Origin of the sequence: Streptomyces sp. NPDC047042 (assembly GCF_040644035.1) — a bacterium.
Taxonomy (GTDB): domain Bacteria; phylum Actinomycetota; class Actinomycetes; order Streptomycetales; family Streptomycetaceae; genus Streptomyces.
In genome coordinates this window covers 57672-113849 of sequence record NZ_JBEYVP010000007.1, presented here as the reverse complement: position 1 = coordinate 113849, position 56178 = coordinate 57672, and the positions used below count along the sequence as shown (strand labels likewise).

At 70.2% G+C, this 56178-nt stretch carries 55 protein-coding genes and 1 other RNA gene (2 of these 56 running past the window's edge); 13 read left to right on the top strand and 43 right to left on the bottom strand.

Annotation, left to right across the window (positions count from 1 at the left end; genetic code table 11):
* The 3 genes from ABZ855_RS09725 to ABZ855_RS09715 all read right to left on the bottom strand — a co-directional run.
* Positions 1-2385, bottom strand: partial view of a protein kinase gene (locus ABZ855_RS09725; RefSeq protein WP_360803684.1) — the 5' portion only. It extends 717 nt beyond the left edge of the window; the window shows 2385 of its 3102 coding nt (coding positions 1-2385); its start codon is at positions 2383-2385; its stop codon lies off the left edge, out of view.
* A 152-nt stretch (positions 2386-2537) separates the two neighbouring features.
* Positions 2538-4721, bottom strand: coding sequence for a serine/threonine-protein kinase (locus ABZ855_RS09720; protein WP_360803681.1), 2184 nt, complete (start codon positions 4719-4721; stop codon positions 2538-2540).
* 378 nt (positions 4722-5099) lie between these two features.
* Positions 5100-6806 carry a glycerol-3-phosphate dehydrogenase/oxidase gene (locus tag ABZ855_RS09715; protein WP_360803678.1) on the bottom strand — a complete coding sequence of 569 codons (1707 nt, stop codon included), beginning with the start codon at positions 6804-6806 and terminating at the stop codon, positions 5100-5102.
* Positions 6807-7102: 296 nt separating this feature from the next.
* Between ABZ855_RS09715 and ABZ855_RS09710 the strand changes: the two genes are divergently transcribed.
* Positions 7103-8311: a nucleotide sugar dehydrogenase gene (locus ABZ855_RS09710; protein ID WP_360803675.1), complete on the top strand. Its 1209-nt coding sequence runs from the start codon at positions 7103-7105 to the stop codon at positions 8309-8311.
* A 725-nt stretch (positions 8312-9036) separates the two neighbouring features.
* Here the strand turns inward: ABZ855_RS09710 and ABZ855_RS09705 are convergent.
* From ABZ855_RS09705 to ABZ855_RS09690, 4 genes are all read right to left on the bottom strand, one after another.
* The gene (locus ABZ855_RS09705; RefSeq protein WP_319212972.1) at positions 9037-10161 is read right to left on the bottom strand and encodes a GuaB3 family IMP dehydrogenase-related protein; all 1125 of its coding nucleotides are present in this window, start codon (positions 10159-10161) and stop codon (positions 9037-9039) included.
* Between the two features lie 116 nt (positions 10162-10277).
* A complete protein-coding gene (gene guaB, locus ABZ855_RS09700; RefSeq protein WP_319212973.1) occupies positions 10278-11780 on the bottom strand; it encodes an IMP dehydrogenase in 1503 nt (500 codons plus the stop codon).
* A gap of 182 nt (positions 11781-11962) precedes the next feature.
* Positions 11963-12550: a sigma-70 family RNA polymerase sigma factor gene (locus ABZ855_RS09695; RefSeq protein WP_053741094.1), complete on the bottom strand. Its 588-nt coding sequence runs from the start codon at positions 12548-12550 to the stop codon at positions 11963-11965.
* Between the two features lie 369 nt (positions 12551-12919).
* Entirely contained in the window at positions 12920-13531 is a 612-nt protein-coding gene (locus ABZ855_RS09690) for a response regulator transcription factor (protein WP_003948568.1), read from the bottom strand.
* A 403-nt stretch (positions 13532-13934) separates the two neighbouring features.
* On the opposite strand from ABZ855_RS09690, the gene ABZ855_RS09685 reads away from it, so the two are divergent.
* Positions 13935-14261, top strand: a complete 327-nt coding sequence (locus ABZ855_RS09685) for a WhiB family transcriptional regulator (protein WP_360803669.1) — start codon at positions 13935-13937, stop codon at positions 14259-14261.
* A 31-nt stretch (positions 14262-14292) separates the two neighbouring features.
* Here ABZ855_RS09685 and ABZ855_RS09680 read toward each other — a convergent pair whose 3' ends face one another.
* Complete coding sequence (locus ABZ855_RS09680; RefSeq protein WP_319212976.1) at positions 14293-15192, bottom strand: LysR family transcriptional regulator; 900 nt, start codon at positions 15190-15192, stop codon at positions 14293-14295.
* A gap of 139 nt (positions 15193-15331) precedes the next feature.
* Here ABZ855_RS09680 and ABZ855_RS09675 point away from each other — a divergent pair, with 139 nt between their 5' ends.
* The 3 genes from ABZ855_RS09675 (at position 15332) to ABZ855_RS09665 (ending at position 17712) form a co-directional block, all read left to right on the top strand.
* Positions 15332-15994 carry an MOSC domain-containing protein gene (locus ABZ855_RS09675; RefSeq protein ID WP_360804177.1) on the top strand — a complete coding sequence of 221 codons (663 nt, stop codon included), beginning with the start codon at positions 15332-15334 and terminating at the stop codon, positions 15992-15994.
* A gap of 143 nt (positions 15995-16137) precedes the next feature.
* Entirely contained in the window at positions 16138-16911 is a 774-nt protein-coding gene (locus ABZ855_RS09670) for an SDR family oxidoreductase (RefSeq protein WP_360803666.1), read from the top strand.
* Positions 16912-17004: 93 nt separating this feature from the next.
* Complete coding sequence (locus ABZ855_RS09665) at positions 17005-17712, top strand: ester cyclase (RefSeq protein WP_360803663.1); 708 nt, start codon at positions 17005-17007, stop codon at positions 17710-17712.
* Positions 17713-17832: 120 nt separating this feature from the next.
* Here the strand turns inward: ABZ855_RS09665 and groL are convergent, their stop codons facing one another.
* The 4 genes from groL to ABZ855_RS09645 form a co-directional block, all read right to left on the bottom strand.
* Positions 17833-19455, bottom strand: a complete 1623-nt coding sequence (gene groL, locus ABZ855_RS09660) for a chaperonin GroEL (RefSeq protein ID WP_319212982.1) — start codon at positions 19453-19455, stop codon at positions 17833-17835.
* Positions 19456-19602: 147 nt separating this feature from the next.
* Entirely contained in the window at positions 19603-19911 is a 309-nt protein-coding gene (gene groES / locus ABZ855_RS09655; RefSeq protein ID WP_006377800.1) for a co-chaperone GroES, read from the bottom strand.
* Positions 19912-20280: 369 nt separating this feature from the next.
* On the bottom strand, positions 20281-21033 hold the full coding sequence (locus ABZ855_RS09650) for a polysaccharide deacetylase family protein (protein ID WP_360804174.1): 753 nt from the start codon (positions 21031-21033) through the stop codon (positions 20281-20283).
* A gap of 26 nt (positions 21034-21059) precedes the next feature.
* Positions 21060-22016 (bottom strand): polysaccharide deacetylase family protein, encoded by a 957-nt coding sequence (locus ABZ855_RS09645; protein WP_360803660.1) that lies wholly within the window; start codon positions 22014-22016, stop codon positions 21060-21062.
* Between the two features lie 90 nt (positions 22017-22106).
* Between ABZ855_RS09645 and ABZ855_RS09640 the strand changes: the two genes are divergently transcribed.
* On the top strand, positions 22107-23291 hold the full coding sequence (locus ABZ855_RS09640) for a methyltransferase domain-containing protein (protein WP_360803657.1): 1185 nt from the start codon (positions 22107-22109) through the stop codon (positions 23289-23291).
* Between the two features lie 66 nt (positions 23292-23357).
* Here the strand turns inward: ABZ855_RS09640 and ABZ855_RS09635 are convergent, their stop codons facing one another.
* From ABZ855_RS09635 to ABZ855_RS09615, 5 genes are all read right to left on the bottom strand, one after another.
* A complete protein-coding gene (locus ABZ855_RS09635) occupies positions 23358-24587 on the bottom strand; it encodes a sigma-70 family RNA polymerase sigma factor (protein WP_360804171.1) in 1230 nt (409 codons plus the stop codon).
* Positions 24588-24750: 163 nt separating this feature from the next.
* Positions 24751-25107: a YciI family protein gene (locus ABZ855_RS09630; protein WP_319213487.1), complete on the bottom strand. Its 357-nt coding sequence runs from the start codon at positions 25105-25107 to the stop codon at positions 24751-24753.
* Positions 25108-25255: 148 nt separating this feature from the next.
* Positions 25256-26344 carry an LCP family protein gene (locus tag ABZ855_RS09625; protein WP_360803653.1) on the bottom strand — a complete coding sequence of 363 codons (1089 nt, stop codon included), beginning with the start codon at positions 26342-26344 and terminating at the stop codon, positions 25256-25258.
* 82 nt (positions 26345-26426) lie between these two features.
* Positions 26427-27791 (bottom strand): endo-1,4-beta-xylanase, encoded by a 1365-nt coding sequence (locus ABZ855_RS09620; protein ID WP_360803650.1) that lies wholly within the window; start codon positions 27789-27791, stop codon positions 26427-26429.
* Positions 27792-28186: 395 nt separating this feature from the next.
* Positions 28187-29242: a LacI family DNA-binding transcriptional regulator gene (locus tag ABZ855_RS09615; protein ID WP_360803647.1), complete on the bottom strand. Its 1056-nt coding sequence runs from the start codon at positions 29240-29242 to the stop codon at positions 28187-28189.
* 141 nt (positions 29243-29383) lie between these two features.
* Between ABZ855_RS09615 and ABZ855_RS09610 the strand changes: the two genes are divergently transcribed.
* From ABZ855_RS09610 to ABZ855_RS09595, 4 genes are all read left to right on the top strand, one after another.
* Positions 29384-30727 carry an extracellular solute-binding protein gene (locus ABZ855_RS09610; protein WP_360803644.1) on the top strand — a complete coding sequence of 448 codons (1344 nt, stop codon included), beginning with the start codon at positions 29384-29386 and terminating at the stop codon, positions 30725-30727.
* Positions 30728-31091: 364 nt separating this feature from the next.
* The gene (locus ABZ855_RS09605) at positions 31092-31976 is read left to right on the top strand and encodes a sugar ABC transporter permease (RefSeq protein WP_360804168.1); all 885 of its coding nucleotides are present in this window, start codon (positions 31092-31094) and stop codon (positions 31974-31976) included.
* Between the two features lie 4 nt (positions 31977-31980).
* Positions 31981-32889, top strand: coding sequence for a carbohydrate ABC transporter permease (locus ABZ855_RS09600; RefSeq protein WP_360803641.1), 909 nt, complete (start codon positions 31981-31983; stop codon positions 32887-32889).
* 40 nt (positions 32890-32929) lie between these two features.
* The gene (locus ABZ855_RS09595; RefSeq protein WP_360803638.1) at positions 32930-35251 is read left to right on the top strand and encodes a glycoside hydrolase family 3 N-terminal domain-containing protein; all 2322 of its coding nucleotides are present in this window, start codon (positions 32930-32932) and stop codon (positions 35249-35251) included.
* Between the two features lie 20 nt (positions 35252-35271).
* Here ABZ855_RS09595 and ABZ855_RS09590 read toward each other — a convergent pair whose 3' ends face one another.
* From ABZ855_RS09590 to tsaB, 10 genes are all read right to left on the bottom strand, one after another.
* Positions 35272-36240, bottom strand: coding sequence for a DUF3152 domain-containing protein (locus ABZ855_RS09590; protein ID WP_360803635.1), 969 nt, complete (start codon positions 36238-36240; stop codon positions 35272-35274).
* Complete coding sequence (locus tag ABZ855_RS09585; protein WP_360803632.1) at positions 36237-37268, bottom strand: hypothetical protein; 1032 nt, start codon at positions 37266-37268, stop codon at positions 36237-36239. The genes ABZ855_RS09590 and ABZ855_RS09585 overlap by 4 nt, the downstream gene beginning before the upstream one ends.
* Before the next feature lie 26 nt (positions 37269-37294).
* Complete coding sequence (locus ABZ855_RS09580) at positions 37295-37798, bottom strand: SigE family RNA polymerase sigma factor (protein ID WP_360803629.1); 504 nt, start codon at positions 37796-37798, stop codon at positions 37295-37297.
* 166 nt (positions 37799-37964) lie between these two features.
* The gene (locus ABZ855_RS09575; protein ID WP_360803626.1) at positions 37965-38186 is read right to left on the bottom strand and encodes a hypothetical protein; all 222 of its coding nucleotides are present in this window, start codon (positions 38184-38186) and stop codon (positions 37965-37967) included.
* The gene (locus ABZ855_RS09570) at positions 38183-38341 is read right to left on the bottom strand and encodes a hypothetical protein (RefSeq protein WP_360803623.1); all 159 of its coding nucleotides are present in this window, start codon (positions 38339-38341) and stop codon (positions 38183-38185) included. Before ABZ855_RS09570 ends, ABZ855_RS09575 begins: the two co-directional genes overlap by 4 nt.
* Positions 38342-38478: 137 nt before the next feature.
* A complete protein-coding gene (locus ABZ855_RS09565; RefSeq protein WP_360803620.1) occupies positions 38479-38718 on the bottom strand; it encodes a hypothetical protein in 240 nt (79 codons plus the stop codon).
* Positions 38719-38940: 222 nt separating this feature from the next.
* Entirely contained in the window at positions 38941-39201 is a 261-nt protein-coding gene (locus ABZ855_RS09560; RefSeq protein ID WP_360803617.1) for a hypothetical protein, read from the bottom strand.
* Positions 39198-40286, bottom strand: coding sequence for a tRNA (adenosine(37)-N6)-threonylcarbamoyltransferase complex transferase subunit TsaD (gene tsaD / locus ABZ855_RS09555; RefSeq protein ID WP_360803614.1), 1089 nt, complete (start codon positions 40284-40286; stop codon positions 39198-39200). The genes ABZ855_RS09560 and tsaD overlap by 4 nt, the downstream gene beginning before the upstream one ends.
* Complete coding sequence (rimI, locus tag ABZ855_RS09550) at positions 40279-40851, bottom strand: ribosomal protein S18-alanine N-acetyltransferase (protein ID WP_360804165.1); 573 nt, start codon at positions 40849-40851, stop codon at positions 40279-40281. The genes tsaD and rimI overlap by 8 nt, the downstream gene beginning before the upstream one ends.
* A gap of 20 nt (positions 40852-40871) precedes the next feature.
* Positions 40872-41528 (bottom strand): tRNA (adenosine(37)-N6)-threonylcarbamoyltransferase complex dimerization subunit type 1 TsaB, encoded by a 657-nt coding sequence (gene tsaB / locus ABZ855_RS09545; protein WP_360803611.1) that lies wholly within the window; start codon positions 41526-41528, stop codon positions 40872-40874.
* Positions 41529-41639: 111 nt separating this feature from the next.
* Between tsaB and ABZ855_RS09540 the strand changes: the two genes are divergently transcribed.
* Positions 41640-42206: a hypothetical protein gene (locus ABZ855_RS09540; RefSeq protein ID WP_360803608.1), complete on the top strand. Its 567-nt coding sequence runs from the start codon at positions 41640-41642 to the stop codon at positions 42204-42206.
* Between the two features lie 15 nt (positions 42207-42221).
* On the opposite strand, the gene ABZ855_RS09535 is transcribed toward ABZ855_RS09540, so the two are convergent.
* The 10 genes from ABZ855_RS09535 to ABZ855_RS09490 form a co-directional block, all read right to left on the bottom strand.
* Positions 42222-42413 carry a hypothetical protein gene (locus tag ABZ855_RS09535; RefSeq protein WP_360803605.1) on the bottom strand — a complete coding sequence of 64 codons (192 nt, stop codon included), beginning with the start codon at positions 42411-42413 and terminating at the stop codon, positions 42222-42224.
* A 130-nt stretch (positions 42414-42543) separates the two neighbouring features.
* Complete coding sequence (tsaE, locus tag ABZ855_RS09530; protein ID WP_360803602.1) at positions 42544-43113, bottom strand: tRNA (adenosine(37)-N6)-threonylcarbamoyltransferase complex ATPase subunit type 1 TsaE; 570 nt, start codon at positions 43111-43113, stop codon at positions 42544-42546.
* The gene (locus ABZ855_RS09525) at positions 43079-44341 is read right to left on the bottom strand and encodes an alpha/beta hydrolase (protein WP_360803599.1); all 1263 of its coding nucleotides are present in this window, start codon (positions 44339-44341) and stop codon (positions 43079-43081) included. The genes tsaE and ABZ855_RS09525 overlap by 35 nt, the downstream gene beginning before the upstream one ends.
* Positions 44342-44518: 177 nt before the next feature.
* Entirely contained in the window at positions 44519-45688 is a 1170-nt protein-coding gene (alr, locus tag ABZ855_RS09520; protein WP_360803596.1) for an alanine racemase, read from the bottom strand.
* A 53-nt stretch (positions 45689-45741) separates the two neighbouring features.
* The gene (locus tag ABZ855_RS09515; protein WP_360803593.1) at positions 45742-47184 is read right to left on the bottom strand and encodes an NAD(P)H-hydrate dehydratase; all 1443 of its coding nucleotides are present in this window, start codon (positions 47182-47184) and stop codon (positions 45742-45744) included.
* 43 nt (positions 47185-47227) lie between these two features.
* On the bottom strand, positions 47228-47599 hold the full coding sequence (locus ABZ855_RS09510) for a holo-ACP synthase (protein ID WP_360803590.1): 372 nt from the start codon (positions 47597-47599) through the stop codon (positions 47228-47230).
* A 10-nt stretch (positions 47600-47609) separates the two neighbouring features.
* Positions 47610-48236 (bottom strand): hypothetical protein, encoded by a 627-nt coding sequence (locus ABZ855_RS09505; RefSeq protein WP_360803587.1) that lies wholly within the window; start codon positions 48234-48236, stop codon positions 47610-47612.
* Between the two features lie 2 nt (positions 48237-48238).
* The gene (locus tag ABZ855_RS09500; RefSeq protein ID WP_360803584.1) at positions 48239-48766 is read right to left on the bottom strand and encodes a hypothetical protein; all 528 of its coding nucleotides are present in this window, start codon (positions 48764-48766) and stop codon (positions 48239-48241) included.
* 43 nt (positions 48767-48809) lie between these two features.
* Entirely contained in the window at positions 48810-49742 is a 933-nt protein-coding gene (locus tag ABZ855_RS09495; RefSeq protein ID WP_360803581.1) for a hypothetical protein, read from the bottom strand.
* A gap of 80 nt (positions 49743-49822) precedes the next feature.
* The gene (locus ABZ855_RS09490) at positions 49823-50248 is read right to left on the bottom strand and encodes an ATP-binding protein (protein WP_360803578.1); all 426 of its coding nucleotides are present in this window, start codon (positions 50246-50248) and stop codon (positions 49823-49825) included.
* 10 nt (positions 50249-50258) lie between these two features.
* On the opposite strand from ABZ855_RS09490, the gene ABZ855_RS09485 reads away from it, so the two are divergent.
* A complete protein-coding gene (locus ABZ855_RS09485; RefSeq protein WP_360803575.1) occupies positions 50259-51095 on the top strand; it encodes a helix-turn-helix transcriptional regulator in 837 nt (278 codons plus the stop codon).
* 8 nt (positions 51096-51103) lie between these two features.
* Entirely contained in the window at positions 51104-51298 is a 195-nt protein-coding gene (locus ABZ855_RS09480) for a DUF397 domain-containing protein (RefSeq protein ID WP_360803572.1), read from the top strand.
* On the opposite strand, the gene ABZ855_RS09475 is transcribed toward ABZ855_RS09480, so the two are convergent.
* The 6 genes from ABZ855_RS09475 to ftsE all read right to left on the bottom strand — a co-directional run.
* Positions 51267-52622 (bottom strand): HEAT repeat domain-containing protein, encoded by a 1356-nt coding sequence (locus tag ABZ855_RS09475; protein ID WP_360803569.1) that lies wholly within the window; start codon positions 52620-52622, stop codon positions 51267-51269. The genes ABZ855_RS09480 and ABZ855_RS09475 overlap by 32 nt on opposite strands.
* Before the next feature lie 95 nt (positions 52623-52717).
* Positions 52718-53120, bottom strand: a transfer-messenger RNA (tmRNA) gene (gene ssrA, locus ABZ855_RS09470).
* Positions 53121-53225: 105 nt separating this feature from the next.
* Positions 53226-53708: an SsrA-binding protein SmpB gene (gene smpB, locus ABZ855_RS09465; RefSeq protein WP_360803566.1), complete on the bottom strand. Its 483-nt coding sequence runs from the start codon at positions 53706-53708 to the stop codon at positions 53226-53228.
* A gap of 78 nt (positions 53709-53786) precedes the next feature.
* Positions 53787-54965: a S41 family peptidase gene (locus ABZ855_RS09460; RefSeq protein ID WP_360803563.1), complete on the bottom strand. Its 1179-nt coding sequence runs from the start codon at positions 54963-54965 to the stop codon at positions 53787-53789.
* A 67-nt stretch (positions 54966-55032) separates the two neighbouring features.
* Positions 55033-55953 carry a permease-like cell division protein FtsX gene (gene ftsX / locus ABZ855_RS09455; RefSeq protein WP_319213458.1) on the bottom strand — a complete coding sequence of 307 codons (921 nt, stop codon included), beginning with the start codon at positions 55951-55953 and terminating at the stop codon, positions 55033-55035.
* Between the two features lie 61 nt (positions 55954-56014).
* Positions 56015-56178: the end of a cell division ATP-binding protein FtsE gene (gene ftsE / locus ABZ855_RS09450; protein WP_319213457.1), read on the bottom strand. 526 nt of this gene lie beyond the right edge of the window; the window shows 164 of its 690 coding nt (coding positions 527-690); its start codon lies off the right edge, out of view — the gene reads right to left on this strand; it ends in the stop codon at positions 56015-56017.

The window sequence follows — 56178 nt, the reverse complement described above, 5'->3', positions numbered from 1 at the left end:
CAGTATCAGGAGGAGCAGGTTGCGGCCCAGTTTTCGTGGCGCCTTCTGCTCCTGTCTGCCCCGCTTGTGCCGGCCGTGCGGGCCGGTCGCGGGCAGGCCCGCCCGGCGCCTGCGCACCAGCTCGCCCCGGCGTCGCACGATCGGCAGCCGACGCGGATCGGTGGGCGGCGCGGCGACGAGATGCGCCCCGGCCTCCGGCTCCGGCGCCGACCGGACGAGGGAGCGCAGCCAGCCGTTCAGCTCCTCGAAGTCGAGGCGCTCGGTGGGGTCCTGCCGCAACAGGGACTCCACGACGGGCCTGAGCGGACCGCACTCCTCCGCGAAGGCGGGCGGCTCGGCACACACCAGCTGCACCAGCTCGGCCGTCGACTCCTCCGGGTAGGGCGCATGCCCCTGTACGGCCCTGAAGAGCAGCGCGCCGAGCGCCCACAGGTCGGTCGCGGGACCGATGGGCGGGGCCAGCTGCCAGTTCTCGTGCACGGGACCGGCCTGCTCCGGCGCCCAACGCTCGGTCACCGCCCCGACGACAGCCATCCGGGCCTGCCGCGCCCGCTCGGCGGCCAGCGCGGTGGTGGGACCCCGCCTGGGGACATCGGCGACGGCCGTGTCACCCCAGCGACCAGTCGGTTGGCCGGGAACACGGTCGGCAGGCGTCAGCTGATCCTGCGGGTGGCCGTGAGTGAGCGGGCCGGTCGGCTGCTGCGGAACGCTGTCGGCGACCCTGCTCGGCACGGCGTCACTTCCGCCGGCGGGAAGAGCGGTACGCCCCTGCCCGGCAACTCCGGGCGCGGGAGCGGCGGCCCCGTTCCACGCAGTCGTCGTCCGTACGCCGTAGGGGTCGGCGATCTGCCCCGGAGGCGGAGTGGCCGGCGCCCGCTCCACACCGGTGCCGTAGGCTTCGCCGGCGGTGTCACCCGCGGCCTCGATCGAGGGCCGGGCGCCGGGCAGCGCGGCCCGCCCGCTCTGCTCGGCCTCCTGAACCCGGGCCGCGGCCCGAGCACCCGCCCGATACGCGGCGATCGCCCCGGCCCGCGCCGCCCGAATGTCCCCCCCGGTCTCCAACGCCCGCCGCTCACCCCCGGCGGCCCCTCCATTGCTCCCCTCGACGCCGGGCACCCCACCACCGTTCCGCGCCTCGATGGCGGCACGCCGGGCAGCCTCCGCATCCGCCGCGGCATCCCCCGCGAACGTCCCCCCGGCAACCCCATAACCCCCGCCAGGACGCCCACCCGAAGCACCGCCCCCGGACACCCCACCACCGGCCCGCGCCTCGATAGCGGCACGCCGAGCAGCCTCGGGGTCGACAGCGGAATCCCCGGCAAACGTCCCCCCAGGAACCCCATAGCCCCCGCCAGGACGCCCACCCGGAGCACCACCCCCGGGCACCCCACCAGCGGCCCGCGCCTCGATAGCGGCACGCCGAGCAGCCTCGGGGTCGACAGCGGAATCCCCGGCAAACGTCCCCCCAGGAACCCCATAGCCCCCGCCAACCCGCTCCGGACCGCCCGCTCCACCGCCGGTCAAGCCCTGCGGCCTCGCCACGCCCTGGCCACCCGTCGGCGACACCGGTGACTCTCCGTACCCACCAACCCCGCTGCGCGCCTCGATGGCGGCCCGCCGAGCAGCCTCGACGTCCCCGGCGAAGGTGCCCCCGGCAACCCCGTAACCCCCGCCACCGGCGGGCGCACCGACTGGCGTGCCCGCACCCCCGATGGCCTTCGCGTCCTCCGGCGCCCCGGCCGTACCACCCGTCCCCGGCGCGTCCCGGCCAGGTACCGGGTCGTACCCGCACAGGGCCTCTTCCGCGGCCCCGGCCGCCAGCCCGGTGAGCATCACCCGCCCGTCGTCGCAGACGAGCACCGTGCGCTCGGTGATGTTGCGGTGCACCCAGCCATGGGCGTGCAGCACCCGCAGGGCCATGAGGACGTCGGCGGCGACCTCGGCCGCGCGGTACGGCGTCAGCGGCTTCTCGGCGAGCAGTGACTCGAGTGACCTGGCCGGCACCAGTTCACTCACTATCCACAACGAGCCGCCCTGCGCGAACACGTCGAAGACCTGGTCGAGCCGTGGATGGTCAGGGATGGAGGCGGCTGCCTGCGCGGCCTCGATGGCCCGCCGTACGGCCGGATCGCTGGGCCGGCGAGTGGCCGCGGACCGCGCGGCAGCGCCTCGCGCCCGACCGTCCCGCGCCACGAACCCGTCCGGCAGCCCGCTCGCGTCGAGCACCTCGGCCTCGACGACTTCGGGCAACGGCACCTGCCTGACCAGGACTTCCTGCCCGCTGTATGTGTCGAAGGCCCGGGTCTCGGACTGCTCGAACTCATCTGTCGGCGGCAACGGCAGGCGATAGCGGTCGGCGAGTACCCGCCCCGCATATTCCTCCACGATGCCTCCCCCGACCGGCCGACTGCTCAATCCCGTTCGCCATACGTCCCGTTCTGCATGCGTACGGTCCGCAACCACTCACGATACGTGCCGGAGGCAACTCACCAAGAGAGGATGCGAGATCTCACGGCCTCAACTCGGAAGCGCAGGCATCACGATTTCGGCTCGAACGTCTCCGTGAACGTCCGCCATGTCTCCTTGCGCTGCCCACTGTCCCAATTCGACGCCTTCGCCGTGTACATGAGCCCATACCCGAGTTGCCCGCTGACGACGAACCCCCGGTCCACCGACCGATACGTGGTCCCGCCCTCCGCGTAGGTGAACTCCCAGTCGGCCGCGTTCCAGCCCCGGTAGTTCACCTTCTCTATTCGGATCCGGTCGTACTGCGAACGCGTCATGTATTGCTCTTGGTTCTTCCAGTCCGCCACGGGATCACTCTTGGGTGTCGTGGTCCACCCGACGAGGAGCTTCTGCCCGTCAGGTCCGGCGAACCGGGCGCCCGCGGTCCCCGTGGACTCGTACTTCCACCCGGCGGGGAGCCCGATGGAGAACCCCTGACCGCCCTTGTGCGTGGACACGCGCCCCGCCGCACCGGACCCGGTCGCCGACGCACTGGGCGAGTTCGCCGGCCCCGCTCCCGCCCCCGGGCCGGTGCCCGCCTCCGTGCCCTTCGTGGCGTCGGCGCTCTGGCCGCCGTCCGTACGGGTGCCGTCGTCGGTGGTCTCCTTGCCCCCGTCGCCCGCCTTGTCCCCCTTGTCCTCCTTGGTTTCGGCGGAGCCGGAGGTCGCGGACGTCACCTTGTCGCCGGCGCTCTTCCCCCCGTCGGCGTCGGTGGAGTTGTCACCGCCGAGCACGAGGGCCAGCACCACACCGAGCACGATGACCGCGACGACCACCACCGCGATGATCACCAGCGTCCGCTTCGGCACGACGTCGGTGATCGGCGCCCTGGGCACGGACCGGGGCGGCAGATCCGGCGGCGGCACCACGGGCCACCCCGAACTCCGCCCGCCGGTCACGGGGTTACCCGCCTGAGGCACGCTGTCCCGAGCCTGCCCGTCCCGGGCGCCGGGAACGACGGCCCCCCGAGCAGCACCCCCGGCCGGCTTCCCGGACTCCCCTTTGCCGCCGCTCTTCGCAGCCTCGTCCGCCGCACCGGCGGAAGCCACACTCCCGGAGACCGCGGTCTCGGAGGCCGCCGCCCCCGCACCAACACCGGTCCGGCCGGGGTCGCCGGGGTCGGCGGACTTCGTCCGCACCGCCGCTCCCGCCCCGGCGCTCGCCGCGACGGCCGCCTTCTTCACCGACCGGAACGCGCCGCGCAACCGCTCCCCGGCCTCCTCGCCCCGCTTGCCCCCGGAGCCCGAATCGGCGGAACTCCCGCTCTCCGCGCCCTTGTCGGCCCGCTTGCCCTTGCCGGGAACGACCGGCAGCGGCACCACCTTCGTGGCGTCCATGGGCTCCAGCTCGGCCGGCTTGGGCTCGGGCGCGTGGATCACCGCGTTGAGCATCTTGCGCGCACCGGCGTCGTCGAGCCGCTTGGCGGGATCCTTGGTGAGCAGGCCGTAGATCACGTCCCTCAGCGGACCCGCGTTCTTCGGCTCCTCCAGCTGCTCCGTCATCACGGCGGTCAGCGTCGCGATCGCGGACCCCTTGTCGTACGGCGGCACGCCCTCGACCGACGCGTACAGCAGCCCGCCGAGCGACCACAGGTCGGCGGCCGGGCCGGGCTTGTGGCCTCGGGCCCGCTCCGGCGAGATGTAGGAGGGCGCGCCGACGAGCATGCCGGTCGAGGTGATCGACGGGTCGCCCTCGACCTGTGCGATACCGAAGTCGGTGAGGACGACCCGGTCGTCCTCCGACATCAGCACGTTCGACGGCTTCACATCACGATGCAGGATGCCCTCGCGGTGCGCGGCCCTGAGCACGTCGAGAATCGCGAGGCCCACCTCGGCAGCGCGCTGCGGCTCCAGCAGCCCGTCCTCACGGATGACCTCGGCGAGCGACTTGCCCTCGACGAGCTCCATCACGATCCACGGCCGGTCGTCCTCCTCGACCACGTCGAAGACGGTCACGGCGCTGTTGTTGCGGATCCGCGCGATCGCCTTGGCCTCGCGCAGCGTCCGGGTGATCAGCCGCCGCTTCTCCTCCTCGTCGATGCTGCCCGGGAACCGCAGTTCCTTGACGGCGACCGTCCGCCCGAGGGTCTCGTCCTGCGCGCGCCAGACGGTGCCCATGCCGCCGCGGCCGAGGACTCCTCCCAGCCGGTACCGCCCGGCGAGGAGACGCTCACTCCTGTCCTGACGGGATGCTCCCGCCCGCTCCGCCTCCGACATGCGTCCCCTCATGCAACCCGCCCTGACAGAGCCTCCATTGTCCCTCACCCGACAAGCGGCCGGTGCCCCGGGTGCCCCTCGGGACGGACGGCGGCCCGTGGGGAGGGAGGTCGCGTGAAGCACATGTTCTGCCGTCCCACCAGCTGTCACTGTCTTCCCCCCTCCCCGATGAACACGGACCCGAGCGCGGGGCCCGGCCTTCGAACCGGCCCCGTCCGCCGCCGGGTTCTGCCCCGGCACCTCGTAGAACGGACGGGTGCCGAGCGAAGATCCCAGCTCACGACACTCGTTCGAGTGAAGCTCACGTGTTCGACGAGAACGCGCCGCCAGGAGTCGGGAGTTCGGAGCCGGGGTCCGAACGGGAAGTTTTGCCGACCGTCAGAGCGGCACGATGTCCGGCGCGCCCAGTCGTGCCGCGTCCGCCGTCAGGTCGTCCGGCTGCCGCTGCGACTCGCGTTCCGCCTCCACCCGCTTGTTGTAGTGCTCGACCTCACGCTCGATCTGGTCCTCGTCCCAGCCGAGGACGGGTGCCATCAGTTCCGCCGCCTCACGAGAGCTGCGCGTCCCCCGGTCGAACGTCTCGATCGAGATCCGGGTCCGCCGCGTCAGCACGTCGTCCAGATGCCGCGCGCCCTCGTGCGAGGCCGCGTACACGACCTCCGCCCGGAGATAGTCCTCCGCCGCCTTGAGCGGCTCGCCGAGCGAGGAGTCCGCGGCGATCAGGTCGAGGACCTCCTGCGCCAGTGAGCCGTACCGATTCAGCAGGTGTTCCACCCGCACCACATGGAGGCCGGTCCGCGCGGCCGTCCGCGCCCGGGCGTTCCACAGCGCGCGGTATCCCTCGGCTCCCAGCAGCGGCACATCCTCCGTCACGCACTCGGCGACCCGCTGGTCGAGTCCGTGCACCGCCGCGTCGACCGCGTCCTTCGCCATCACCCGGTACGTCGTGTACTTGCCGCCCGCCACGACCACGAGCCCCGGCACCGGATGCGCCACGGTGTGCTCGCGCGACAGCTTGCTGGTGGCGTCGGACTCACCGGCGAGCAGGGGCCGCAGACCCGCGTACACACCTTGGACGTCGTCCCGCGTCAGGGGCACCGCGAGCACCGAGTTCACATGTTCCAGCAGATAGTCGATGTCGGCGCTGGAGGCCGCCGGGTGGGCCTTGTCCAGGTCCCAGTCGGTGTCCGTCGTCCCGACGATCCAGTGCCGGCCCCACGGGATCACGAACAGCACGGACTTCTCGGTGCGCAGGATCAGCCCGGTCGTCGAGTGGATCCGGTCCTTGGGCACCACGAGATGGATGCCCTTGGACGCCCTGACGTGGAACTGCCCGCGCTCGCCGACCATCCCCTGGGTGTCGTCCGTCCACACGCCCGTGGCGTTGACGATCTGCCGGGCGCGGATCTCGTACTCCCCGCCGCCCTCGACGTCCTGCACCCGGGCGCCTACCACTCGCTCGCCCTCACGCAGGAATCCGGTCACCCGCGCGCGGTTGGCGACTTTCGCGCCGTACGCCGCCGCCGTGCGCACCAGGGTGGCCACATAGCGGGCGTCGTCCATCTGTGCGTCGTAGTACTGCAACGCTCCGACCAGCGCGTCCTTCTTCAAGGCGGGCGCGACGCGCAAGGCGTGACGGCGGCTCAGGTGACGGTGCGCCGGCAGGCCCCGTCCGTGCCCGCGGGCCATGGACATCGCGTCGTAGAGCGCGACGCCCGCCCCGGCGTACAGCCGTTCCCAGCCCTGGTGCTGAAGCGGATACAGGAACGCCACCGGCTTCACCAGGTGTGGAGCGAGCCGCTCCAGCAGCAGCCCGCGTTCCTTCAACGCCTCCCGGACGAGGGCGAAGTCGAGCATCTCCAGATAGCGCAGGCCACCGTGGATGAGCTTGCTCGACCTGCTCGAGGTGCCCGACGCCCAGTCACGGGCCTCGACCAGCCCCGTGGACAGGCCGCGGGTCACGGAGTCGAGCGCGGTGCCCGCACCGACCACGCCGGCGCCCACCACCAGCACGTCCAGCTCACGCTCGGCCATTGCTGCCAGTGACTCGGCGCGTTGTGCCGGTCCCAGTGCCGCTGTCCTCATCGCTGCCTCCCGGTGTCGGTCGCGCCGGCCGTCTCCGTACGACCGGCCGGCTGTGTCCCGCCGTACGTCTGCGCCTGCCCGAATCCCCCTGCCCGAATTCTGACCGGGTTGCCCGACTTCGGCCACCACCCGCCCTCAGCCTGTGGACAACCTCCACGGAAACACCTGTGGAAACTCGCCCACCCAATCCCGCATATCGGTCATATTTACTCCTAGTCTGACATTGCGCTCGCCCGTCCAGTCCACAGGGTTTGCGCACCTGTCCCGCTTCGGCTACTGGGAAGGACGGCCCACGCATGCCCGCAGACCTCGCCGTCATCGGACTCGGACATCTCGGCCTGCCGCTGGCCCAGGCCGCAGTCGCCGTCGGCATCCCCACCCTCGGTTACAAGACCGGCCCCGAAACCGGTTCCCTCACCGCGGCGGAACTGCGCCGGATGCTCTCCGGGGGCTTCCGGACGGCCGCCGGCCCCGCCGAGCTCGGCCGCGTACGCACCGCCGTCATCTGCGCCCCCACCCCGCGCGGCGCCGACGGCACGCTCGACCTGAGTCAGGTGGAGGCAGCCGCCCGCACCCTCGCCGCCCGTCTGCGCCCGCACACCACGGTGATCCTCGAATCACCGGTGCAGCCGGGCACGACGGAGGAATTCCTGCGCCCCCTCCTCGAAGAGGGCTCCAGGCTGCGGGCGGGCCGCGACTTCCACCTCGCCTACTCCCCCAGCCGCGTCGACCCCGGCAACCGCGACTTCACTCCCGCCAACACCCCCAAGGTCATCGGCGGCCTCACCCCCGCCTGCACCGAGTCGGCCGCCGCGTTCTACGGCCGGCTCACCGACAAGGTGGTACGCGCGCGTGGACCACGGGAAGCGGAAACCGTGCAGCTCCTTGAGACCAACTTCCGGCACGTCAACATCGCCCTCGTAAACGAGATGGCCGTCCTCTGCCACGACCTGGGCGTCGACCTGTGGGACGTCATCCGCTGCGCGGAGACCAAGCCGTTCGGCTTCCAGGCATTCCGCCCCGGCCCGGGGGTGGGCGGCCACGCCGTCCCCCAGGACCTCGCCAACCACACGGGCCGCACCCTGCGCATGGTGGAACTCGCCCAGCAGGTCAACAACCACATGCCCCAGTACGTCGTCCAGCGCGCGGCCACCCTTCTGAACGAGCACGGCAAGTCGGCCCGGGGCGCCCGCGTACTGCTCCTCGGCGTCACCTACAAGCCCGACCTCGCCGACCAACAGGGCTCCCCCGCCCAGGAGATCGCGATCCGCCTGATGGAACTGGGCGCCTCCGTCAGCTACCACGACCCCCACATCCCGTCCTGGAGCGTCCTGGACCGCCCCCTCCCGCGCGCGGACTCCCTCTACGAGGCGGCGGCCGACGCCGACCTGACGATCCTGCTCCAGCAACACCGCACGTACGACCTCCAGGGCCTGTCGGTGAAGGCGCAACTGCTGCTGGACACGCGGGGCGCGACTCCTACGGGGGCGGCGCATCGGTTGTGAAGGGGGGCGCGTGGGGCACGGCGGGCTCCAGCGATGGTGGCAAGCGGCTCCCCACGCCGGTACCGTGAAACAGGTGGAGCCCACCGCAGCGGGTACTGCGGCAGGCTCCTGAAAAGTGAACGGAGTGTCCACCCCTAGTCTTCGTGGGGGTGGCCGCTCACCATCCGTATGTCCACAAGATGCACCACCTCCGGCACCGGGCCGCCCGACGGTGAATCCGGTACCGTACAAAAGGTGGAGCCCACCGCAGGGGCACTGCGGCAGGCTCCTGAAAAGTGAACGGAGTGTCCACCCCTAGTTCTCGTGGGGGTGGCCGCTCACTTTCCGTAGGTCCACAAGAGACACCTCCTCCGGAACTTGACCGCCCGAAGACGGATCCGGTCCCAGCGGGTGGGCTTGCGGTGACGCCCCATGGGTGCGCCCCCTTCCATGACGCCGCCCAGTCAGCCCGGTGGACGGTCCATTGGAATTCGGGCCGGGCCCCGAGGGCGGGGTCCGGATCGTCATCCTTGGAAGGGGGCGCCCCAGAGGACTGGGGTCGCCGAAACAGACGCTATCGCCCCGGCACGCCCCTTCCGCGCGCATTCGCCCCGAACGCAACCGTGCGCCCCCACCCGCAAAACGCGCCCCACCAGCGTCACTTGGACACACGAAGGGGCCCGGTCACCACACGGGTAACCGGGCCCCTTCGACCTCACTCAAGCCGAGCGCGGCGTCATCTCACGTCACCGCATGTGCGTCGAGTCCGCCACCGTCACCTCGACGCGCTGGAACTCCTTGAGGTCGCTGTAGCCGGTCGTGGCCATCGCGCGGCGCAACGCGCCGAAGAAGTTCATCGAGCCGTCCGGGATGTGCGAGGGGCCCATGAGGACCTCCTCCACCGTGCCGACCGTGCCGAGGTCCACCTTCTTACCGCGCGGCAGCTCTTCGTTGACGGCCTCCATGCCCCAGTGGTGGCCCTTGCCGGGCGCGTCCGTGGCGCGGGCCAGCGGGGAGCCCATCATGACCGCGTCGGCGCCGCAGGCGATCGCCTTGGGGAGGTCGCCGGACCAGCCGACGCCACCGTCGGCGATCACGTGCACGTACCGGCCGCCGGACTCGTCCATGTAGTCGCGGCGGGCCGCGGCCACGTCGGCGACCGCGGTGGCCATCGGGACGCGGATGCCCAGCACGTTGCGCGTGGTGTGCGCGGCGCCGCCGCCGAAGCCGACCAGCACGCCGGCCGCGCCGGTGCGCATCAGGTGCAGGGCCGCGGTGTACGTGGCGCAGCCGCCGACGATCACCGGGACGTCCAGCTCGTAGATGAACTGCTTGAGGTTCAGCGGTTCGGCGGCACCGGAGACATGCTCCGCGGAGACCGTCGTACCGCGGATGACGAAGATGTCCACGCCCGCGTCGACGACGGCCTTGGAGAACTGGGCCGTGCGCTGCGGGGAGAGCGCGGCGGCGGTGACCACGCCCGAGTCGCGCACCTCCTTGATGCGCGCGCCGATCAGCTCCTCCTTGATGGGAGCCGCGTAGATCTCCTGGAGGCGGCGGGTCGCGGTGTCCGCGTCGAGCTCGGCGATCTCGTCGAGCAGCGGCTGCGGGTCCTCGTACCGCGTCCACAGGCCCTCGAGGTTCAGGACGCCGAGGCCGCCCAGCTCGCCGATGCGGATCGCGGTGGCCGGGGAGACGACCGAGTCCATGGGGGCCGCCAGGAAGGGCAGCTCGAAGCGGTAGGCGTCGATCTGCCAGGCGATCGAGACCTCCTTCGGGTCGCGCGTACGACGGCTCGGGACGACGGCGATGTCGTCGAAGGCGTACGCCCTACGGCCGCGCTTGCCGCGCCCGATCTCGATCTCAGTCACGTGTGTGGCCTCTCCATCCTTGGTTGTGCGCCTCCCAGTATCCCCGACGGGTACGACAAAGGCGGTCCCGGAGTACTTCCGGGACCGCCCCGCGCACGTCCGGTTACCGCTCGCGCCTACTTGCGGCTGTAGTTGGGCGCCTCGACCGTCATCTGGATGTCGTGCGGGTGGCTCTCCTTGAGGCCCGCCGAGGTGATACGGACGAAGCGGCCCTTGGTCTCCATCTCGCTGACGGTGGCCGCCCCCACGTATCCCATGGTCTGGCGCAGACCGCCGACGAGCTGGTGCAGGACCGCGGCCAGCGGACCGCGGTAGGGCACCTGGCCCTCGATGCCCTCGGGGACCAGCTTGTCGTCGGAGCCGACCTCGGCCTGGAAGTAGCGGTCCTTGGAGTACGACTTCGCCTGGCCGCGCGACTGCATGGCGCCCAGCGAGCCCATGCCGCGGTACGACTTGAACTGCTTGCCGTTGATGAACTGCAGCTCGCCCGGGGACTCCTCGCAGCCCGCCAGGAGGCTGCCCAGCATCACGGAGTCGGCGCCGGCGGCGAGCGCCTTGCCGATGTCACCGGAGTACTGCAGGCCACCGTCACCGATCACCGGGATACCCGCGACGCGGGCCGCGAGGGCCGCCTCGTAGATGGCCGTCACCTGCGGTACGCCGATACCGGCGACCACGCGCGTGGTGCAGATGGAGCCGGGGCCGACGCCCACCTTGATGCCGTCGACGCCCGCGTCGATCAGGGCCTGGGCGCCGTCACGCGTGGCCACGTTGCCGCCGATCACGTCGACGTGGACGCTCGACTTGATCTTCGACATCCAGCTCAGGGCGTTGCTGTTGTGCCCGTGCGAGGTGTCGACGACCAGGAAGTCCACGCCCGCCTCGGCGAGCGCCTGGGCGCGCTCCAGCGCCTCGGGGCTGGCGCCGACGGCCGCGCCGACCAGCAGGCGGCCCTCGGTGTCCTTGGCGGCGCTCGGGTACTTCTCGGCCTTGACGAAGTCCTTGACCGTGATGAGGCCCTTGAGGAGACCGGAGTCGTCGACCAGGGGAAGCTTCTCGATCTTGTGGCGGCGCAGCAGCTCCATGGCCTCGGTGCCGGAGATGCCGACCTGGCCGGTGACCAGCGGCATCGGCGTCATGACCTCGCGGACCTGACGCGAGCGGTCGGTCTCGAAGGCCATGTCACGGTTGGTGACGATGCCGAGCAGCTTGCCGTTGCCGTCCGTCACCGGGACGCCGCTGATGCGGAACTTGGCGCACAGCGCGTCGGCCTCGGCGAGCGTCGCGTCCGGGTTCACGGTGATCGGGTCGGTGACCATGCCGGACTCGGAGCGCTTCACGAGGTCGACCTGGTTGACCTGGTCCTCGATGGAGAGGTTGCGGTGCAGTACGCCCACGCCGCCCTGCCGGGCCATGGCGATCGCCATGCGCGACTCGGTCACCTTGTCCATCGCCGCGGAGAGCAGCGGGATGTTGACCCGGACGTTGCGGGAGATGAGGGACGAGGTGTCGACCGCGTTGGGCAGCACTTCGGATGCGCCCGGCAGCAGCAGCACGTCGTCGTAGGTCAGCCCGAGTGTCGCGAATTTGGCGGGCACTCCGTCGACGTTGGCAGTCATGACACCTTCCCCAAAGCCTTGATCGGTGCGGATGTCCATGCTAACGGGAAGCACGGCTCCCGAATTCCACAGTGCGAGGTGCCCCTGGGCTTCGTATGTTCGTACGGAATCGACTATTCGTACGGAGCCGGCGCCCCGGCCGTTCACCCGCAGGCCGGTAACAGGGGCCGCCGCTGCGGGCTTTACTGCTCCGCGAGCGCCCGGAGCCGGCTCAACGCGCGGTGCTGGGCGACACGTACCGCTCCGGGTGACATTCCCAACATCTGGCCCGTCTCCTCCGCCGTGAGGCCGACCGCGATGCGCAGCAGGAGCAGCTCGCGCTGGTTCTCGGGGAGGTTGGCCATGAGTTTCTTGGCCCACTCGGCGTCACTGCTGAGGAGGGCCCGTTCCTCGGGGCCCAGGGAGTCGTCGGGGCGTTCCGGCATCTCGTCCGAGGGGACCGCGGTCGAACCAGGGTGGCGCATCGCGGCTCGCTGGAGGTCGGCGACCTTGTGGGCTGCGATCGCGAAGACGAAAGCCTCGAACGGGCGTCCGGTGTCGCGGTAGCGCGGCAGGGCGAGGAGTACGGCGACGCAGACCTCCTGCGCCAGGTCCTCCACGAAGTGGCGCGCGTCGCCCGGCAGTCGGGACAGCCGGGTGCGGCAGTAGCGCAGGGCGAGGGGGTGGACATGGGCGAGCAGATCGTGCGTCGCCTGCTCGTCCCCGTCGACGGCGCGGTGGACGAGCGCGCCAATCACCCCATGGGCATAAGCCGCCTCGTCGTCACGCATCGGACCATGGTGCCTTGGCGCCGCTCTCTCCGTGGCACCGCGTCCGTTGTTGTGCACCGAAGCGTTATGAGCAGGTGCGCCGGAACTCATCTCCTGCGCCCTCCCCTTCCGCTCGACCGACTCGTCCCCGAGGAACTCCACACCTCAAGGATGCGGCATCCGCGGCGAAACGAGCAGTGGGCACCCGGCGGGCCGTTTCCTGACCCCCGCCCGCCTTGCGGCAGGCGGGGACTTCCGCACCCCGGGTTCGCCTGGCGATGTCCACGCCGCTCATCACTGCTGACCTGCGATTCTGCTGGGGTCCCGGGGGTCCGCGGCGGCAGCCGATGCCGGAGTCCCCGGGTGGGTGCGACCCCCGGCGAGGTCCACCTAACGGACCAGACCCCACCGGAAACCGAGCGCCACCGCGTGCGCGCGGTCCGAGGCGCCGAGCTTCTTGAACAGGCGCCTGGCGTGAGTCTTCACCGTGTCCTCGGAGAGGAACAGCTCGCGCCCGATCTCCGCGTTCGACCGGCCGTGGCTCATGCCTTCCAGGACCTGGATCTCACGCGCGGTGAGCGTCGGCGCGGCGCCCATCTCGGCCGAACGCAGCCGGCGCGGCGCGAGGCGCCAGGTCGGGTCTGCCAGCGCCTGCGTCACCGTGGCCCGCAGTTCGGCGCGCGAGGCGTCCTTGTGCAGATAGCCGCGGGCACCGGCGGCGACGGCGAGCGCCACACCGTCCAGGTCCTCGGCGACGGTGAGCATGATGATGCGCGCTCCGGGGTCGGCGGACAGCAGCCGCCGGACCGTCTCGACGCCGCCCAGACCGGGCATGCGTACGTCCATCAGAATCAGGTCCGAACGGTCGGCACCCCAGCGGCGGAGGACTTCCTCGCCGTTGGCCGCCGTGGTCACGCGCTCGACACCGGGCACGGTCGCGACCGCGCGGCGGAGCGCCTCTCGGGCAAGCGGGGAGTCGTCGCAGACGAGGACGGATGTCATGGCCGCCCTCCGCAGCTGATGCGCGTCACCTTGAGCCTCCAGGCTGGTACTAATCGTCACCTGTGCGGTTGACGCTCGACCGAATATCCCGGCAGTGGGTACTGCCGCCCGTCCGAGCGCTTGTTCCTCCAACCGCCTCCGCACTCTCAACGACGGTCACTCGAAAGAGTTACGGGGCTGTGTGTCGTCTTCGGCACTCTACGTGAGGGCGCGCACACGGTGCAGACATGCACGACAGACCCACAACGTTTCATCACAACCTATGCCCCATTCAGCCGTTTTTCTTCCCTTTTATTGGTGTCTGAGGCTAGATTCGCAATGAGTCATATTTTCATCTCCTTAGATCGTAGTTGTACGGTCGAGGGCACCATCTCAGCCCAGAACGGCAACAAGGGGACATGTAATGGCAGATTTCTCCCGCCTTCCCGGTCCGAACGCGGACCTCTGGGACTGGCAGCTCCTCGCGGCGTGCCGTGGGGTCGACAGCTCGCTCTTCTTCCACCCGGAGGGAGAGCGCGGTGCGGCACGGAGCGCTCGCGAGAACTCGGCCAAGGAGGTCTGCATGAGATGCCCGGTCCGCGCGCAGTGCGCGGCACACGCGCTGGCGGTGCGTGAGCCCTATGGCGTGTGGGGCGGGCTGACCGAGGACGAGCGCGAAGAACTGATGGGGCGGGCCCGCAACCGTCTGGTGTCGGCGTCGACCGGCGGAGAGCTCGGTTCGAACAACTGAAGGAACGTTTCTCCTCGGGCCGGGGCCCGGCTCAGGTCCGCGTCGCCGCCCGTGCCAACTGGTCCAGCGTCGCCGCCACCGCCGGCACCTGCGCCAGATCGGGCAGCGTCAGCGCGACGATCTCCCGCCGGACCGCCGGTTCGAGCGTCACCGTGCGCGCACCCCGCGGGCGTACGGACTCGATGGCGAGCTGGGGCAGCACCGCGACGCCCAGGCCCGCGCCCACCAGGCCGACCACCGCGGGATAGTCGTCGGTCGCGAAGTCGATGCGCGGGGTGAAGCCCGCGCTCTCGCAGGCCTCGACCAGCTGACCCCGGCAGCGCGGGCAGCCGGCGATCCATGGCTCGGCGGCCAGTTCACCGAGGGCGACCGATTCCGCGCGGGACAGCCGGTGCCCTTCGGGTACGAGACCGACGAGCCGGTCGGTGAGAAGGGGGCGCACCACCAGGTCGTCCCACTCGCCGGCGCCCGCGGCACCCTCGTACCGGAAGGCGAGGGCCACGTCGCAGTCACCTTCGCGCAACAGTTCGACGGAATGCGGGGGTTCGGCCTCCTCGAGCGAGACCCGGGTGCCGGGGTGGGCGGCACGCAGGGCGGCGAGCGCGGTCGGCACGAGGGTGGAGCTGCCACTGGGGAAGGAGACCAGCCGGACCCGCCCGGCCCGCAGGCCCGCGATCGCGGCGACCTCCTCCTCCGCCGCCGTGAGGCCCGAGAGGATGCCGGCCGCGTGCCGCACGAGCGCCTCGCCCGCCTGCGTCAGTCGCATCTCGCGTCCGCTGCGGATGAGCAGCGGCGTGCCGACCGAGGCCTCGAGCGCCTTCATCTGCTGGCTGACGGCGGGCTGGGTGCAGCCCAGCTCGCGGCCCGCCGCCGAGAAGGAGCCGGTGGTGGCCACGGCACGCAGGACACGGAGATGACGCGCTTCGATCATTTCTCGATCATAAGTGATCCTTGGGCATTGAGGAGAATAATGCGTGGTTGCTTTGGGGATGAGTGACTTAGCGTGTGGTCGTGGTCATGAATCCAGCGAACGAGGGGTCGGCGTGACGAGTACGGGGGCGAGTGTCGCGATGAAGGTGTTGTCCGTGAACGTGGGTCGTGCGCGGCCCGTGCCGTACACGGATCATCCGCAGGGCACGGGCATCGACAAACAGCCGATGGACGGGCCGGTGCGGGTGGCGCCGCCCGGGCCGAGGGGGATCGGCGGCAGTGGTCTGGCCGGGGACGCGGTGTGCTCGAAGGAGCACCACGGGGGTGACGAACAGGCGGTGTACGCGGTCGCGCGCGAGGATCTCGACGAATGGGAGCGCGAGCTGGGCCGCCCGCTGCGATCCGGGATGTTCGGCGAGAACGTCACCACCCAGGGTCTGGACGTGTCCGGCGCGCTGATCGGTGAGCGCTGGCGGATCGGTTCCGAGGTGGTCCTCGAGGTCACCAGCGGGCGCATCCCCTGTGTCACCTTCCAGGGCCATCTGGGTGAGAAAAGGTGGGTGAAGCGGTTCACGGAGCGAGGTGCGCCGGGTGCCTATCTGCGGGTGATCGAGCCGGGTGAGATACGGGCGGGTGACCCGGTCGACATCGTGCACCGGCCGGAACACGAGGTGACGGTCGCCCTGTACTTCCGGGCTCTGACGACCGAGCGGGCACTGATGCCCCGGCTGCTCACGGCCGGTGCGGCGCTGCATTCGGAGGCGGCGCGGGCGGTTCACGCGTATGTGGAGAAGTACGGCTGACGCGCGGGAGTGGCACGGCTGCTGACGAGGGCTTACGTCCCGGCTGCGAGCGGGGACTTCACGAGAGGGAGGGAGCGGAAAGGGAGCAGGCAGCCGGCAGGCGGCGGGCGGACGGTCACAGCCCGGGTCACTAACCTTGCGCCATGACAACGGCTTTGATTACGGGATCGACCGCGGGAATCGGCGCCGCGTTCGCGCGGCGGCTGGCGGCCGACGGCCACAACCTCGTCCTGGTGGCGCGCGACGCCAAGCGGCTCGGCGAGCAGGCGACCGAACTGCACGACCGGCACGGGATCGAGGCGGAGGTGCTGAGCGCCGACCTCGCCACGGACCCGGGCATCGAGGCGGTGGCCGCTCGTCTCGGCGACCGCAAGAACACGGTCGATCTGCTGGTCAACAACGCCGGGTTCGGCAACAAGGGCCGCTACCTCGACGTGCCGATGGCGGACGAGCTGAGAATGCTCAAGGTGCACTGCGAGGCGGTGCTACGACTGACCGGCGCGGCGGTCGAAGCCATGCGGGAGCGGGGGCGCGGGGGTGTCGTCAACGTGGCGTCCGTCGCCGCCTTCGTGCCGCGCGGTACGTACGGGGCGTCGAAGGCGTGGGTCGTGCAGTTCACGCAGGGGGCGGCGAAGGACCTGGCGGGAAGCGGGGTGCGGCTGATGGCGCTGGCTCCCGGCTTTGTGCGCACCGAGTTCCACGAGCGGGCCGGGATGGGGACGGACAACATCCCGAACTGGATGTGGCTGGACGCCGACAAGCTGGTCGCGGCGGCGCTCGCCGACCTGGCCCGGGGCAAGTCGCTGTCGATTCCGGACCCGCGCTACAAGGCGCTGATGGGCGTGGTGAAGGTGACTCCCAGGTCGCTGCTCGGCGGGATCTCGTCGAAGACGGGGCGAAAGTACGGGCCGCAGTGACCCACTTACGGGACGGTGTGCAAGAGGTGGTGGCGCGACTCCGGTGGGAGTATGGAGAGAGGTACCGGACCCAGGGGGGCCGGAGGCGGCGCCATGACGTTCGTACAGCTGATTGATTGCAAGACCAGTCGGTTCGACGAGATGAACCGGTTGATGGACACCTGGGTCGAGCAGACCAAGGGGAAGCGGTCCGCGACGCATGCGGTGATCGGCAAGGATCTCTCGGACTCGTCGCACTTCGTGGAGATCGTGGAGTTCCCGTCGTACGAGGAAGCGATGCGGAACTCGAACCTTCCGGAGACCGACCGGATCTTCCGGGAGATGGTCGCCCTGTGCGACGAGATGCCGACGTTCACCGATCTGGACGTGGTGCGGGACGAGCAGTTGTGCGCGGATTCGGCGCGGCGGTTCTTCGAGGTCATCGCCACCCGGGGTGAACTGCCCCCGCTCAACGACCTGTTCGTGGAGAGCTACCACGACCACGATCCGTCCAACGAGCAGGATCTCATCGGGCTGGACGCGGCCCGGCGCGAGATGCAGATGTGGCGTGAGAGCTTCGACTTCGCGTTCACCGTTCACGACCAGATCGCTCAGGGCGACCGGGTCTGCACCCGCTGGACGTGGAACGGGACTCAGCGGGGTGAGTTTCTCGGGATTCCCAACAGCGGCAAGAAGGCCTCGATGACCGGCATGACCACCCACCGGTTCGACGGGGACGGGAAGATTGTCGAGGGCTGGTGGGAGTACGACCGGCTGGGGCTGATGGCGCAGCTCGGGGCGCTTGACTCGCTGGAGCAGTAGCGAGAGCCGGGAAGGGTGGAGCAGTGGGGGCAGGGGAGGACATCGGACCGCCCGCGAAGGGAGAAACCCCCCGTTCCGGCCAGGAACGGGGGGTTTCTTCGTGCCGTGTGAGCTGCCCGCTCAGTGGGCGTGGCCGTGGCCACCGGCCGCGGCCGGCTCTTCCTCTTCCTTCTTCTCGACGACCAGGGTCTCGGTCGTGAGGAGGAGGGAGGCGATCGAGGCCGCGTTCTCCAGGGCGGAGCGGGTGACCTTGACCGGGTCGATGACGCCGGACTTGACCAGGTCGCCGTACTCGCCGGTGGCGGCGTTGAAGCCCTGGCCCTTGTCGAGCTCGGCGACCTTGGAGGTGATGACGTAACCCTCCAGGCCGGCGTTCTCGGCGATCCAGCGCAGCGGCTCGACGGCGGCCTTGCGGACGACCGCGACACCCGTCGCCTCGTCGCCGGTCTTGTCGAGGTTGCCCTCGAGGATCTTCACGGCGTGGACGAGCGCGGAGCCACCACCGGAGACGATGCCCTCCTCGACCGCGGCGCGGGTCGCGGAGATGGCGTCCTCGAGACGGTGCTTCTTCTCCTTCAGCTCCACCTCGGTGGCGGCGCCGACCTTGATCACGCACACGCCGCCGGCCAGCTTCGCGAGGCGCTCCTGGAGCTTCTCGCGGTCCCAGTCGGAGTCCGTGTTCTCGATCTCGGCCTTGATCTGGTTGACGCGGCCGACCACGGCGGCGCTGTCGCCACCGCCGTCGACGATGACCGTGTCGTCCTTCGAGATGGTGACGCGGCGGGCGGTGCCCAGCACGTCCAGGCCGACCTGGTCGAGCTTGAGGCCGACCTCCTCGGCGATGACCTCGCCGCCGGTGAGCGCGGCCATGTCGCCGAGCATCGCCTTGCGACGGTCACCGAAGCCGGGGGCCTTGACCGCGACCGCGTTGAAGGTACCGCGGATCTTGTTCACGACCAGGGTCGACAGGGCCTCGCCCTCGACATCCTCGGCGATGATCAGCAGCGGCTTGGAGGAGTTGGTCTGGATGACCTTCTCCAGCAGCGGCAGCAGGTCCTGGATGGAGGAGATCTTGCCCTGGTGGATCAGGATGTACGGGTCGTCGAGGACGGCCTCCATACGCTCCTGGTCGGTCACCATGTACGGGGACAGGTAGCCCTTGTCGAAGGCCATGCCCTCGGTGAAGTCGAGCTCCAGGCCGAAGGTGTTGGACTCCTCGACGGTGATGACACCGTCCTTGCCGACCTTGTCCATCGCCTCGGCGATGAGCTCGCCGACCTGCGCGTCCTGCGCGGAGAGCGCGGCGACGGCGGCGATGTCGGACTTCTCCTCGATCGGGCGGGCGGTCGCGAGGAGCTCCTCGGACACGGCCTTGACCGCGGCGTCGATGCCCTTCTTCAGGGCGGCCGGGGAGGCGCCGGCGGCGACGTTCTTCAGGCCCTCGCGGACGAGCGCCTGGGCCAGCACAGTGGCGGTGGTCGTACCGTCACCCGCGATGTCGTTGGTCTTGGTCGCCACCTCCTTCACCAGCTGCGCGCCGAGGTTCTCGTACGGGTCGTCGAGCTCGACCTCGCGGGCGATGGTGACACCGTCGTTGGTGATGGTGGGAGCGCCGAACTTCTTGTCGATGACGACGTTGCGGCCCTTGGGGCCGATCGTCACCTTGACCGTGTCGGCAAGCTTGTTGACGCCGCGCTCAAGGGCGCGACGGGCGTCCTCGTCGAACTTCAGGATCTTCGCCATGGGAGCGATTCAGCCCTCTCGGAAATTTGGGAGAAACGAACTGCGCCCCCAGCACCCGGCTTGTTGAGAGTCGCGGGGGCCAGGGGCGCAGTCACTGCAATGCTGGTAGTACCGGTGCTACCGGTATCACCGGTGAATCCGGGTGAATTACTTCTCGACGATCGCGAGCACGTCGCGAGCCGAGAGGACGAGGTACTCCTCGCCGTTGTACTTCACCTCGGTGCCGCCGTACTTGCTGTACAGCACGATGTCGCCGGTCTTCACGTCGAGCGGCAGGCGCTCGCCGTTCTCGAAGCGGCCCGGGCCCACGGCCAGGACGACGCCCTCCTGGGGCTTCTCCTTGGCGGTGTCCGGGATGACCAGGCCAGAGGCCGTGGTCTGCTCGGCTTCGAGCGGCTGGACCACAATGCGGTCCTCGAGCGGCTTGATGGCAACCTTGGAGCTGGTGGTCGTCACGATCCGACCTCCCCCTTCGGAGATCTCACGGGGTTAACTGTCTGAGGTGGCGACCAGGTGGATCCGTCGTCGCGGGTGCCGGACCTGCCCGTCGCTGTTGGCACTCTCCAGGGGGGAGTGCCAGACCTGAGACTATGACTGCGATTAGCACTCGGTCAAGCGGAGTGCCAATGCCGCCGGCGGTTTCGCGGGGTTTTTGGTGGGCGTGGGGTCGGGTGAGGTGCCGTTCGTCGGTGTGAGCGGCGCTTCTGGGGGCTGTGCCCCCAGGCCCCCCTTCGGCCCTGGACGGGCCTTGTCCTCAAGCGCCGGACGGGCTGAGAGTTCCTGAGCGGCGCTGAGAAGTGCGGGCCCCGGCCTGGGTTCGTGGGATCAGAGGTAGTTTTCCAGGCGGCCAACTGTCAGGCCCTTCTCTCGGATCTCGCGGAGCAGGCCCACCGTTCGCTCGACCAGTGGGGGGCCCACCGCGACGATGTCCCCGGGGCCGAGGGGCTGCCGGCCCTTTGTCCACAGGACCACCGCCGAGATTCCGCAGTCCGCGGACGCTCTCAGGGTGGTCGGGTCGTAGGTGCCGTAGGGCGGGCGGAACAGGCGGGGGCGCAGGCCGAAGCGTTTTCGGAGTTTGTCCTGTTGGCCGCAGATCTCGGCGCGCTGGCCTGCGTACGGCAGGCCCCGCAGGGGCTGGTGGTCCAGGGTGTGGTTCTGGACGTTCGCGCCGACCTCGCGCAGGCGGGCGAAGTGGGCGTAGCCCGGGCCCACGACGCTGTCCGTGAGGAACATGCTGACCGGGAGGCGCAGTTCGCGGACCAGGTCGACGAACCGGGGGTCGCGTTCGGCGCCGTCGTCGTAGGTGAGGAAGACGACCTTGTCGTGGGTCGGGACGTGGTCGACGACCGGCGGGAGGCCGGGGCCCGCAGCGTGGAGACGGGGGCGGAGGGACGCGGGCGGAGCCGGGGGCAGGGGGGCCGGCAGGCCCCAGCGGCGGTACGCGTGCGTGTCGCCGGGCGGGGCGTGCGTACGCGCTGCCTGTCGGGCCGCGTGGGCCGCCTTGCGGCCGAGGCGTTCGATGGGGTCCACGGACTGGGCGCAGCCGGTCGCCGTTGTCGCCAGGAGGGTGGCGGCCATGAGGACTGCGGCTAGGGGGCGGGCGGTCACAGGTAGTCCTCCAGGCGGGCCACCGCGTATCCCTTGGCGGTGACGAGCTTCATGAAGCGGCGGATCATGTCGGGCATCGTGCCCTTTCCGTCGGTCTTGCCCCGGAAGTGGCTGAGGACGATGTCACCCGGATGGAGGTCCCGGTCCGCCTCTCGGTAGTCCCAGTGGTCCGCGAAGACCTCCTCGTTCCACAGCGGGACGTACTTCACGCCGCATGACTTGGCTGCCCGCAGGCTGTCCTCGTCGTAGTTGCCGTAGGGCGGGCGGAAGAGGGCGGGACGGGTGCCGTAGCGCTTCCTGATCACCTCCTGCATGCCGCAGATCTCGGCCTTCTGGCGCTCGTAGGACAGGGCGGGCAGGTAGGGGTGATGGAGGGTGTGGTTGTTGAGTACGACGCCCCGGTCGCGCATCTTCCTGAAGTAGCCGTAGTCGTCCTTGACCAGGTAGTCGCTGAGGAAGGCCGTGTACGGGATCTTCAGTTCGCTCGTCATCCGCAGGAACGCCGGGTCCTTCTCGGCGCCGTCGTCGATCGTGAGGAAGACGATTTTTTGGCGGGTGGGGATGGTGGTGAAGACGGGAGGCAGGCCGCGTTTCGCGTGGTCGTCCACCTCGAAGCCCTTGCGGGTGGTGAGTCTTGGCTTGCGGGCGGGGGGCGGCGGTGCGAGCAGCGGGGGGTCGGTCAGGCCCCAGCGTCTGGCCGCTGCCGCGCGGGTGGCGTAGGCGCGGCGCAGCTTCTGGGCGTATGCGTCGAGGGCGCGGGCCGGGGGCGCGTGGAGTTGCGGCTGGCCATCGTGTTCTGGCTGGTGTCCGGCGGGTGCGGGGGCCGGGTGTACCGGTTTCGCGGGGGCCGCGGCCGCGCAGCCGACCGCGAGGGTCAGTACGGCCGTCCCGGCGCACAGCCTGATACAGGCCCGCGTTGCCCACTTTTTGTCATTTTGTCCTACTGTCCGCATGGTGTCGGATCTTCCCAGGGCGCCGCTGCCCCGCCGGTCCGACACCGGCGCGGGACGCGTGCCGTCCACCGTCTGGCTCACAATGACCCGGTGAACGACCTCGCCGCTTCCCTCGCCGCCTTCGCCGCTCTGCTCACCCCGGACGGCCGCGCCCTCCTCGACGAGGTGCGCGGCACCGAGCCGGCCCGTGAACTGACCGTCGCCACCCGGCTGCGGCGCGAGCACCCCGCCGAACTCGTCTCGGCGGCGCTCGGCCAGGAACGTCTGCGGCAGCGGGCGGTGGCGAAGTTCGGGGCCGGGGACGCCGGGCGGATGTTCTTCACGCCCAACGGGGTCGAGCAGTCGACTCGGGCGAGCGTGGCCGCGTATCGGGCCGAGCGGTTCAGGGAGTTGGGCGTCACCTCCGTCGCGGACCTGTGCTGCGGGATCGGGGGCGACGCTCTCGCGCTCGCCCGGGCCGGGATCCGTGTCCTCGCCGTGGACCGGGATCCGCTCACGGCCGCCGTCGCCCGTGCGAATGTCGAGGCCCTGGGCATCGGGGATCTGGTGGAGGTGCGGGAGGCCGACGTCACCGAGGTCGACACGTCGGCGTACGACGCGGTGTTCGTCGATCCCGCGCGGCGTGGGGGACGCGGGAGGATCTTCGACCCCGAGGCGTACTCACCGCCGTTGTCGTGGGCCGTGGAGGCGGCGCGGAAGGCTCCGCTGGCCGCGCTGAAGATCGCGCCCGGCGTGCCGCACGAGACGATTCCCGCCGACGCCGGCGCGGAGTGGATCTCGGACGGCGGCGATGTGAAGGAAGCGGTGCTGTGGTTCGGGACCGGGCCGGGGGTCGTACGGGCAACTCTGTTGCCGGGGCCGCGTGTTCTGGTCGGGCGCGGGCTGCCGGATCCCCAAGTGCGGTCGGTGGGACGGTATTTGTACGAGCCCGATGGTGCCGTCATCCGGGCGCATCTGGTCGCGGAGGTGGCCGAGGAGGTCGGCGGCGGGCTCGTCGACGAGACGATCGCCTATGTGACGGCGGACGAGTTGCGGGCCACCTCGTATGCGACCGCGTACGAGATCACCGATCAACTGCCGTTCGGCGTGAAGAAGTTGAAGGCGTTGCTGCGGGAGCGGGAAGTCGGGGTGCTGACCGTGAAGAAGCGGGGGTCGGCGGTCGAGCCCGAGGAGTTGCGGAGGATGGTGAAGCCTCGCGGGGGGAACTCGGCGACGGTTTTTCTTACTCGGGTGGCGGGGGCGCCGGTGATGCTTTTGGGGCGTCCCGTGCGGTGAGCTCCGCTGGTTGGGCGGTTTTTACGTGCGGGTGGGTGGGGGCTTGTCGCGCAGTTCCCCGCGCCCCTAGCGCCCCTGGGGGGCGCACTCCATCGCGCGGCTTCTCAGCAGGTGCCGTTCTTGTTCGTTGCTGGTCAGGGCTGCTGCTCTGAGGAATTCCGCTTTTGCTTCTGCCTTGCGGCCCAGGCGTAGGAGGAGGTCTGCTCTGACGCTGGGGAGCAAGTGGTAGTCCTGTAGGGCCGGTTCGGTGGTGAGGGTGTCGATGATGTGGAGGGCCTGCGCCGGGCCCTCGGACATCGAGATGGCCACCGCTCGGTTCAACTCCACTACCGGGGACGGGGATCGGGTGGCGAGGGCCGTGTACAGGGCGGCGATTCGGGGCCAGTCCGTGGCCTCGTAGGAGTGGGCGTGGGCGTGGCAGGCGGCGATGGCGGCCTGGAGGGCGTACGGGCCCGGGCCTGACGTTGTTGTCGTGGCGCCCGCCGCCTCCGCTCGGGCCAGGGCTGTGAAGCCGCGGGCGATCAGCATGCGGTTCCAGCGGGCGCGGTTCTGGTCCTTCAGCAGCACCGGTTCGCCCGACGGGCCCGTGCGGGCCGCCGTGCGGGACGCCTGGAGCTCCAACAAGGCTGTCAGCGCGTGCACTTCGGGCTCCTTGGGCATCAGGCCCGACAGCACGCGGGCCAGCCGCAGGGCGTCCTCGCAGAGGGCGGGGCGCAGCAGGTCGTCGCCCGCTGTGGCCGCGTAACCCTCGTTGAAGATCAGGTAGATGACCTCCAGGACCGAGCCCAGGCGGGCCTCGCGCTCGGGGCCGTACGGGACCTCGAAGGCGACGTTCTTCGTCGCGAGAGTTCGTTTGGCGCGGACGATCCTCTGGGCGACCGTCGCCTCGGGGACCAGGAAGGCGCGGGCGATCTCGGGGGTGGTGAGGCCGCCGAGGAGGCGGAGGGTGAGGGCGATTCGGGCCTCGGCGGAGAGCACCGGGTGGCAGGCGGTGAAGACCAGGCGGAGCAGGTCGTCGTCGATGTCGTCGGGGACGGACGGTTCGACGGGCGGGATGGTCGTTTCCAGGCTGCGGCCGATCTCCGCCAGCTTGCGGGCGTACGTCTCACGGCGGCGGACCAGGTCGACGGCGCGGTGCCTGGCGGTCGCCATCAGCCAGGCGCCCGGGTTGTCGGGGACGCCGTCGCGGGGCCACTGTTCGAGGGCGGCGACCAGGGCGTCCTGGGCCAGTTCCTCGGCGATGCCTATGTCCCGGACGGTGCGGGTGACGGCCGCGATGATGCGGGGGGACTCCAGGCGGAAGACCGTTTCGACGGTCTGTTCGGTCGCGGTGTCGGAATTCGCGGTGCCGGAGGTCGCGGTGTCGGAGTTCGCGGTGTCGGAGGTGGGCTGCTGGGTCACAGCCCACCATCAGACACCGTCGGCGGCTATCGGCCAAGGAAGCCCTTCGCTCGGCCGCTCAGCCCTCCGCGATCTCGCGCACCTCGCAGGTGACCGTCCAGTGCTCCTCGTGGACCTTCAGGAAGCGCTTGGTCCACTCCAGGGCCTCGGCCTTGTCCTTGCACTGCATGATCGCGTAGCCGCCGACGACCTCCTTGGACTCGGTGAAGGGGCCGTCGGTGACCGAGATCTTGCCGTCCTGCCAGTGCACACGGGTGCCCTGCGCGGTCGGGGTGAGGCCGGCGGTGTCGAGCATCACGCCTGCCTTGGTGATCTCCTCGATCAGCTCGCCCATGCGCTGCATCAGCTCGGGGCTCGGGCCCTCCGCGGGGGCGGTCGCTTCGTCGATCTGCACGAGGGAGAGGTATCGGGGCATGGGCTTCCTCCTTGGGCGGGGCCCAGACCTCTTCCGGGCTCTCACCTGTGCGTCGAACGGGCAGGGCCTGGATCGACACGGCTGCGGAAGTTTCTTCGGGAATTTTTCCCCGGGGTCGTTTCCGCAGCTCAGAAGGGAGCGCGCTGTCTCAGTGCAAGGTCGCCCACAGTTCCGCCGCCTCCGGTTCCTCGGCGACCACCCGGTTGGGGTCCGATGCCGCCGTCACCACCGGCATCGTCACCGTCGTCAGCTCGTCCGCCGACAGGCCCTGCAGGCTCTGGCCCAGGCTCATCAGCTTGCTGAGCGAGTTGAGGCCGGTGTCCGTGGTCAGGCTGGCCGTCGCCACGTCGGCGACCCTGTACAGCTTGGCCGGGCTGGTCAGGAGGTTCGTCGAGGAGATCTGTCGGAGGAGGGCCTTGACCAGTTTCTGCTGGAGGCCTATTCGGCCCAGGTCGCTGCCGTCGCCGATGCCGTGGCGGGTGCGGGCCAGGGCGAGGGCCTTGGTGCCGTCGAGGTGGTGCTCGCCCGCCTTCAGGTCGAGGTGGCTGTCGTCGTCGTGGATGTCCTCGTCCGTGGTGACCGTCACGCCGCCGAGCGCGTCCACGAGGTCCGCGAAGCCGGCGAAGTCGATCTCCAGGTAGTGGTCCATGCGGACGTTCGTCATCGACTCCACCGTCTTGACCGCGCAGACCGGCCCGCCCACCGAGTACGCCGTGTTGAACATGACCCCGGACACCTCGGCCGTCGAACCCCCGTCCGGCAGCGGGCAGGACGGGCGCGTGACCAGCGTGTCGCGCGGGATGCTCACGATCGTCGCCTTGGTGCGGCCCGCGTCGAGGTGCACGACCATCGCGGTGTCGGACCGCGCGCCCTCGCTGCTGCCGCCGCCGAGCGCCTGGTTGCGCTTGCCGCTGCGGGAGTCCGACCCCAGGACCAGGATGTTCAGCGCCTCGCTCGGCAGCGGGGACGCCGAGGCGGACGGGCCTGTCGTCGGCAACGACTGCGTCTTCGCCGGGCGGTTGTCGCCGAGCGCGCTGTCGATGTCGACGCTCTTGATGTTGTGGTTCAAATGCCAGTACGCGTATCCGGCGCCCATGGCTGCGAGCACCAGGGTGCCCGCCAGGGTGAAACCGACGGCCTTCAACCAGCGTGACGACCGTCGGCCCACCACCTTCCGGCCCACCTGTCTTCCCGCGCCCCCGTCGTCATCCGACGTCTGTTCCTCGTCTCCCGTCACACAGAGGAACGTACGTCCGAATTATTACGAGCGGGGGCGCATGAGCGGCATTCTTCGGAAAATCTCACACTTCTCGCCGGGTTCAGCCCAGGGTGACCGTCGGTACGGGGTTGCTGCCGCTCCAGGTCCCGTTGAAGCCGAAGCTCACCGAACCGCCGCTCGGGACCGTCCCGTTGTACGAGGCGTTCGCACAGGTCACGGCTGCCCCGGCCTGGGTGCAGTTGGCGTTCCAGGCCTGCGTGATCTGCTGTCCCGCGCCGTACGTCCAGTTCACCTTCCACGACGACAGCGAGCGGCCCGCGGAGCAGGCGATCGTCACCTGGCCGGTGAACCCGGTGTTCCACTGGCTGGGGACGCTGTACGACGCCGTGCAGCCCTCCGTCGACGGGGTGCCGCCGAACGACTGGGCGATCGCGTAGTACGCCGGTTTCGGGCTGAAGTTCTCGGTGTACGGGGTTGCCGCGCCGTAGCCGTCGAACACGTCCGGGATCCATGAGTCGGAGTCCGTGAACCCCCAGACCGTCACGCCGACGCACCTGGTCACAGCCACACAGGCGCCCATGACGGCCTTGTAGTCGGCCGCCTGCTGGGTCAACTTGGCGTCTGTGGCGGGCAGTTGCATACGGATGTCCAGTTCCGTGATCGCCACGTCCACGCCCAGATCGGCGAACCGCTGGATGTTCTGCTGGAGGCTCGAGGGGTACTGGCCGAGGATCAGGTGCGCCTGCAGGCCGACTCCGTCGATCGGGACCCCGCGCTCCTTCAGGGACTTGACCAGGTTGTAGAGGGCCGTGCTCTTCGCGTTGACGCCCTCCACGTTGTAGTCGTTGATGTAGAGCTTCGCCGTCGGGTCGGCCGCCCGGGCCCAGGTCAGGGCCTGGGCGATGTAGTCGGTGCCGAGGTTGTTCGACCAGATGGTCGAGCGGTAGGTGCCGTCCTCGTTGAAGGGTTCGTTCACCACGTCCCAGGCGGCCAACTTGCCCTTGTAGCGGGTGACTTCGGTGGTGATGTGGTCCTGGAGGATGCCGGTCAGCTGGGCCGGGGTCCAGGTGCCGTTCGTCAGCCAGCCCGGGTTTTGGCTGTGCCAGACCAGGGTGTGGCCGCGGACCTGTTGGTTGTGGGCCTGGGCGAAGTTGACGATCTGGTCGGCCTCGGTCCAGTTGTATGTGCCGCGGGTGGGTTCGACGGACTCCCACTTCATGGCGTTGCCGGGGGTGAGGGAGTTGAACTGGGTGCCGGCGAGGTCGCCGTAGGTGCCGGTGAGTTTGTTGCCGGTTACCGCTGTGCCTATGACTTTGCCCTTGGTGGTGGCCAGGTCGCGGAGTGGGGGGTCTGCGGCGGTGGCTGTTCCGGTGGCGGCGGTGAGGAGGAGGGTGGTGGCGGTTGCCGTTGCGGCGAGGAGGAGGGGGAGCAGGCGGGGGCGTAAGGGGGTTCTGGAGGGGCTCATTGCGGGTGCCTCCGAAAGTTTCGGCTGGTTGACCGATTGACTTCGGTGCAGTGTGGGGGGAGTTGGGGGGCTCGTCAATATGGTGGGGGCGGTGGGTTGGTGCGGGTACGTTGGGGGTTTCGCGCAGTTCCCCGCGCCCCTTATCGGGCCGGTGGGTTTGTGCGGGTGTGTTGGGGTTGTTCGCGCAGTTCCTCGCGCCCCTGAGGGGGGCGGTCAGGCCGGTGGGGTTCGTGCGGGTGCGTTGTGGGTTTTTGCGCAGTTCCCCGCGCCCCTGAGGGGGGCTGTCAGGCCGGTGGGGTTCGTGCGGGGGCGTTGTGGTGGGTTTTTGCGCAGTTCCTCGCGCCCCTGGAGTTGTGGTTGTTCGCGTAGTTCGCCGGCAGTCACCGCGACCCCGGTCAGGGGGTCGATGGTGGTGTTGTTGTGCTGTTTCTTACTACCAAGGTTGTGGCCAGTTCCACCCTTGTTGCGCCTGAGGTGCCTTCTTCTCGGCCCAGGTCCAGGACCAGCTTTGCCGCTGTTTCCGCCATTTCCATCAGGGGCTGGCGGATCGTTGTCAGTGGGGGGCCCACCAGGCGGGCGATCGGGAGGTCGTCGAAGCCGACGACGCTCAGGTCCTCCGGGATGCGCAGGCCCAGTTCGCGGGCGGCCTCGTACAGGCCGAGGGCCTGGAGGTCGTTGCCGGCGAAGACCGCGGTCGGGCGGTTCGGGGTGCGCAGGAGTTCGAGGCCGGCCCGGTAGCCCGTCTCGTGGTGGAAGTCGCCGACCTTGAGGAGGGCCGGGTCCACGGGGAGGCCCGCCGTTTCCAGGGCCGCGCGGTAGCCGTCCACGCGGGCGCGGCTGCACATCATCCGGGAGGGGCCGCTGATCGACGCGATGCGGGTGTGGCCCAGTTCGACGAGGTGGCGGGTGGCGGCCAGGCCGCCCTGCCAGTTGGTCGCGCCGACGGAGGGCACGTCGTCGCCGGGGTCGCCCGCCGGGTCCATCACCACGAACGGGATGGAACGGCTGGTCAGCAGTGCGCGCTGGGACTCGTCGAGGCCGGACAGGACGAGGATCACGCCGTGCGGGCGGCGCGCCGCGACCTGGTCCGCCCAGGTGCGGCCCGGGGTCAGACGGCCCGCGCTCTCGGAGAGGACCACGCTCAGGCCCTCCTCCCGCGCCGCGTTCTCCACACCCCGGATGACCTCCATCGCCCACGCGCTCTCCAGCTCGTGGAAGACCAGGTCGATCAGCGGGGAGCGGGTCGCCTCGGCTCGGCGGCGCCGGTAGCCGTAGGCCCGGAGCAGGTCTTCGACGCGGGTGCGGGTCGCCGGTGCGACATCTGCGCGGCCGTTGAGCACCTTCGAAACAGTCGGGGCCGATACGCCTGCCTCGCGGGCGATCTCGGCGAGCGTCGCGGTCTGCGTGGACTGCGGTGTCGTCTGCGTTTCAGCGGGTTTCGGAGGTCTCATGGCGGCGATCGTATCCCTGCGTGACCTCTTGACGAAGACCTCGTCCCCTCATAAATTTCCGGAACATTCGACGTACCACCCGAAAGATTCGTGCAGAGACTCGTTCCGGTTTCGTTCAGAACATTCGCGAGAGGTGCAGTCATGGAGTCGAACAGAGGGCGGTCCACGGGGGCCACCGGTACGGCGTTCAGCAGGCGCTGGGTGCTCGGCGCCGGTGCCTCCGCCCTGCTCACCACCGGCCTCAGCGCCTGCGGCTCCGGTGAGGGTTCGGGCAGCGGCGGGGACACGATCACCGCGTTCGTGTACGGGGACGACGCCGTGAAGGTGCAGGTCGCGGCAGTCAAGCGGTTCAACGCCTCGCCGGCGTCGAAGACGGCCAAGGGCAAGATCAAGCTGGAGAAGATCCCGGGCTCGGACTACCTGCCCAAGCTGCGCACGGCGATGGGGTCGCCCAGCGCCCCGGACGTCTTCTTCAACTGGGGCGGCGGCTCCATCAAGGCGTATCAGGAGGCCGACAAGATCGTCGACCTGACGGATGTGATCGAGAACGACCCCGTGTTGAAGAACGGCTTCCTGCCCTCCGTGCTCGCCGCCGGTGACCTCAAGGGGCGGCACTACGGCATACCGATGCGCGGTATGCAGCCGGTGATCCTCTTCTACAACAAGACCGTCTTCGCCGAGCAGAAGCTCCAACCGCCCACCACCTGGGACCAGTTGCTCGACATCAACACCAAGCTGAAGAAGGCGAACATCACCCCGTTCGCCCTCGGCGGCTCCGACGTCTGGCCCGAACTGATGTGGCTGGAGTACCTGGTTGACCGTATCGGCGGCCCCGAGGTCTTCCGGCGGATCCAGGACGGCGACGCGGAAGGCTGGGGCGACCCTGCGGTCCTGAAGGCCGCCGAGATGGTGAAGGGACTCGTCGACGACGGCGCCTTCGGGTCGAAGTTCACCTCGGTGTCGTACGTCAACGGCGGTGCCCCGGCGGTCTTCGCCAAGGGCAAGGCGGCGATGCATCTGATGGGCTCGTGGGAGTACTCGACGCAGCTCGGCAAGTTCCCCGACTTCGCCAAGTCGAGCCTGGGCTGGGCGGCCTTCCCGAAGATCGAGGACGGTTCCGGGGACGTCCGTAACGTCGTGGGCAACCCCACCAACTACTGGTCGATCAACCCCCGTACGCAGAACAGGGACGCGGCGATCGCGTTCCTCAAGGACTGCGCGTCCGAGGCGTACGCGAAGGACCTGGTCGCCCTCGGCGACGTCCCGACGACCTCGAACGCCGCCGCGCTGCTGTCGTCCGCGCCGAACCCCGAGTACGCCAAGTTCCAGTACGACATGGTCCAGCAGGCACCGGCGTTCACGCTCTCCTGGGACCAGGCGCTCGGCGACGAGCTGGGCACCAAGATGCACACGGAGATCGGCAAGCTCTTCACGGGCAAGTCGTCGCCCAGCGACTTCGTGTCGGCCTGCAAGGGGCTGAATTGAATCCTCCCCCAGCTGAAGCAGGGGGATTCCTGGCTCACGCTGCCTGCGGGTCAGCGACCCGGCAGGGCTTCCACGATCAACACCAGCCGGGTTGAAACCAGCCCGGTTTGATACCGCAAAGCTTGGAGGTGCATGTGCTGTCTTGGCTCTCGATCAGCACGGTGTACGCGCTTGGTTCTCGCAACGCACAGCGTGCAGCTTACCCGATCAGGTGGACGATGTTTCGCCTTTGGGGCGAAAGCCCGCTTCCTGCCCTGCTCCGCAGGAGTCCGATTCTCCCCCGCAAGCGGGAGGTGCCCCCACCCCGGCCTGAAGGCCGAGGCATCCTCGGAGGGGCCCAGTGAGCGTCGCGGACAAGACGGCCGTGGCGTCCGCCGCACGGTCCGCCGGGAGCGGCAAGGTGCGGGCCGGGCGGCCCAGCGCCGTGTGGGCGCTCCCGGCGGTGCTCTTCTTCACCTTCTTCGCGGTCGTGCCGATGGCCCTGGCCTTCTATCTCTCCTTCACCAAGTGGGACGGCCTCGGCGACCCCAAGCCGGTGGGCTTCGCCAACTGGCAGAAGCTGCTGGACGATCCCCGGCTGACGCAGTCACTGGGGATCACCGTCCTGCTGACGGTGGCCAGTTGGGTTTTCCAGACGGTGGTGGCGTTGCTGCTCGGGGTGTGGGCGGCAGGCCCGCAGCGCAACCGGGCGGTGCTCTCGGCGATCTTCTTCGTGCCGTTCCTGCTCTCGTCGACCGCCATCTCGGTGCTGTTCTACGCCCTGCTCGACCCGAACTTCGGCATCATCCAGAAGGACACACTGGGCTCGTCCAGCGGCGCGTTCCTCGCGATCGTGTTCGTCGGCGGCTGGCAGTTCATCCCGTTCCACACGCTGATCTACCAGGGCGGCGCCCGCCAGATCCCCACCGTCCTCTACCAGGCGGCGGCGATCGACGGCGCGGGCCGCTACCGCCAGTTCTTCTCGATCACGCTGCCGCAGCTACGGCACACCATCACCACGTCGACCGTGCTGATCGTCGTCGGCTCACTCACCTACTTCGAGACGGTCCTGATCCTGACCAAGGGCGGCCCGGGCACGGACACGGCGATCCTGCCGTACCTGATGTACGAGGCGGGCTTCAAGACGTACGACTTCGGCTATGCCAGCGCCATCGCGTCCGCGCTCGTCCTGGCCGCCACGGGCCTCTCCGTGCTCCTCGTGCGGCTGACCGGTTTCGGCGGCATGCGCAGTACGCGTGAAGGGATGTGACGGAGTGTCACACGACACACTCCCCCGCCCCACGACCGCCGAGAAGCGTCCGGAGCAGCCGGGGCGGCGGCCCGACGGGCGGCGGCGCAAGCACTGGACGAAGCGCGCCAACCCGCTCGCGGGCCTCGGCTCGATCGTCTGGCTGGTGATCGTTCTCGTCCCGATCTACGCCATGCTCTCCGCCTCGCTCACCGGCCCCGACAAGGCCCTCACCGGCAACCCCCTGAAACCGCCCGCCGATCCGACCCTCGACAACTACAACACCGTCCTCCACTCGGGCTTCTGGCATCTGCTGAGCAATACGGTGATCGTCGCCGTCACGGTCGTCGGCATCGTCCTCGGGCTCTGTGTCCCGCTGGCGTACGTGGCCGTGCGCACCCGCACCCGGTGGTCGGGGGCGGCCTTCCGGCTGTTCCTCCTCGGGGTCGCCATCCCGGCGCAGGCGGTGGTGGTCCCCCTCTATCTGCTGATCGCCAAACTCGACCTGTACGACAGCCTGTTGGCGGTCATCCTGCCGACGGCGGCGTTCGCCATGCCGGTCTCGGTGCTGGTGCTCACCGGCACCCTGCGGGACATCTCGGAGGACCTGTACGAGGCGATGGCCCTCGACGGCGCCTCCCCGCTGCGCATGCTGTTCCAGCTGACCGTCCCGCTGGCCAAGGGCGGGATCAGCACCGTCGTGATCTACGCGTCCCTGCAGGCCTGGAACGGCTTCCTCTTCCCCCTGATCTTCACCCAGTCCGACGAACCACGCGTCCTCACCCTCGGCCTGTTCAACTTCGTGAGCCAGTTCGGCGTGAACATCCCCGCCCTGCTCGCGTCGGTCGTCCTCTCCGGCGTCCCGATCTTCGCCGTCTATCTGGTGGCCCGGCGCGCACTGGTCGGCGGCCTGATGGGCGTGGGCGGCAAGTGAACCGGCGGCCGGTGAACCCCCCTTCCCTGACAGGAGTTTCATGACCACGGCTCCCTGGCGTGACCGCGCCCTGTCCGCCGACGCCCGCGTCGCCGACCTGCTCTCCCGGATGACCCTGGAGGAGAAGGCGGCCCAGTTGTACGGCGTGTGGGTGGGCGCCTCGGCGGACGGACGCGACGTCGCCCCGCACCAGCACGACATGACCGCCGACTACGAGTGGGACGAGCTGATCACCCGGGGCCTGGGCCAGCTCACCCGCCCCTTCGGCACGGCCCCCGTGGACCCGGCGCTGGGCGCGCAGGCGCTGGCCCGCGCCCAGCGTCGCATCGCCGACGCGGGCCGCTTCGGCATCCCGGCGCTGGCCCACGAGGAGTGCCTCGCGGGCTTCACCGCGTGGCGCGCGACGGCGTACCCGGTCCCGCTGGCCTGGGGCGCCACCTTCCACCCCGAGCTGGTCGAGGAGATGGCGGCCCGCATCGGCCACGACCTCGCCTCGGTCGGCGTGCACCAGGGCCTCGCCCCGGTCCTGGACGTCGTACGGGATGCGCGCTGGGGGCGGGTGGAGGAGACGATCGGCGAGGACCCGTATCTGGTGGGGACGATCGGGTCGGCATATGTGCGGGGCCTGGAGTCGGCCGGGATCGTCGCCACGCTGAAGCACTTCGCGGGGTACGCGTCCTCGGCGGGCGCCCGCAATCTGGCGCCGGTACGGGCGGGCGTACGGGAGTTCGCGGATGTGACCCTTCCGCCGTTCGAGATGGCGTTGCGCGAGGGCGGGGCGCGTTCGGTGATGGCGGCCTACAACGAGACGGACGGCGTGCCCGCCTCGGCCGACGCGCGTCTGCTCACCCAACTCCTGCGCGAGGACTGGGGGTTCACGGGAACGGTGGTGTCCGACTACTTCGGCATCGGCTTCCTGGAGTCCCTGCACCGGGTGGCCGGTACGCCCGCCGAGGCGGCCCAGGTCGCTCTGGCGGCCGGCATCGATGTCGAGCTGCCGTCGATCCGCAGCTACGGCGACGCGCTGGTGGCGGCGGTACGGGCGGGGGACGTACCGGAGTCGCTGGTGGACCGGGCGGCGCACCGCGTCCTGACGCAGAAGTGCGAGCTGGGGCTCCTGGACGAGGACTGGCGGCCGGAGCCGGACGGCGGGCCGATCGACCTGGACTCGGCCGGCAACAGGGCGCTGGCCCGGCGACTGGCCGAGGAGTCGGTGGTTCTGCTGGACAACCCGGACGGGCTGCTCCCGCTGGCCCCGGACACCCGGATCGCGGTGGTCGGGCCACGGGCGACGGACGCCCTGGCGATGCTGGGCTGCTACTCCTTCCCCTCGCATGTCCTGCCCAGCCATCCGGAGATCCCGGTGGGGGTGGAGATCCCCACGCTCCTGGACTCGCTGCGCGCCGAACTCCCGGACGCCAAGGTGACGTTCGCGCAGGGCTGCGACACCTCGGAGCCGGGCACCGAGGGCTTCGAGGAGGCGGTGGCTCGGACCGCCGAGGCGGATGTGTGCGTGGCGGTACTGGGCGACCGGGCCGGTCTGTTCGGCGGGGGCACGTCGGGCGAGGGCTGCGATGTCGCCGAGCTGCAACTGCCCGGCGTACAGGCGGAGTTGCTGGACGCGCTGGTGTCGACGGGCGTTCCGGTGGTGCTGGTGCTGCTCACCGGCCGGCCGTATGCGCTGGGCCGCTGGCGCGGTCGGCTGGCGGCGGTCGTGCAGGCGTTCTTCCCCGGGGAGGAGGGCGGTCCCGCAGTCGCGGGTGTGCTGTCGGGCCGGGTCACGCCGTCGGGGCGGCTGCCGGTGAGTGTGCCGAGGGAGCGCGGGGGCCAGCCCTGGACGTATCTCCAGCCGCCGCTGGGTCTCGCGGGCGGGGTGAGCAACCTGGACCCGACACCGCTGTACCCGTTCGGGCACGGGCTGTCGTACACCTCATTCGTCTGGGAGGACTTCGCGGGCGAGAGGGGCGAGGGGGGCGACACGGCGGAGATCGGGACGGACGGGTCGTACGACGTGTCGGTGACCGTTCGCAACACGGGCGAGCGGGCCGGAGCGGAGGTCGTGCAGCTGTATCTGCACGACCCGGTGGCGTCGGTGACCCGGCCGGACGTGCGCCTGATCGGTTACCAGCGGCTGGAGTTGGCGCCGGGAGCGGCACGCCGGGTGACGTTCCGCTTCCACGCGGAACTGTCGGCGTTCACGGACCGCGAGGGGCGCAGGATCGTCGAACCCGGGGTGCTGGAGCTGCGGTTGGGTGCGTCCAGCGCTGACGTACGGCATACGGCTCGGGTGCGGATCGTGGGCGAGGTGAGGGAGTTGGGGACGGACCGGCGGCTGCGGTGCGAGACGGAGGTCGGCCCTTAGCGCCGATCCGGTCCTCTCCGTTACGGCACGGCGGGGCCGTCCAGGTAGCGGCCCTGCGTGTCGTACGGCCAGGCGTTGGACACACAGCCCTTGAGGCCGTCGATCTGCTGCATCATCGCGGGTGCGGGGAGACCCGGCCCCGGGCAGGTCAGATGCCCTCGGCCCAGATAGTGGCCGACCTCGTGGTTGACGATCAGGGCGCGGTACTCGACCGGCGGCCCGTCGAACTCGGGGGAACCGAGCTGCCAGCGCTTGAGGTTGATCACCACGGACGGGCCTGTGCGGCAGTTGACCTCGCCGATGTGGTCCGCCTGCTGCACGTTGCACAGCCTGTCCGTGGTGGTCGCGGTGGCGATCTTGAACGTCAACTCGGCTTCGGCGCCGGTGACTTGGCGGAAGGTGGCGCCCGCCCGGCCCCAGCCGCGCCGGTCACCCAGGATCGCGCCGATCTGCCGGGCCGCGTCCGCCGGGTCGACGCCCGCGCCGTCCTCGACCTGGACGCGGAAAGGGGTTCCCGAGGCGGGACCGGTGACGGTGAGGGGGGCCGTGGCGAAGGTGCCGGGACCGGAGGCGGGGACGGCGGGCTGCGAGGACCCCGTTCCCGAGCCGCTCCCCGCACCCTTCCCCTTCCCCGACCCGGAAGTACCGTCGGCTGACGGTGACTTGGGCACCTGGGGGGCCTTGGCGGACGCGGCCGCCCCGGAGGCGTCGGATGCGTCGGATGCGTCGGGGAGGGGGGCCGTACCGTCCGTCCCCGCGTCCGGGGAGGGATTGGTCGGCGACCGGACCGCCTCGGTGGAACGGCCCTGCGACTCCCTCGACGTGTTGTCGGGCAGCAGCCGGGGCAGCAGCATCGGCACCGCTGCCGTACCGAGCGCGGCGAGGCAGACGGTGGCGCCGATCGCCCCGAGCCGTTTTCGCTGCTTGCGCCGCCGCCGTAACGCGATTATTCGGCGCGGTCCGTTCGTGGCACGTCGTTGCTCACTCATTGCGAACCGCCTGTCGTGCTGTTGCTGTCGGTGCTGTCCGGGTCGCTCGCCGGGGAAGGCTCGACGGCGGCTCTCTGGGCATCGGAGGTCTGGGCGTCGGACGGCTCGTCGTCGGAGGTCTGGGGGACGGAGGCCCGCGGAGTGGGCTGCGTCGTGGCGGGCGTGGCGGGCGGGGCGGGCGGGGCGAGGGATGCCGCGCCCTCCGGGTTGGCCGGCTGATGGTCCGCGTCGTCCAACACCTGCTCCTTCATCTCGGCCTTCACCTCGGCCAGCACGGCCGGGGAGCCCGCCGCCTTCACCAACTGGGCGGTGGTCACGGGAGGGGAGAGCCCGAGGGAGCGGTCCGGGTCGACGGTCAGCTTCACGGTGCTCTCCGCGTAGCGGTAGCTGACGCTGAGGGACTGGCCGCCCAACAGGGCGCCGCCCGCCACGACGACCCGCGCCTCGGTCCGGTCGGGCAGCAACGCCGTATGGCAGGTCATGGCCCTCTCGGGCGGGTTCGGGCACTCGGCCAGGGGGGTCGCCCCGAGCACGACCTGCAAGCTCACGGGGAAGGTGTGTCCGTCGATCCGGCCGGCGAAGCGGCCCGTGTCGTCCACGGTGACGGTCCCGATCAGGTCGCCCAGCGCCCGGGTCAGCACCTTGGCCATGCGTAGCCGCTGGGCGGTCTCCGCTGCGTCCGTGGCCACGGGCGCCGGTGCGGTCGAGGCCGGCGGAGGTGTCGTGGAGGGGGCGGCGGGCGGTGCCGCCGGGATGACCGGCGCGGACGCGTGGTTGCCCAGGCCGCTGAGCACGGCCGAGCCGACGCCCCCGATCGCCAGGACCCCCAACACCGCGCCGGCGACGGCGGCCCTCGCCCGGATCCGGCGGCGCCCGCCGAGTCGTACCGCCTCGTCCGTCAGATCGGGCAGCATGGGCAGACCGGCGGCGGCCTGCTGCATCAGATCTCTGAGCTCCCCGACGAGCTCGTCGTCGGGTCCGGCCTCCGGCGCGGGCCCGTGCGGGCGGCCGGGTGGCGTGTCGTACACGGAAGTTCCTCTCAGCGCTGGGCGGTTCAGTACTCGGCGGTGTAAACATGGGCCTCGCCCAGGAGCTCGCGCAGCCGGGTCAGGGAGCGGGAACACTGGCTCTTGACCGTGGACTCGCTGCACCGCAGCTGCTCGGCGACCTCCGCGACACTCAGGTCCTCCCAGTAACGCAGGACGACCATCGCCCTTGCGCGGGGCGGGAGTTCGGCGAGCGCGGCCATGAGGGTGACGCGCAGCTCGGGTCTGGACACGGCGGGCGCGGGGTCGGGGCGGGCATGGGCGAGCAGGTCGCGCAGCCGGCGCCGGCGCTCGTGCAGGAACAGCCGGGTCAGGACGGTACGGGCGTAGGCGTCGAGGTGCTCGGCGCGGCTCGCGCGGGCCCAGTGCTGGAAGAGACGGGCCAGCGTGGACTGGACCAGGTCACGGGCGTGCTCGCGGTCGCCGCTGAGCAGATACGCCGTCCGGTAGAGGCGCTGCCGCCCCGCCCTCGCGTACTCCTCGAAGTCCCGCTGCCGGACCGTCGCCGACATCCAACCTCCCTGTCCCCGTGGTGCGTATGGCCGTTGCTGCCACGTGTCTCATACGCATCACGCCCCTCGCACGCCTCACAGGTCTCTGTCTCACCTGTTCTTGAGCGTGTTCGGGGTGGAAAGGTTGAAGGGGTTCAGAACATTTTTTCGAGACGGTTCGTTCATGTCACTCGTGGACGTGAGGTGATCCTGCTGCCGCACGCCGGCATGCCACATACCGCTGCGCGCCAGTCGCGCAGATCAGGGCGACGGGCAGGGAGGCCAGCCGCCACCCGTCCGGCAGCAGCCAGGCCGAGAACGCACCGAAGACGACCAGGACCAGAACCTGAACGACTCGGTCGCGGCGCCCCAGGATGCCCCTGCCCACACGCCACATCCGGGCGGTCACCGTCCGCCCCACCGGGACCTTGCGAGCAGCAGGACCGCGACCAGGGCGCAGACCAGGGACGAACCGGCGAGCATGTCGGCCCACAGGAGACGGTGGCCGCGTGGGATACGTGCTGTGATCCCGAGGGCGAGCCCAGCGCCGAACAGGATGTTCACCCACGCTCCCGCCCTGCCTCGGCTCCCCTCCGGACCTACCGGCGTTGCTCGCCCCGCGAGTTGGACTACGCCTCCCCCGACGAGAAACGCGGCCATGACGAACCCCACCACACACTGGGTGACTTCCACAGGTTTCCCTACCTTCCCGCGCGCTTCTTCGCCCGCATGACCCCGGCCGTCCGCCCCGCCATGAGGAGACAGGCGACCAGGGTGAGCGGCCAGATCCAGGCGGGTGCGTCGGGAAAGGTGACAGGGGTGAGGCCCGCCAGGGCCGACAAGGCCGTCCAGAGGGCCAGCCGTGCCCACAGGAGGGCCCAGGAGTTGGTCGGGCGGGCGTGGACGAGGCGTCCGCGCAGAGAGTCCGGCGCGATGGTCACGCTTGATCATCCGGGTCGGGGCGAACGCGGGTGGGGATCAGCCCAACAACCACCCGGGGGAACCCAAAGCACACCCCAAGCGAACCCGAAGAAGGCAGCCGGACGGACAGGAACAACCCACCGAAACGCCCGTTTTAGAGAGGATCATCCACCCTCCCGGCCCTCATCCGGGCAAAGCGATGATTGCCCAATCCTTGACGGGATATAGGACATCGCCCACAATCACTCACCCACCACCTCAAACCGCCACCGATGCACCGCCCGCGCCACCAACTCCGCGTCCGGCTCCGGCAGTTCGGGCAGCTCGGCGTCGAACTCCGCGTCCCACCACGTGATGACGAGGACCCGGTCCCCCGGAGCCCGGAGCGTCTCCCGGCGCACCGGTGGCGCGGGCAGGGTCCGCGCCTGCGCCCGTGCCCAGGCGAGGAGTTCGTCGGCGCGTCCCTCGGCGGCCCGGGCCTCCCACATCAACGCGACGGTCACGTGTACAGGTTCCCCTCACTCACCGCATGCGAATGGCCGGGCACATGCGGGTCGGTCACCGGCAGCGAGGAGTCGGCCGACAGGCCCCAGTCGGAAGCCGGCCGGTTACGCGCGACCATCTCCGCGCCCAGCGCCGCCACCATCGCACCGTTGTCCGTGCACAACTTGGGCCGGGGCACCCTCAGGCGGACACCGGCCGCCTCGCAGCGCTCCTGGGCGAGCGCCCGCAGCCGCGAGTTGGCGGCCACGCCCCCGCCGATCATCAGGTGGTCGACGCCCTCGTCCTTGCAGGCCCGCACCGCCTTCCGGGTGAGCACGTCGACGACCGCCTCCTGGAAGGACGCCGACACATCACGCACCGGCACCTCCTCCCCCGCCGCCCGCTTCGCCTCGATCCAGCGGGCCACGGCCGTCTTGAGCCCGGAGAAGGAGAAGTCGTACGCCGGATCGCGCGGCCCGGTCAGCCCGCGCGGGAACGCGATGGCCTTCGGGTCGCCCTCGCGGGCGTACCGGTCGATGACCGGACCGCCGGGGAAGCCCAGGTTCAGCACGCGCGCGATCTTGTCGAAGGCCTCGCCCGCCGCGTCGTCGATGGTCGCGCCCATGGGCCGTACGTCGGAGGTGATGTCCGAGGAGAGCAGCAGCGAGGAGTGCCCGCCGGAGACCAGCAGGGCCATCGTCGGCTCGGGCAGCGGCCCGTGCTCCAGCTGGTCGACACAGATGTGCGAGGCGAGATGGTTGACGCCGTACAGCGGCTTGCCGAGCGCGTAGGCGTACGCCTTCGCCGCCGAGACACCGACCAGCAGGGCGCCCGCGAGTCCGGGACCGGCCGTGACGGCGATGCCGTCGAGGTCCTTCGCGCTGACCCCGGCCTCCTTCAGCGCCCGCTCGATGGTCGGCACCATGGCCTCGAGGTGCGCGCGCGAGGCGACCTCGGGCACGACACCCCCGAACCGGGCGTGCTCGTCGACGCTGGACGCGATGGCGTCCGCGAGCAGTGTCGTCCCCCGGACGATCCCGACGCCGGTCTCGTCGCAGGAGGTCTCGATGCCGAGGACGAGCGGCACGTCCTTGGAGTCAGCCATTGCTCTCGGTTCCTTGTACGTCGTCGATTTCGTGTACGTCTGTTTCCGGGACGTCGGTTTCCTGGACGCCGGCTCCCGGTACGTCCGTCTCCCGCGCCGGCAGCGACGCCGCCGGGTCGCGCAGCCGCATCACCAGTGCGTCCACGTTCCCCGGCTGGTAGTAGCCGCGCCGGAACCCGATGGGCTCGAAGCCGAACCTCTCGTACAGCTTCTGCGCGCGCACGTTGTCCACCCTGCACTCGAGCATCACCTCGGCGCACTCGAACGCGGTCGCCGCCCGCAGCAGCTCGGTCAGCAGCACGGCACCGAGGCCGGTCCCCCAGTGCTCGCGGGCGACGGCGATCGTCTGTACGTCGGCCACGTCCCCGGCGGCGGCGAGCCCTCCGTACCCGATGATCCGCCTGCTCCCGTCGGCGTTCTCGTCCTCGGCGACGAAGTACCGCCGGGTCGCCTGCGGCCCGCGCGCGTGGGCCAGGTCCGACCAGAACATGCCCCGCGACCAGGCGTCCTCGGGGAAGAGGTCCTTCTCCAGCTCCAGCACGGGCTCGATGTCCCACCAGCGCATCTCGCGCAGCACGGCAGTCGTCACTTGGGGGTGACCACCTTGTAGTTCTTGGGGACCTGGGCGTCGGGACGGCGCAGGTAGAGCGGCCGGGGGGCCGGGAGTTCGATGCCCGCCGCCAGCCGTTCGGCGGCCAGGGAGACGAGGGACGCGGCGGAGACGTGCTCGGGCGCGTGCGCGCTCGGGAAGGCGTCCGGGTAGAGCAGGGCGCCCGCGCCGACGGCCGGCAGGCCCGTGACCTGGTCGGCGATGTCCGCCGGCCGGTCGACGGACGGCTCGGTCACCCTCGTACGGGAGTCGCTGTAGCGCGCCCAGTAGACCTCCTTGCGACGGGCGTCGGTCGCCACGACGAAGGGGCCCTCCGGGACGTCGGCGGCGTACGCGAGGCCGTCCAGCGTGCAGACGCCGTGTACGGGAACGCCGAGAGCGAGTCCGAAGGTGTCGGCGGTCATCAGGCCGACGCGCAGCCCGGTGTAGGGGCCGGGGCCGATGCCGACGACGACGCCGGTGACGGCGTCGAGGCCCGTGCCCGCCTCGGCGAGGATCCGGTCGACGGCGGGCAGCAGCAGTTCCCCGTGCCGGCGGGCGTCGACCTGGCTCGACGCGGCGACGACGGCCGTCCCGTCGTGCAGGGCGACCGTGACGGCCGGGGTGGCGGTATCCAGAGCGAGCAAGAGCACGCGAACAGCCTACGGCGCCCGCGCCCCCCGTACGGCCGCACAGGTCGGCGGTACGGCTGCTGCTACCGTCGCCACAAAACGGGACGTACGAGACGAAGAGGTGGGGCGCTGGTGACCAGGAGCAGCTCGGGATTCGTGGCCGGGCTCACCGCGGCGGCCCTCGCGGGGGTCGGCTACCTCGGCTACCAGGCCTCGGCGAACGTCCCGCAGCGCCCGGGCGCCGAGCGCCTGCCCTCCTCGACGCCGGTGACCACATCGAGGGTCCCCCGGGACATCCGGCACCCGAACGCGCTGCCGGCCGGCTCGGGCGCGGGCAGGCGGGTCGTGTACTCGCTGGAGGACGACCGGGTGTGGCTGGTCGGCGCCGACAACAGGGCGCGCCGCTCGTTCGGCGTCACGCCCGGCACGGTCGATCCGGCGCCGGGCAGCTATCTGGTCACGTCCCGCTCGATCTCGATCACGGGCACGGACGGCATCCCGATCGAGCACGTCGTGCGGTTCACGGGTGTGGAGGGTGTGGCCATCGGCTTCAGCGCGGCGGTGGACGGCTCGACTCCACAGGCCGCCCCGCAGGCCGACCCGGAGGTGCGCACCGGCGGCATCCGGGAGACGCGGCCGGACGGGCGCGCGATGTGGGAGTTCGCGATGATCGGCGAGAAGGTCGTCGTGATCCGCTAGCCGGTCAACGCGGCCTCAGGCGGCTTTCGGCTGCTCCCTGACGGGTGCCTCGGGCGGGCGCGGAGGCGTCGAGACCGCGCGGGCGGCGGCACCCGCGGCCAGCAGATCACGCATGGAGACGCCGGGGACCACGTACGGCCCCGACTCGGACCTGGTCGTGGGCGTGTTCGTCTTCGTGTTCGCGCTCGTGTACTCCGCAGCCGACATGGCGCCTCCTGAAGTTCGGGGGCGGGCTTGGTTAGGTAAACCTAACCACGAACTGGATACCATGTGACCACGCATGCGACGCCCGACGCAACATCTTGCCGACCGATTGTCGGAACATTCACGCAAACGTTCACACCGCGCCGAGGTCAACCGCCGCCCACCGCTCCCCCACCCCCGTGAGGGTGATGTGCCGTACCTCGTCGGTGGTGTCCCCGACGGCCCGGTGGATGAGGAGATGGAGCCGGTCGTCGGTCAGCTCCTCGACCTTGCCCTCGCCCCACTCCACGACGATGACGGACTCGGGCAGCGACACGTCGAGGTCGAGGTCCTCCATGTCGTCGAGACCGCCGCCCAGCCGGTACGCGTCGACGTGGACCAGCGGCGGCCCGTCGACCAGGGAGGGGTGGACCCGGGCGATCACGAAGGTGGGCGAGGTGACGGCCCCCCTGACGCCGAGCCCCTCGCCGAGCCCGCGCGTCAGCGTCGTCTTGCCCGCGCCCAGCTCACCGGTGAGCATGACGAGATCGCCGGCCCGCAGCAGCTTGGCGAGCCGCCGGCCGAGGTCCCGCATCTCGTCGGGTGAGCTGACGACGATCCGGGCCGTGCCCGGCCGGCCGCTCTCGGTGCCGGTGTCGCTCTCGGTGTCGGTGTGGCCCGTGGCCGATTCAGCCGGGTTGTGCGCTGCCCCTGGTGCTTCCATAACCGGAAACGGTAGCCCCTGCCGGCACCGCGCCCGCACGGGTGAGCAGGTCGGCGAGCCGGTCGGTGACCGCCTCCGGGTGCTCCAGCATCACCAGGTGCCCGGCGTCCGGCACGAGCACCAGTTCGGCGTCCGGCAGCAGGTCGGCGATGACCTCGCTGTGCTCGCTCGGTGTGACGAGGTCACCGACTCCGGCCAGCACCAGCACGGGCAGCTCCTTGAAGTGGCCGAGCGCCTCGGTCTTCTCGTGCTCGGTGAACGCCGGATAGAACTCGGCGACGACATCGATGGGCGTGCCCTCGATCATCCGCTCCGCGAACCGGGCGACGGCGGGATCGACGTCCCGCGACGAGAACGAGTACCGCTTGATGATCCCGGCGAAGAGGTCGGCGGTGGCCCGCCGCCCCCGCTCCACCCACTCGGCCTGCTGCCCCAGCGCCTTCAGCACGCCCGGCAGCACCCGCCGGACGGCGTTCACGCCCGCGACCGGCAGCCCGAAGTTGACCTCGCCGAGCCGCCCGGACGACGTACCGACGAACGCGACGCCCACGACCCGTTCCCGCACGATGTCCGGGTACTGGTCGGCGAAGGCCATGACGGTCATCCCGCCCATGGAGTGCCCGACGAGCACGATCGGCCCCTCGGGCACGGCCGCGTCCAGGACGGCCTTCAGGTCCTGGCCGAGCTGGTCGATGGAGACGGGCACACCGTCGTCGTGCTGGGCCACTCCGCGCCCGGACCGCCCGTGGCTGCGCTGGTCCCAGTACACGCTGCGTACGACACCGCGCAGGGCGGCCCGCTGGAAGTGCCAGGAGTCCTGGCTGAGGCAGTAGCCGTGGCTGAAGACGACGGTGACGGGCGCCGGTGCCTTGCGCCCGAAGAGCCGACGCCGGCGCGGGGTGAGGGCGGGCGCGGCCTCCGGGTCGACGTCGTCGACCTCGTAGTACAGCTCGGTGCCGTCGTCGGCGACGGCCTTGCCGGGGGTGCCGCGCAGGGAGCCGTAGGGGCCCGCCGAGTCGAGGGCGAGCCGCGCCTTCTGGCGCATGCCGCGCCCGACGGTGAGCCGCTCGACGGCGACACCCGCGGCGGCACCGGCGGCCACCACGCCTATGGCGACGCCCGCGATACCGGTCACCCGGCGCCAGCCTCCCGCCGTCGCCGCCTCCGCGGCGGAGGCCACGGCCGCCGTGGCGGCGCTCGCGACGACCTCCGCACTGCTCTCGCTCACGTACCGCTCCTCGCTGGAATCACTGCTACTGCTGTGGAAAGACTTGCCGGTGTTACTGGGTTACCGGGTTATCGGGGTTGCCCGGTTCACGGGAGTTGCCGAAATGTCGGGGTTACTCGTGCCGCTGGTGTCGCTGGACCCGTTTTCTACGAGTTCCCCGTGCGATTACCCCACTTGTTACTCATTCACGTAGACGCGGGGCACCCGGGTTCCGATGCGGGTGACGATTTCATACGCGATCGTCCCGGCCGCCTGCGCCCAGTCCTCGGCGGTGGGCTCGCCCCGGTCGCCGGGCCCGAAGAGCAGGACCTCCGCGCCCTCCGGGGGCTCGTCGCCCCCCAGATCGACGACGAACTGGTCCATGGCGACCCGCCCGGCCACGGTCCGCCATTTGCCGCCGATCAGTACGGGACCGGTGCCGGAGGCATGACGCGGGATGCCGTCCGCGTAACCGACGGGGACGAGGCCGAGGGTGGTGTCGCCGGGGGTGACGTAGTGGTGTCCGTAGCTGACACCGTGCCCGCCGGGTACGTGCTTGACCAGCGCGAGGGACGCGGCCAGCGTCATCACGGGGCGCAGGCCCAGGTCCGCGGAGGTGCCGATCTCGGGGCTGGGCGAGATGCCGTAGACGGCCACGCCGGTCCGTACGAGGTCGAAGTGCGTGTCCGGGCGGCTGAGCACGGCGGGCGAGTTCGCGAGATGCCGCACCTCGGGCCGCAGTCCGTGCCGCTCGGCGTACGCGATCATCTCGTGGAAGCGGGTGAGCTGGGCGTCGATGGAGGGATGCTCGGGTTCGTCGGCGCAGGCGAGATGGGACCACAGCCCGGTCACCCGGATCAGCCCGTCGTGCTCGGCACGCAGCGCGGCGGCGACGAGCGCGCACCAGTCGTCCCCCGGCTGACAGCCGCCGCGCCCGAGCCCGGTGTCGGCCTTGAGCTGGACGCGGGCGGGCCGCCGCGCGGCGGCAGCCGCCTCGGAGACCTCCCGCAGGGCCCACATCCCGCCCACCGACACATCGATGTCGGCCTCCACGGCCTCCTGCCAGGGCCCGCCGGGCGTCCACAGCCAGCACATGACCCGGACATGGCGAGGAACCCCGGAGTCCGGCCGCCGCAGGGCGAGCGCCTCCTCGGGCGTGGCCGTACCGAGCCAGTCGGCACCGGCCTCGACGGCCGCCCGAGCACACCGGAGCGCACCATGGCCGTACGCGTCGGACTTGACGACGGCCATCAGGGCCGCGCCGCGCGCACGGGCATGCAACGCCCGTACGTTGGCCCGCAGGGCGTCCAGATCGATCTCGGCGCGGGCACGCAGGGCGCCGGCGGTCGGGGGTGCAGTCTCACTCATGGCGCCCCCAGTGTCTCAGAGCCACCTCGCACCTCCGGCCCGGAACCCGGCGTTCAGCCACCCCGTACATCCCGCCAGGCCCTCCGGACCCCCTCCGCCACGTCCTGCGCCCCCACCGGCGCCCCCTCCGCGGCCAACCGCCCCGCCAGCCCGTGCAGATACGCGCCCACGCTCCCCGCGTCCAACGCCGAGAGCCCCGCCGCCAGCAACGACCCGCTGAGCCCCGACAGCACGTCCCCGCTGCCGGCGGTGGCGAGCCATCCGGTGCCGGTCGCGTTCACCCGCACAGCTCCCCCCTCCGAATCGGCGATCAGCGTGGTGGAGCCCTTGAGGAGAACGGTCGCGCCATAGCGGCCGGCGAGTTCCCGTACGGCCGACAACCGCGCGCCCTCGACCTCCGAGCGGCCGATGCCGAGCAGCGCGGCGGCCTCCCCGGCGTGCGGGGTCATCAGCGTGGGCGCGGTACGCCCCCGGACCGCGCCCCGGTCGGCCAGCCGCAGCCCGTCCGCGTCGACAAGTACAGGCACCTCCGCCTCCAGCACCTCGGCGACCGTGCCGGCGTCGTCCCCGGCCCCGGGTCCCACGACCCACGCCTGCACCCGTCCCGCCTTGTGCGGCCCCTGGTCGGACACGAGCGCCTCGGGAAAGCGGGCGATGACCGCGTCCGCCGCCGGACCCACGTACCGCACGGCTCCGGCGCCGCCCCGCAGCGCCCCGGCCACGGCGAGCACGGCGGCCCCGGGATACCGGGCCGAACCCGCCGCGATCCCGACGACGCCACGCCGGTACTTGTCGCTCTCGGCGCCGGGCACCGGCAACAGCCGGGCGACGTCCGCGTGTTGCAGCGCCTCCAGCTCGGGTGGGGCGGGCAGCACCTCCCCGAGTCCGATGTCGACGAGCCGCACGGTCCCGGCGTACTCGCGCGCGGGGTCGATGAGGAGGCCCGGCTTGTGGGTCCCGAAGGTGACGGTCAGGTCGGCCCGGATCGCCGCCCCTGACACCTCACCGCTGTCGGCGTCGACCCCGCTGGGCAGATCGACGGCGACCACGGTGGCCCGCGCCCCCCGCACCGCCTCCGCGAGCGGCACGGCATCGCCGCGCAGCCCGCCCCGCCCTCCGATCCCGACGATGCCGTCCACGACGAGATCGGCGCGACGGATCACCCCCTCGGCGTCACCGGACGCGGCGACGGCCGTCCCGCCCGCCGCCCGCAGCGCCGCCAGCCCCCCGGTGTGTGTGCGCTCCGGTGCGAGCAGCACCGCCGTGACGCCCGCTCCGCGCCGGGCGAGCCGGGCACCGGCGTACAGGGCGTCGCCCCCGTTGTCGCCGCTGCCGACGAGCAGCACGACCCGGGTGCCGTACACCCGCCCCATCAACTGGCCGCAGGCGACGGCAAGTCCGGCCGCCGCGCGCTGCATGAGCGCACCCTCCGGCAACCGCGCCATCAGCTCACGCTCGGCCGCCCGTACCGTCTCCACGCCGTACGCAGTTCGCATACATCGAGTCTCCCGCACACATGGCCGACGGGCCCGGCGAGCCTCACCCCTCGGCCACCACCACGGCCGAGGCGACGCCCGCGTCATGGCTGAGCGACAGATGCCATGACCGCACCCCGAGTTCGGCGGCGCGCGCGGCCACCGTCCCCGTCACCCGCAGCCAGGGCCGCCCGCTGTCCTCGACGCAGACCTCCGCGTCCGTCCAGAGCAGACCGCCCGGCGCGCCCAGCGCCTTGGCGAGGGCCTCCTTCGCGGCGAACCGGGCGGCGAGCGAGGCGACACCGCGCCGCTCACCGCTGGGGAGCAGCAACTCGCTCTCCAGGAACAGCCGTTGGACCAGGCCGGGCGTCCGCTCCAGGGACGCCGCGAACCGTTCGATCTCCGCCACGTCGATACCGACCCCGATGATGCTCATGCCGAGCACCTTATGGTGAGCGCTGCCCCAGTTCGAGCGGCGGCGAGGGCAGCGCGAAGTGGTCGGCGATGATCCGTACGGTGTGGGCGCCGTCGGCGTTGAAGCCGGGCTCGGCGTCGTACCTGGGCGTGTCCCGGCCGACGATCCCGGCGGCCAGCAACTCCCGTACGAGCAGGTCGGACAGCCCGCCGGAGCGCCGCGACTCGCGTCGCGCACCGAGGTTGAACAGGGTCCGCTCGAACCCGCCACGGCTGTAGACGAACTGGAAGGGATGCTCGGCGCAGTGCGGGACGGCGTAGTTCTGCCCGTGGGGGCAGGCACACGGGGACGTGGAGGCGAGGAACACGGTCTCCACGCGCTCGGGCTCACTGGCTCTCTGCGCATGATGGTGACGCCCCATGACAGCGGTGATGCTGCGGGCCAGATCCCACCCGGTCTGCCCACTGTCCCTCGCACCTGGGCCTGGGCCTGGGCCTGCATAGGCGTCCTGCACGACCCACACCCAGCCGCCGCCCTCCCCGACGGTGCGGAGAGGCCGTCCCGCTTCCTCGAATATGTCGACCACGACGTCCATGGCCATGCCCTTGCAGAAGGTGACAAAGGTGTCGGGGGCGAGCCAGGTCACTGGCACTGTCACGGTCACTCCCCCACCACCCCGCTCGACGCGGCCGCCATGGAGGCCACGGACAGGGACGGCAGTCCGAAGTAGTCGGAGATGGTCCGCACGAGGCGCTCGTGATCGTCCCGCCCCTCGAACCGCGCGCCGGGGCCGATGAGGTTCGCGGCGAGCAGTTCCTCGGACAGATGGTCGGGATTGTCGCCGACCCGCTGTCCGATGCTCTCGAAACTGAACCCGAGGACGAACCGGCCGTCCCGGTAGTACGCGAACTCGGGCGCGAACGCCTTGGCGCTGCACGGATCGACGACGAACACGACGATCTCCACACCCCGCGGACACAGATCGCCGTAGCGAACGGAGTCGTAGTCCTCGGTCTCCCAGTTGTGCATGTCGTGCACCGCCCACACCCACCCGTCCCCCTCGCCGCACGCGAGGGGTTCACGGTCGAGGGCACCCAACGCCTCGACAAGCACAGCGAGAGGCATACGCCGGGCGAAGACGACATTCACGTCATGGCCCGGAAACGGATCATGTATCCAGTCGGTCATGGGGAGCACCCTAGGCGGGGGCACTGACATCCCGGCCCGGCTGTCAGTCGGAGGCCGATTCCTCGGCGAACAGATCCTCCGCGCGCTCTACCGTCCGGGACCGCTCCAGCCAGGTGTCGATGCGGTCGAGGTCGGTGCAGGTGGTGAGGCGTTCACGCACGTCTGCCGATACGGGGATGCCGCGCACCTCCAGAACCAGCAGAATCCCCTTCACCTCGCCTTCGGCCTTGCCCCTGGCTTCACCCCTGGCCTCACCCCTGGCCTCACCCTCGAGATAGGCCGTCTCACGAACCGTCCCCCGACCGGGGAAGTAGCTGACGAACGACATGATGTCCTTCCATTTCTTTCCTGCGGGCGTCTTACCCAGGGTGACTTCCAGGAAGTCGAAGAAGTACTCGGCGGTGTCGGGCTCGGTCTCCCTGAGTTCCTGAAGGACCTTCCCAATAGCCTCCAGTATGGCGTCGCCATCGCAGCTACGGGCGTGCGCCAGGGCGGACAGCACGGCTAGCGGGAGATTCTTGGCGACGGTCCTGACATCGGTGATCACCGGCAGGTTGTCCGGCCCGGCGACCAGCGGATACACGCGCATAGCTGTCCAGCCACGCGTGCCGCACTCGAAGGGACCGACCGCCCACTTGGCCGTGGCCTGGTCCTGGCAGACCACCAGCAGCAGCACGGGCAGTTCGTACTTCGCCTGGAGGTAGCTGACGTAATAAGCCCAGCTCCGCGCCTTGCCCGTGACCTTGGCCGACTGCGACTCGATGGCGAGCAGGAAGTCCTCACCGTCGGAGGGGCCAATACGCAGCACGGTGTCCACGCGGCGCTCCAGCGGCCGGGCCTCCGTCACGTCCGTGGTGACGGCGTCCACGGTCGCCTTTTCCGAAAATGGGACTCCCAGCACTCCGAACACGGGAGCCAGGATCTCGGGCCGCTCCTGGAAGATGCGGTGCAAGCCCTCGTGAGCTGATGTGACCATGTGCGCAACCTTGGTTCAGTGGGGGAGGCGTTTCAAGGCATTCGGAATGCGTTCACTCTTTCGAGTTCTCGGAAAAACGTTCACGCCGCCGAGTCCAACTCGCACCACACGAACTTGCCGCGATTCCCGAATCGGGACAGCGGCTGCCACCCCCACAACTGGGCGCAGGCCAGCACCATCCCCAGACCGCGCCCGTCCTCCGACTCGACGAGTTCCCCCAACTCCTGTGGCGGCTGAGGCGGTCGAGGGTCCGCGTCCCAGGCGCCGATGCGCAGGACGCCGGCCGACCAGCGGACGCGTAGGGCGGCGGGGCCCTTGGTGTGCCTTACGGCGTTCGAAACAAGCTCGGTGGCGAGGAGTTCGGCGGTGTCGACGAGGCCGATCAGTCCGTGCATGGTGAGGATGAGGCGGAGGGTACGGCGGCTGATGGTGACGGCTCGGAGGTCGTTGGGGATGTAGAGGGAGTACTCCCAGGACTCGGGGTCAGTTTCCTTCTGTTGAACCAAGGAGCAAGCCATGGTCCTGAGGCGCGAACCAACCGCACGCCAAGCGCGCCTGGCGACCGAACTGCGCAGGCTCCGCGAGGCAGCAGGGCTCAACGCCACGGAAGCAGCGGCGCTACTTGGGACAGGTCGCGTCCAGATCAGTCACATCGAGTCCGGACTCACAGGGGTGAGCGAGGAGCGACTTCGCCGTATGGCGTCCCACTACGCCTGTACGGACGAGGAGTTCATCAATGCCTTGGTCACGATGGCCATCGGCCGGACGCGCGGCTGGTGGGAGGAGTACCGGGGCCTGCTGCCCACACCGTTCCTGGACCTGTCCGAACTCGAGCACCATGCCAAGTTCCAGCGCCATGTGGCAATCCTGCACGTGCCGGGCCTGCTGCAGACCGAGGACTACGCACGTGCCGTCTTCTCGTCCCGACTGTCCGAACTCACCCATGATGAGCTTGAGTTGCGCATCAGGCACCGCATGGCGCGCCAGGAGATCGCGATCCCCTACGAAGTGGTGATTCATGAGGCCGCGCTTCGGATCAGGGTCAGCGACCGCGCGGGGTCGAAGTCCCAACTCGCCAAGCTTCTGGAGGTGTCGGAAGCAGATCACGTCACCTTGCGTGTCATCCCCCTCGACCTGGACGGCTTCGCCAAAGCCTCAAGCACGATGACGTACGTAGGCGGCCCCGTACCCAAACTCGACACCGTGGTCCGTGACGCACCCCATGGCTCGATGTTCATTGATTCCGAGGCTCAGCTCAGCACTTACCGAGCAGGCTTCCGTACAGTAGAAGCCTCGTCACTCGAACCCAGACAGTCGCGTGACTTCATCCACAAGTTGGCGAACGAGTTGTGAGGCATCTTATGGACAACTGGCGGAAGTCGTCCTACTCGGGCGAGGGTGACGGCAACGAGTGCGTCGAGATAGCCAACTCCCCCACCCACACAACCATCCGCGACTCCAAGGCCCCGGCAGCCCGCACCCTCACCTTCCCGGCATCCGCGTACGCCCCCTTTATTGAGTCCCTCAGGTCCTCTTCCCCCACTGCCACGACCTGAGCGCCCCGGCCCGCTGGTCGTCCTCGAAACCGGCGCCCAGGGGACCCACCCGGTCGATCGCCTCCCCGGTGCGCGGGTCGTCTCGCAGGGCGAGCCCGTACGCGGCCTCCAGGCGTACGAGTTGGTCGGTGTGGGCGAGCAGCGCCACCAACGCGTCGGACACGGCGGGCGTGCGGATTCGGGAGCCTGCGAGTGTCGTCGCCGCCGCGCTCCGCGCGTCGGGGTCGGGGTCCTCGGCCAGGAGCAGCAGCGTCCGGGTGATCTCCGGGAGGAGATCGTCGTCCCGCATGCCCGCCTCGCAGGCCGCGACTCGCACCCCGACGTCCGGGTCACGGGTGAGGGTGAGCAGCGCGGCTCTGGCCGCAGGGGTCAGGGGGACACCGTACGTCGGGAAGGCGTACGGCACTTCGCGGCGTACGCGGGGGTCGGGATGGTCGGCGTAGCGGAGCCCGATGGCCTCCTGGTCCTGGTGCGTGTACTCGGTGTAGAGGTCCAGCACCTTCGCGAGGAGCCCGCTGTCCGGTTCCTCCGCCGCCCAGGCAGCCAGGAAATCACCCTCGCGCTTCTCGTGGGAGGGGCCGTCGAAGTACATGAGCGACCGCAGCCTCACGACGTCCAGTACGAACCGGCGGTGCACCAGGTCGGAGTCATGGCGGTGGGCCACCACGGCCGACCAGGTCTCGAAGCTGCGGCGCTGGGTGAGAATCGAGCAGACCGACGACCAGTTCACATGGTCCTCGTGGGGCGGATCGACGGCGCGGCCGATCAACTCGTCGACGGGGGTCAGGACGCGGAAGGCCCACTCCAGAGAGGTGAGGATGGCCCCGTGGCCGGCCCGTACGACGTGCCCGCCGAGCGACACCTGCTCGACCCACTCGTACTCGCCGTCCTGCACCCGAACCGTGTCCACCACGCCGACCTGGCCCGGTGCGCCCGCCCTGCGCCGCAGCCCCTCCGCCGCGCCCGTCTCGTACCAACCCCGAGCCAACGTGAGCAGCCGTTCCCGGCCCTCCTCCGGCATCCGTAGGCGGGGTTCCTTGCCCAGCACCGCCGCGAAGACCGCCGGGGAACCTCCGTCGACGGCACGCCACAGAGGAGTGGTCCCGTCCGGCAGGACCCGGTCGGGGTCCGCCCTACCTTCCACCAACACCTCGGCAACCGCGGCGTCGTACGCGGCGACAGCCACACACAACACCGGCGCACAGCCAGCGTCCGCATCCACCGTGTTCGGGTCGGCGCCCTCCTCCAACAGGGCCCGCACCGTCTCCGCGTCCCTCGCCCGAACCGCGGACCTGAGCCGACTGTCGAGCGTTTCCTCAGTCATCATCCGCCCCCATTCACCAGAGGTCCCGAGCAAGGCACGACAAAGGTCCCGCCGCTCGAAAGCGACGGGACCTTTGACACTGCATAACATGGGAATTGTGGAGATGGCGGGAATCGAACCCGCGTCCAACGGTGCGGAATCAGGACTTCTCCGTGTGCAGTTCGCTGTGCTTTTCTCGGCCCCGGCAATCACGCGAACAAGTCGCCGACGGGCCCAGTCACTGTTAGATTTCCCTCTTCACCCCGTGACCGGGATCAAGGTTTAGTCCCCTAGCTGATGCCAGGATCCGGGTCGGGAACACCCCCGGGCTGACACTCCCTTTAGTAAGGAGCAGCTCTTTCGCTACCTGAGATCAGGCGGCGAGAGAGAACTGCGCCTTGGAAGAATCGCTGTTGGAATTGGCGATTATTTTTTTCGGCCTGTGGTTTACGAGATCATGGCCGCTTCCTCGACACGCTTCCCCTGCTTCGACAGCCGCTGTCGAAACCGATCATCCCCATGTTGTTTTTTCAAACCCTCCGAAGAGGAAGCGCACCCTCGGTGAGGTGCAGTCACCATCGTACGTGACCAACGCACGCCCATGCCACCGTATTCCGGGTGGGGCTACCCGTGCTGCTGCCTGCGCCGCACCGCCGAGACCGCCCGGTCCGTCTCGCGACGGTCCTGCTTCTCGCGCAGTGTCTGTCGCTTGTCGTACTCCTTCTTGCCTCGGGCCAGCGCGATCTCGATCTTCGCCCGGCCGTCCTTGAAGTACAGGGCGAGGGGCACGATCGCGAGACCCGTCTCCCCCGACTTCGACTCCAGCTTGTCGATCTCCGCGCGGTGCAGCAGCAGCTTCCGCTTGCGCCGGGCGCTGTGGTTGGTCCAGGTGCCCTGGCTGTACTCCGGCACGTGCACGTTGTGCAGCCACGCCTCGTGCCCGTCGAGCTGCACGAAGCCGTCGACGAGCGAGGCCCGCCCCTGGCGCAGCGACTTCACCTCGGTACCGGTGAGGACCAGACCGGCCTCGTAGGTGTCGATGACGGCGTAGTCGTGGCGCGCCTTCTTGTTCTGGGCGATCAGCTTGCGCCCTTTTTCCTTAGCCATAGTGCCGCCATTTTCGCATCAGAGGGGCGCCGGAAGGAAAGCCGATTACCGAGCGACCACGAAGGGGCTGCAAGGCGGCTACGTGGGATCGCCCAGCCCGCTCAGTACGGTCTCCGCCTGCTCCAGCGCGCCCTGGTCGGCGTCGAGGTCAGGAGTGAGGCCCACCCCGTCGACGCCACGCCCCGAAGGGGTGCGGTAGTGGCCGACGGTCAGTTCGGCGACCGACCCGTCAGGCAGCCGGGTCGGCATCTGCACCGAGCCCTTGCCGAAGGTCCTGGAGCCCACGACGACCGCCCGGCCGCGGTCCTGGAGGGCGCCGGTGAGCAGCTCGGCCGCGCTCATCGTGCCGCCGTCGACGAGCGCGACCAGCGGTCTGGTGGTGTCGCCGCCCGGTTCGGCGTGCAGGGCGCGCTGCTCACCGTTGACGTCGTACGTGGCGACGAGGCCGCCGTCGAGGAAGGCGGAGGCGGCGGTGACGGCCTCGGTGACCAGCCCGCCGGAGTTGCCGCGCAGGTCGAGGATGATCCCGGCGCCGGCCGGGGCCTCCCGTACGGCATCGCGCACGACATCGCCGACGCCCTTGGTGAAGGCGGCGACCCGGATGACGGTGACCTTCTTCTCGGCGACCTGCCGGACGGTCGCGGAGTCCGTGGAGAGCTGTGCCCGGCGTACGGTGCGGCTCCACGCGTGCGTGCCGCGTTCCAGACCGAGCCGGACGGTCGTACCGGCGGCGGCGTCCTGTGCGTCGCCGCGCAGTAAGGAGACGACCTCGGTGACCGGGCGCCCGTCGACCGACTTGCCGTCCACACTCCGCAGCCGGTCGCCGCTGCGGATCCCGGCGACGGCCGCGGGCGAACCGGACCGCACCTTGGTGACCTCGATACGGCCGTCCCGCTCGCGCCGCGCCCAGAGCCCGACGCCCGTGTAGCGGCCGTCGAGGGCCTCCTCCAGCTCCTCGTACTCGCCCGGGGAGTACACGGCCCCCCAGCGGTCCCCGCTGCGGCTGACCGCGCGCTCGGCGGCCTCCATCGGGGACTTGCCCACGGCCATGGCCTCGGCGGCGGCGGCGGCGACCTCCTCGTGGTGCCCGGCGGGGGCGGCGGCGGGCGCCGGGTCCGGGAGGGAGGCCTTGCGCTCGGCGGTCTCGGGGAACGAGCCGGTGGCCGCGCCGGCGATCAGGACGCTGGCGAACAGCAACGTCAGAGCCGCCCCGCGGCCTGCGCGGCGGGGCTGTGTGAACAGGTCGCGGCCCGACATGCCGGTGAGTCTAGGACAACGCGAAGGGCCGTACGGTCGGTTGACCGAACGGCCCTCTTGGCATGCGTCACACCTTCAGGTACTTGCGCAACGCGAAGAACGCGGCAAGCGCGGGCATCAGCAGACTCGTCGCGAGGATGAGCGGAAGCTTGGTGAGGACGGCCTCCCAGCCGATGAAGTTGATCAGATTCAGCTTCTCGGACAGGGCCAGCCCGTGATCGATGATGAAGTACCGCGCGACCAGCAGGAAGGCGCAGGCGACACCGCCCCCGATCAGCCCGGCGACCGCGGCCTCCATGATGAACGGCGCCTGGATGTAGAACCCGGAGGCGCCGACGAGCCGCATGATCCCGGTCTCACGCCGACGGCTGAACGCGGACACACGCACGGTGTTGACGATCAGCATCAGCGCGACGACGAGCATCAGCGCCATCACCGCCCGGGCCGCCCAGTTCATGCCGTTGAGCAACCCGAAGAGGTTGTCAAGGATGCCTTTCTGGTCCTGCACGGACTGCACACCGTCACGCCCGTCGAACGCGGTCGCGATGACCTGGTACTTCTCCGGGTCCTTCAGCTTGATCCGGTACGACTCCTGCATCTGGTCCGGGGTGAGCGAACTGGCCAGCGGGGAGTCGCCGAACTGCTCCTTGTAGTGCTTGTAGGCCTCGTCCGCGGACTCGTACGTGACCGTCTGCACGACCGAGTCCATCTTCTCCAGATCGGCGAGGATCTGCTTCTTCTGGTCGCTGGTCACCGCGCCCTTGGCACAGTTCGGGTCGGACTCGGCGTCGCTCTTGTTGCAGAGGAACACCGAGACGTTGACCTTGTCGTACCAGTAGCCCTTCATCGTGCTGACCTGGTCGCTCATCAGGAGCGACCCGCCGAACAGGGCGAGGGAGAGGGCGACGGAGACGACGACGGCGAACGTCATCGTCAGATTGCGACGGAGACCGACACCGATCTCCGACAGTACGAACTGGGCGCGCATGGCGTGCTCAAGCCTTTCCGAGAACTCCGAGAACTCCGAGGACTGTGGGCGTCACTGACCGTCAGTGCTGGTAGCCGTAGACGCCGCGCGCCTGGTCGCGGACGAGACGGCCCTTCTCCAGCTCGATGACGCGCTTGCGCATCTGGTCCACGATGTTCTGGTCGTGCGTCGCCATCACCACGGTCGTGCCCGTCCGGTTGATCCGGTCGAGCAGCTTCATGATGC

Excerpts from the sequence above, each read along its gene's own strand:
- ABZ855_RS09645 (WP_360803660.1), bottom strand. The coding sequence starts at position 22,016 with ATGCGGACAGTAGGACAAAATGACAAAAAGTGGGCAACGCGGGCCTGT.
- ABZ855_RS09515 (WP_360803593.1), bottom strand. The coding sequence starts at position 47,184 with ATGCGAACTGCGTACGGCGTGGAGACGGTACGGGCGGCCGAGCGTGAG.
- ABZ855_RS09715 (WP_360803678.1), bottom strand. The coding sequence starts at position 6,806 with ATGAGGACAGCGGCACTGGGACCGGCACAACGCGCCGAGTCACTGGCA.
- ABZ855_RS09480 (WP_360803572.1), top strand. The coding sequence starts at position 51,104 with ATGGACAACTGGCGGAAGTCGTCCTACTCGGGCGAGGGTGACGGCAAC.
- ABZ855_RS09610 (WP_360803644.1), top strand. The coding sequence starts at position 29,384 with ATGGAGTCGAACAGAGGGCGGTCCACGGGGGCCACCGGTACGGCGTTC.
- ABZ855_RS09675 (WP_360804177.1), top strand. The coding sequence starts at position 15,332 with ATGAAGGTGTTGTCCGTGAACGTGGGTCGTGCGCGGCCCGTGCCGTAC.
- alr (WP_360803596.1), bottom strand. The coding sequence starts at position 45,688 with ATGAGTGAGACTGCACCCCCGACCGCCGGCGCCCTGCGTGCCCGCGCC.
- tsaE (WP_360803602.1), bottom strand. The coding sequence starts at position 43,113 with ATGGAAGCACCAGGGGCAGCGCACAACCCGGCTGAATCGGCCACGGGC.
- ABZ855_RS09630 (WP_319213487.1), bottom strand. The coding sequence starts at position 25,107 with ATGCCCCGATACCTCTCCCTCGTGCAGATCGACGAAGCGACCGCCCCC.
- groL (WP_319212982.1), bottom strand. The coding sequence starts at position 19,455 with ATGGCGAAGATCCTGAAGTTCGACGAGGACGCCCGTCGCGCCCTTGAG.
- smpB (WP_360803566.1), bottom strand. The coding sequence starts at position 53,708 with ATGGCTAAGGAAAAAGGGCGCAAGCTGATCGCCCAGAACAAGAAGGCG.
- ABZ855_RS09665 (WP_360803663.1), top strand. The coding sequence starts at position 17,005 with ATGACGTTCGTACAGCTGATTGATTGCAAGACCAGTCGGTTCGACGAG.
- ABZ855_RS09500 (WP_360803584.1), bottom strand. The coding sequence starts at position 48,766 with ATGACCGACTGGATACATGATCCGTTTCCGGGCCATGACGTGAATGTC.
- ABZ855_RS09475 (WP_360803569.1), bottom strand. The coding sequence starts at position 52,622 with ATGACTGAGGAAACGCTCGACAGTCGGCTCAGGTCCGCGGTTCGGGCG.
- ABZ855_RS09650 (WP_360804174.1), bottom strand. The coding sequence starts at position 21,033 with ATGGCCGCCACCCTCCTGGCGACAACGGCGACCGGCTGCGCCCAGTCC.
- ABZ855_RS09595 (WP_360803638.1), top strand. The coding sequence starts at position 32,930 with ATGACCACGGCTCCCTGGCGTGACCGCGCCCTGTCCGCCGACGCCCGC.
- ABZ855_RS09695 (WP_053741094.1), bottom strand. The coding sequence starts at position 12,550 with ATGCGTGACGACGAGGCGGCTTATGCCCATGGGGTGATTGGCGCGCTC.
- ABZ855_RS09620 (WP_360803650.1), bottom strand. The coding sequence starts at position 27,791 with ATGAGCCCCTCCAGAACCCCCTTACGCCCCCGCCTGCTCCCCCTCCTC.
- ABZ855_RS09535 (WP_360803605.1), bottom strand. The coding sequence starts at position 42,413 with ATGTCGGCTGCGGAGTACACGAGCGCGAACACGAAGACGAACACGCCC.
- guaB (WP_319212973.1), bottom strand. The coding sequence starts at position 11,780 with ATGACTGCCAACGTCGACGGAGTGCCCGCCAAATTCGCGACACTCGGG.
- ABZ855_RS09485 (WP_360803575.1), top strand. The coding sequence starts at position 50,259 with ATGGTCCTGAGGCGCGAACCAACCGCACGCCAAGCGCGCCTGGCGACC.
- ABZ855_RS09720 (WP_360803681.1), bottom strand. The coding sequence starts at position 4,721 with ATGTCGGAGGCGGAGCGGGCGGGAGCATCCCGTCAGGACAGGAGTGAG.
- ABZ855_RS09590 (WP_360803635.1), bottom strand. The coding sequence starts at position 36,240 with ATGAGTGAGCAACGACGTGCCACGAACGGACCGCGCCGAATAATCGCG.
- tsaD (WP_360803614.1), bottom strand. The coding sequence starts at position 40,286 with ATGGCTGACTCCAAGGACGTGCCGCTCGTCCTCGGCATCGAGACCTCC.
- ABZ855_RS09495 (WP_360803581.1), bottom strand. The coding sequence starts at position 49,742 with ATGGTCACATCAGCTCACGAGGGCTTGCACCGCATCTTCCAGGAGCGG.
- ABZ855_RS09685 (WP_360803669.1), top strand. The coding sequence starts at position 13,935 with ATGGCAGATTTCTCCCGCCTTCCCGGTCCGAACGCGGACCTCTGGGAC.
- ABZ855_RS09680 (WP_319212976.1), bottom strand. The coding sequence starts at position 15,192 with ATGATCGAAGCGCGTCATCTCCGTGTCCTGCGTGCCGTGGCCACCACC.
- ABZ855_RS09460 (WP_360803563.1), bottom strand. The coding sequence starts at position 54,965 with ATGTCGGGCCGCGACCTGTTCACACAGCCCCGCCGCGCAGGCCGCGGG.
- ABZ855_RS09510 (WP_360803590.1), bottom strand. The coding sequence starts at position 47,599 with ATGAGCATCATCGGGGTCGGTATCGACGTGGCGGAGATCGAACGGTTC.
- rimI (WP_360804165.1), bottom strand. The coding sequence starts at position 40,851 with ATGCGCTGGTGGGACATCGAGCCCGTGCTGGAGCTGGAGAAGGACCTC.
- ABZ855_RS09690 (WP_003948568.1), bottom strand. The coding sequence starts at position 13,531 with ATGACATCCGTCCTCGTCTGCGACGACTCCCCGCTTGCCCGAGAGGCG.
- ABZ855_RS09580 (WP_360803629.1), bottom strand. The coding sequence starts at position 37,798 with ATGTCGGCGACGGTCCGGCAGCGGGACTTCGAGGAGTACGCGAGGGCG.
- ftsX (WP_319213458.1), bottom strand. The coding sequence starts at position 55,953 with ATGCGCGCCCAGTTCGTACTGTCGGAGATCGGTGTCGGTCTCCGTCGC.
- ABZ855_RS09710 (WP_360803675.1), top strand. The coding sequence starts at position 7,103 with ATGCCCGCAGACCTCGCCGTCATCGGACTCGGACATCTCGGCCTGCCG.
- ABZ855_RS09670 (WP_360803666.1), top strand. The coding sequence starts at position 16,138 with ATGACAACGGCTTTGATTACGGGATCGACCGCGGGAATCGGCGCCGCG.
- ABZ855_RS09615 (WP_360803647.1), bottom strand. The coding sequence starts at position 29,242 with ATGAGACCTCCGAAACCCGCTGAAACGCAGACGACACCGCAGTCCACG.